Annotated in this window: 49 protein-coding genes and 1 tRNA gene (2 of these 50 cut by a window edge); 12 read left to right on the plus strand and 38 right to left on the minus strand. The window is 44.0% G+C overall.

Features of this window, described 5'->3' with window-relative positions; translation table 11 throughout:
- From fliI to H5073_RS01865, 27 genes are all read right to left on the minus strand, one after another.
- A protein-coding gene (gene fliI, locus H5073_RS01735) for a flagellar protein export ATPase FliI (protein WP_182676552.1) crosses the window boundary here: on the minus strand, nucleotides 1–218 show its beginning. Its footprint begins 1,123 nt before the window's first position; 218 of the gene's 1,341 nt are visible here — the first part of the coding sequence; it begins with the start codon at nucleotides 216–218; its stop codon lies off the left edge, out of view.
- Complete coding sequence (gene fliH, locus H5073_RS01740) at nucleotides 187–1,371, minus strand: flagellar assembly protein FliH (RefSeq protein WP_182676398.1); 1,185 nt, start codon at nucleotides 1,369–1,371, stop codon at nucleotides 187–189. The genes fliI and fliH overlap by 32 nt, the downstream gene beginning before the upstream one ends.
- Before the next feature lie 85 nt (nucleotides 1,372–1,456).
- Nucleotides 1,457–2,503 carry a flagellar motor switch protein FliG gene (fliG, locus tag H5073_RS01745; protein ID WP_182676399.1) on the minus strand — a complete coding sequence of 349 codons (1,047 nt, stop codon included), beginning with the start codon at nucleotides 2,501–2,503 and terminating at the stop codon, nucleotides 1,457–1,459.
- A complete protein-coding gene (fliF, locus tag H5073_RS01750) occupies nucleotides 2,490–4,175 on the minus strand; it encodes a flagellar basal-body MS-ring/collar protein FliF (RefSeq protein ID WP_182676554.1) in 1,686 nt (561 codons plus the stop codon). Before fliF ends, fliG begins: the two co-directional genes overlap by 14 nt.
- Nucleotides 4,176–4,219: 44 nt before the next feature.
- Nucleotides 4,220–4,561, minus strand: coding sequence for a flagellar hook-basal body complex protein FliE (gene fliE / locus H5073_RS01755; protein ID WP_182676400.1), 342 nt, complete (start codon nucleotides 4,559–4,561; stop codon nucleotides 4,220–4,222).
- 439 nt (nucleotides 4,562–5,000) lie between these two features.
- A complete protein-coding gene (locus H5073_RS01760) occupies nucleotides 5,001–6,341 on the minus strand; it encodes a sigma-54 dependent transcriptional regulator (RefSeq protein WP_182676401.1) in 1,341 nt (446 codons plus the stop codon).
- Nucleotides 6,334–7,509, minus strand: coding sequence for a PAS domain-containing sensor histidine kinase (locus tag H5073_RS01765; protein ID WP_259394784.1), 1,176 nt, complete (start codon nucleotides 7,507–7,509; stop codon nucleotides 6,334–6,336). The genes H5073_RS01760 and H5073_RS01765 overlap by 8 nt, the downstream gene beginning before the upstream one ends.
- Nucleotides 7,510–7,663: 154 nt before the next feature.
- Nucleotides 7,664–9,097 carry a sigma-54-dependent Fis family transcriptional regulator gene (locus H5073_RS01770; protein ID WP_182676402.1) on the minus strand — a complete coding sequence of 478 codons (1,434 nt, stop codon included), beginning with the start codon at nucleotides 9,095–9,097 and terminating at the stop codon, nucleotides 7,664–7,666.
- A gap of 384 nt (nucleotides 9,098–9,481) precedes the next feature.
- Nucleotides 9,482–9,892, minus strand: a complete 411-nt coding sequence (gene fliS, locus H5073_RS01775; RefSeq protein WP_182676403.1) for a flagellar export chaperone FliS — start codon at nucleotides 9,890–9,892, stop codon at nucleotides 9,482–9,484.
- Nucleotides 9,893–9,898: 6 nt separating this feature from the next.
- Nucleotides 9,899–10,177: a flagella biosynthesis chaperone for FliD, FliT gene (locus H5073_RS01780; protein WP_182676404.1), complete on the minus strand. Its 279-nt coding sequence runs from the start codon at nucleotides 10,175–10,177 to the stop codon at nucleotides 9,899–9,901.
- Between the two features lie 122 nt (nucleotides 10,178–10,299).
- A complete protein-coding gene (gene fliD / locus H5073_RS01785) occupies nucleotides 10,300–11,664 on the minus strand; it encodes a flagellar filament capping protein FliD (protein WP_182676405.1) in 1,365 nt (454 codons plus the stop codon).
- A gap of 90 nt (nucleotides 11,665–11,754) precedes the next feature.
- The gene (locus H5073_RS01790) at nucleotides 11,755–12,150 is read right to left on the minus strand and encodes a flagellar protein FlaG (protein WP_259394785.1); all 396 of its coding nucleotides are present in this window, start codon (nucleotides 12,148–12,150) and stop codon (nucleotides 11,755–11,757) included.
- A 285-nt stretch (nucleotides 12,151–12,435) separates the two neighbouring features.
- Complete coding sequence (locus tag H5073_RS01795) at nucleotides 12,436–13,863, minus strand: flagellin (RefSeq protein WP_182676406.1); 1,428 nt, start codon at nucleotides 13,861–13,863, stop codon at nucleotides 12,436–12,438.
- A 421-nt stretch (nucleotides 13,864–14,284) separates the two neighbouring features.
- The gene (locus H5073_RS01800; RefSeq protein WP_182676407.1) at nucleotides 14,285–15,715 is read right to left on the minus strand and encodes a flagellin; all 1,431 of its coding nucleotides are present in this window, start codon (nucleotides 15,713–15,715) and stop codon (nucleotides 14,285–14,287) included.
- 198 nt (nucleotides 15,716–15,913) lie between these two features.
- Entirely contained in the window at nucleotides 15,914–17,125 is a 1,212-nt protein-coding gene (gene flgL / locus H5073_RS01805; RefSeq protein WP_182676408.1) for a flagellar hook-associated protein FlgL, read from the minus strand.
- 12 nt (nucleotides 17,126–17,137) lie between these two features.
- Entirely contained in the window at nucleotides 17,138–19,057 is a 1,920-nt protein-coding gene (gene flgK / locus H5073_RS01810) for a flagellar hook-associated protein FlgK (protein WP_182676409.1), read from the minus strand.
- Nucleotides 19,057–20,163 carry a flagellar assembly peptidoglycan hydrolase FlgJ gene (gene flgJ, locus H5073_RS01815; RefSeq protein WP_182676410.1) on the minus strand — a complete coding sequence of 369 codons (1,107 nt, stop codon included), beginning with the start codon at nucleotides 20,161–20,163 and terminating at the stop codon, nucleotides 19,057–19,059. Before flgJ ends, flgK begins: the two co-directional genes overlap by 1 nt.
- 17 nt (nucleotides 20,164–20,180) lie before the next feature.
- Nucleotides 20,181–21,281, minus strand: a complete 1,101-nt coding sequence (locus H5073_RS01820) for a flagellar basal body P-ring protein FlgI (RefSeq protein WP_182676411.1) — start codon at nucleotides 21,279–21,281, stop codon at nucleotides 20,181–20,183.
- An 11-nt stretch (nucleotides 21,282–21,292) separates the two neighbouring features.
- The gene (gene flgH / locus H5073_RS01825) at nucleotides 21,293–21,970 is read right to left on the minus strand and encodes a flagellar basal body L-ring protein FlgH (RefSeq protein ID WP_182676412.1); all 678 of its coding nucleotides are present in this window, start codon (nucleotides 21,968–21,970) and stop codon (nucleotides 21,293–21,295) included.
- 9 nt (nucleotides 21,971–21,979) lie between these two features.
- Nucleotides 21,980–22,768, minus strand: coding sequence for a flagellar basal-body rod protein FlgG (gene flgG / locus H5073_RS01830; protein WP_182676413.1), 789 nt, complete (start codon nucleotides 22,766–22,768; stop codon nucleotides 21,980–21,982).
- Nucleotides 22,769–22,779: 11 nt separating this feature from the next.
- Entirely contained in the window at nucleotides 22,780–23,523 is a 744-nt protein-coding gene (flgF, locus tag H5073_RS01835) for a flagellar basal-body rod protein FlgF (RefSeq protein WP_182676414.1), read from the minus strand.
- A gap of 397 nt (nucleotides 23,524–23,920) precedes the next feature.
- Complete coding sequence (flgE, locus tag H5073_RS01840; RefSeq protein WP_182676415.1) at nucleotides 23,921–25,288, minus strand: flagellar hook protein FlgE; 1,368 nt, start codon at nucleotides 25,286–25,288, stop codon at nucleotides 23,921–23,923.
- Nucleotides 25,289–25,368: 80 nt separating this feature from the next.
- Entirely contained in the window at nucleotides 25,369–26,160 is a 792-nt protein-coding gene (flgD, locus tag H5073_RS01845; RefSeq protein WP_182676416.1) for a flagellar hook assembly protein FlgD, read from the minus strand.
- Between the two features lie 24 nt (nucleotides 26,161–26,184).
- On the minus strand, nucleotides 26,185–26,601 hold the full coding sequence (gene flgC / locus H5073_RS01850) for a flagellar basal body rod protein FlgC (protein ID WP_182676417.1): 417 nt from the start codon (nucleotides 26,599–26,601) through the stop codon (nucleotides 26,185–26,187).
- Nucleotides 26,602–26,603: 2 nt separating this feature from the next.
- A complete protein-coding gene (flgB, locus tag H5073_RS01855) occupies nucleotides 26,604–27,002 on the minus strand; it encodes a flagellar basal body rod protein FlgB (RefSeq protein WP_182676418.1) in 399 nt (132 codons plus the stop codon).
- 168 nt (nucleotides 27,003–27,170) lie between these two features.
- Nucleotides 27,171–28,010: a protein-glutamate O-methyltransferase CheR gene (locus H5073_RS01860; RefSeq protein ID WP_182676560.1), complete on the minus strand. Its 840-nt coding sequence runs from the start codon at nucleotides 28,008–28,010 to the stop codon at nucleotides 27,171–27,173.
- A gap of 128 nt (nucleotides 28,011–28,138) precedes the next feature.
- Nucleotides 28,139–29,059 carry a chemotaxis protein CheV gene (locus tag H5073_RS01865; RefSeq protein WP_182676419.1) on the minus strand — a complete coding sequence of 307 codons (921 nt, stop codon included), beginning with the start codon at nucleotides 29,057–29,059 and terminating at the stop codon, nucleotides 28,139–28,141.
- 331 nt (nucleotides 29,060–29,390) lie between these two features.
- Between H5073_RS01865 and flgA the strand changes: the two genes are divergently transcribed.
- The 3 genes from flgA (at nucleotide 29,391) to H5073_RS01880 (ending at nucleotide 31,093) form a co-directional block, all read left to right on the plus strand.
- Nucleotides 29,391–30,098 (plus strand): flagellar basal body P-ring formation chaperone FlgA, encoded by a 708-nt coding sequence (gene flgA, locus H5073_RS01870; RefSeq protein ID WP_182676420.1) that lies wholly within the window; start codon nucleotides 29,391–29,393, stop codon nucleotides 30,096–30,098.
- A 73-nt stretch (nucleotides 30,099–30,171) separates the two neighbouring features.
- Complete coding sequence (gene flgM, locus H5073_RS01875; protein ID WP_182676421.1) at nucleotides 30,172–30,492, plus strand: flagellar biosynthesis anti-sigma factor FlgM; 321 nt, start codon at nucleotides 30,172–30,174, stop codon at nucleotides 30,490–30,492.
- Between the two features lie 175 nt (nucleotides 30,493–30,667).
- The gene (locus H5073_RS01880; RefSeq protein WP_182676422.1) at nucleotides 30,668–31,093 is read left to right on the plus strand and encodes a flagella synthesis protein FlgN; all 426 of its coding nucleotides are present in this window, start codon (nucleotides 30,668–30,670) and stop codon (nucleotides 31,091–31,093) included.
- A gap of 107 nt (nucleotides 31,094–31,200) precedes the next feature.
- On the opposite strand, the gene H5073_RS01885 is transcribed toward H5073_RS01880, so the two are convergent.
- A complete protein-coding gene (locus H5073_RS01885; protein ID WP_182676423.1) occupies nucleotides 31,201–31,647 on the minus strand; it encodes an LPP20 family lipoprotein in 447 nt (148 codons plus the stop codon).
- A 2-nt stretch (nucleotides 31,648–31,649) separates the two neighbouring features.
- Nucleotides 31,650–32,330 (minus strand): FlgO family outer membrane protein, encoded by a 681-nt coding sequence (locus tag H5073_RS01890; protein ID WP_259394786.1) that lies wholly within the window; start codon nucleotides 32,328–32,330, stop codon nucleotides 31,650–31,652.
- 554 nt (nucleotides 32,331–32,884) lie between these two features.
- Between H5073_RS01890 and H5073_RS01895 the strand changes: the two genes are divergently transcribed.
- The 5 genes from H5073_RS01895 (at nucleotide 32,885) to H5073_RS01915 (ending at nucleotide 37,532) form a co-directional block, all read left to right on the plus strand.
- Nucleotides 32,885–34,099, plus strand: a complete 1,215-nt coding sequence (locus tag H5073_RS01895; RefSeq protein WP_182676425.1) for a flagellar assembly protein FlgT — start codon at nucleotides 32,885–32,887, stop codon at nucleotides 34,097–34,099.
- A gap of 188 nt (nucleotides 34,100–34,287) precedes the next feature.
- Nucleotides 34,288–34,364, plus strand: a tRNA-Arg gene (locus H5073_RS01900).
- 279 nt (nucleotides 34,365–34,643) lie between these two features.
- Nucleotides 34,644–36,209 (plus strand): PAS domain-containing methyl-accepting chemotaxis protein, encoded by a 1,566-nt coding sequence (locus H5073_RS01905; RefSeq protein ID WP_182676426.1) that lies wholly within the window; start codon nucleotides 34,644–34,646, stop codon nucleotides 36,207–36,209.
- A gap of 180 nt (nucleotides 36,210–36,389) precedes the next feature.
- Nucleotides 36,390–36,869 (plus strand): DUF2947 domain-containing protein, encoded by a 480-nt coding sequence (locus H5073_RS01910; RefSeq protein ID WP_182676427.1) that lies wholly within the window; start codon nucleotides 36,390–36,392, stop codon nucleotides 36,867–36,869.
- Nucleotides 36,870–36,944: 75 nt separating this feature from the next.
- Nucleotides 36,945–37,532: a chalcone isomerase family protein gene (locus tag H5073_RS01915; protein WP_182676428.1), complete on the plus strand. Its 588-nt coding sequence runs from the start codon at nucleotides 36,945–36,947 to the stop codon at nucleotides 37,530–37,532.
- A 51-nt stretch (nucleotides 37,533–37,583) separates the two neighbouring features.
- Here the strand turns inward: H5073_RS01915 and H5073_RS01920 are convergent, their stop codons facing one another.
- A complete protein-coding gene (locus H5073_RS01920; protein WP_182676429.1) occupies nucleotides 37,584–38,552 on the minus strand; it encodes an autotransporter outer membrane beta-barrel domain-containing protein in 969 nt (322 codons plus the stop codon).
- 35 nt (nucleotides 38,553–38,587) lie between these two features.
- Nucleotides 38,588–39,208, minus strand: a complete 621-nt coding sequence (locus tag H5073_RS01925) for a TetR/AcrR family transcriptional regulator (protein WP_182676562.1) — start codon at nucleotides 39,206–39,208, stop codon at nucleotides 38,588–38,590.
- 211 nt (nucleotides 39,209–39,419) lie between these two features.
- On the opposite strand from H5073_RS01925, the gene H5073_RS01930 reads away from it, so the two are divergent.
- Entirely contained in the window at nucleotides 39,420–40,532 is a 1,113-nt protein-coding gene (locus H5073_RS01930) for an efflux RND transporter periplasmic adaptor subunit (RefSeq protein WP_182676430.1), read from the plus strand.
- Nucleotides 40,529–43,600: an efflux RND transporter permease subunit gene (locus H5073_RS01935; RefSeq protein ID WP_182676431.1), complete on the plus strand. Its 3,072-nt coding sequence runs from the start codon at nucleotides 40,529–40,531 to the stop codon at nucleotides 43,598–43,600. The genes H5073_RS01930 and H5073_RS01935 overlap by 4 nt, the downstream gene beginning before the upstream one ends.
- 187 nt (nucleotides 43,601–43,787) lie before the next feature.
- Here the strand turns inward: H5073_RS01935 and cydX are convergent, their stop codons facing one another.
- The 4 genes from cydX to purL form a co-directional block, all read right to left on the minus strand.
- Entirely contained in the window at nucleotides 43,788–43,907 is a 120-nt protein-coding gene (gene cydX, locus H5073_RS01940) for a cytochrome bd-I oxidase subunit CydX (RefSeq protein WP_182676564.1), read from the minus strand.
- A 38-nt stretch (nucleotides 43,908–43,945) separates the two neighbouring features.
- Complete coding sequence (gene cydB / locus H5073_RS01945) at nucleotides 43,946–45,085, minus strand: cytochrome d ubiquinol oxidase subunit II (protein WP_182676432.1); 1,140 nt, start codon at nucleotides 45,083–45,085, stop codon at nucleotides 43,946–43,948.
- Nucleotides 45,078–46,643: a cytochrome ubiquinol oxidase subunit I gene (locus H5073_RS01950; RefSeq protein ID WP_220487852.1), complete on the minus strand. Its 1,566-nt coding sequence runs from the start codon at nucleotides 46,641–46,643 to the stop codon at nucleotides 45,078–45,080. Before H5073_RS01950 ends, cydB begins: the two co-directional genes overlap by 8 nt.
- Nucleotides 46,644–46,917: 274 nt before the next feature.
- Complete coding sequence (purL, locus tag H5073_RS01955; RefSeq protein WP_182676568.1) at nucleotides 46,918–50,799, minus strand: phosphoribosylformylglycinamidine synthase; 3,882 nt, start codon at nucleotides 50,797–50,799, stop codon at nucleotides 46,918–46,920.
- A gap of 326 nt (nucleotides 50,800–51,125) precedes the next feature.
- Here purL and mltF point away from each other — a divergent pair, with 326 nt between their 5' ends.
- Complete coding sequence (mltF, locus tag H5073_RS01960) at nucleotides 51,126–52,598, plus strand: membrane-bound lytic murein transglycosylase MltF (protein ID WP_182676433.1); 1,473 nt, start codon at nucleotides 51,126–51,128, stop codon at nucleotides 52,596–52,598.
- 297 nt (nucleotides 52,599–52,895) lie between these two features.
- Here the strand turns inward: mltF and tadA are convergent, their stop codons facing one another.
- The 3 genes from tadA to guaB form a co-directional block, all read right to left on the minus strand.
- On the minus strand, nucleotides 52,896–53,399 hold the full coding sequence (tadA, locus tag H5073_RS01965) for a tRNA adenosine(34) deaminase TadA (protein WP_182676570.1): 504 nt from the start codon (nucleotides 53,397–53,399) through the stop codon (nucleotides 52,896–52,898).
- A 163-nt stretch (nucleotides 53,400–53,562) separates the two neighbouring features.
- Nucleotides 53,563–55,140 carry a glutamine-hydrolyzing GMP synthase gene (gene guaA, locus H5073_RS01970; protein WP_182676434.1) on the minus strand — a complete coding sequence of 526 codons (1,578 nt, stop codon included), beginning with the start codon at nucleotides 55,138–55,140 and terminating at the stop codon, nucleotides 53,563–53,565.
- A gap of 101 nt (nucleotides 55,141–55,241) precedes the next feature.
- Nucleotides 55,242–56,708: an IMP dehydrogenase gene (guaB, locus tag H5073_RS01975; protein ID WP_182676435.1), complete on the minus strand. Its 1,467-nt coding sequence runs from the start codon at nucleotides 56,706–56,708 to the stop codon at nucleotides 55,242–55,244.
- Nucleotides 56,709–56,828: 120 nt separating this feature from the next.
- Here guaB and xseA point away from each other — a divergent pair, with 120 nt between their 5' ends.
- A protein-coding gene (gene xseA, locus H5073_RS01980; RefSeq protein WP_182676436.1) for an exodeoxyribonuclease VII large subunit crosses the window boundary here: on the plus strand, nucleotides 56,829–57,671 show its 5' portion. Its footprint extends 498 nt past the window's final position; 843 of the gene's 1,341 nt are visible here — the first part of the coding sequence; its start codon is at nucleotides 56,829–56,831; its stop codon lies off the right edge, out of view.

Genomic DNA, 57,671 nt, shown 5'->3' on the forward strand with positions numbered 1-57,671 from the left:
TAAAGGAGTTTATCGTCAAATCCTACGACTTCAGCAATTAACTCTCCTACCATAGTTTCAATTGAACATAAACTTCCCACTGGAGCACGACAGCCACTGGCTTCTAACGTCAATCCAACCACTCGCACTAGCTGTCCGCTGGCAACTGGCACTAAAGGATTAACCCGCTTAGTGTGTCCTTTTAGCTTATTGAGAAGTTGATGTTGACGGCTGAGCATCATGGTTCTCCTTGGCACTGTCATCGTCAACTGTGGTGTGTTGTTCTTGAGGCGCTACACTATCTGTACTATCTATGCTTTTCGTTAATTCAGTGTCAAAGGGCTTTGGCGACGGGGCTGTAGCAATCTCAGCGTCTAAAGTTGTGCTTTTGGGAGCGGTCAACTCCACAGGTTCAGTTTCTAAGCTTTCATTTTGATGCTCCGCCTCACCTTGCTCCTGTGGTTGATGGGCATCAGTATTGTCGCCCGCACTAGCCAGGGCATCTTGTTTTGAACTCTCAGCAGCCTTATGAATATTAAACTCGTCAGCATCGATAATATCTGTGGTGTAACCTTTGTCATCCCCTTTGTTTGCTTGAATTTCAGCGCCTAATCCACTTGATTGTTGCTTTAGATCTTCTAGCACTTGAGCCATGCGCTCTTCAATTCTCAAATCTACTGCTGAACGTACGCTATCAATAATACAATCCCCTCCTGATAACGCGGGATCAACATCTAGTTGCCAACTGTTTTTGTCGAGTTGCTCTTGGCTATAAAATTGACTAATAAGTTCTGCATCTTGCTGATTAACACGAATTTTGATTTGCTGCTCTTTTATAGGCAGTGAATTGATCCCTTGCCGTAGGGCGGCAAGAATGTGCTCAGGATGGGTGTTAATTTCGTTGATAATAACCGCTTTACTTAATGCTAATACTAAACTTAATAGTTCAGACTCTATTTCTTGATCTAGCACCGCTAAAGGTTTTTCAAATTGCTCAAGGATATGGCTAAAGCGCTGAACTAAGGCATCGGCTTCAGCTTTTCCGGTTTCTAAACCTTGTTGCTCACCTTGTTCGAGTCCTTGTTGATGACCTTGCTCTAAACCTTCCAAGCGGCCTTGCTCTAAACCTACTTGATAGCCTTCTTCTTTACCTTGCTGAAAACCTTCTTGCTCGGCAATAGCGCGCATTTCTTCAAGCTGCGCCATAGTTAAAGGTTTAGGCTCTTCTTCTACGGGCTCATCAACCACATGTGGTTGTGGCTTTTTACCATAAAGATTAGAGGGACCAAGAGACTGAGCATCGCTCATATCAGGCAAACGCCAATGACTGAACTCAGGTTCATCATCAACACTGAGTACATGTTTAAAACGATTCGGTTTCGATTCAGTCATCCAGTTACCGCTTATAAAGCATATTGATTAAAGACCAATGCTAGCATTATTCAGTATAGTCATTGGTATCATTTATCACGTGAGTTTAGAGGAAGTCATCGCCGCCACCGCCACCGCCGAGCATGATCTCACCGCTATCACTCAATCGGCGAGCAATGGAAAGGATTTCTTTCTGAGCAGACTCAACTTCACTGACACGAATTGGCCCCATGGCATCAAGATCATCACGCAGCAACTCAGCGGCGCGTTTGGACATATTACCCAAAATTTTCTCTTTAAGTTGATCGTCAGCACCTTTAAGGGCTTTCATTAACACATCTTGCTGTACTTCACGTAGTATGGCTTGAATACCTCTATCGTCAACATCGATAAGGTTTTCAAACACAAACATCATATCTTGGATTTGCTGCGCCATCTCTTCATCAGATTCACGCATGGTTTCCATGATCTGACTTTCAATGCCTGTATCTAGGTAGTTCATAATGTTCGCAGCCGCTTTTAAGCCGCCCATTTTGGCCGCTTGTGCACCGCCTTGACCCGCAAACTGTTTCTCCATGATGTCGTTAAGCTCTTGCAGCGCCGCAGGTTGCACTTCTTCTAAATTGGCAATACGCATCATAAGATCAAGACGAGTATTCTCTGGGAACTGACTAAAAATCTCAGCGGCTTGATCAGGCTCTAAATAAGATAATACTATGGTCTGGATCTGTGGATGTTCATTTTGGATAATGGTCGCAACTTGTCTTGCATCCATCCATTTCAGAGACTCAAGGCCCTTAGCCCCGCCGCCCATAATAATTTGCTCAATAAGATTGCCAGCTTTATCTTCACCCAGTGCTGCAGTTAAGGCTTTACGAACGAATTCTTCACTGTTAAAACCAATGGATGAAAACTTCTGGATATCATCCAAAAACTGCTTATGAACACTGATAACTTTCTCTTGGCCAAAGTCATCCATGCCCGCCATTGCCATACCCACTTTCTGCACTTGCTTGGGTTCCAAATGCTTTAAAATTGAGGCGGCATCACCTTCGCTCAAGCTGAGCAAAAGAATGGCAGTTTTCTCTATGCCAGTAAGATTGATACTTGCACCTTCGGCGTTTTCAGCCACATCTGTTTTATTTTTGGGCATCTTCTAATAACCAGTTTTTCACAACTTGAGTTGATAGCTCGGGCTCGTTGGCGACCAGAGCTCTGATGGCTTTTATCATATCATCATCTTTGTGCAGATTTGGAATATGAATTGAACCATCGTCAGCGTAACTGTATTCAGCTTCTTTAGTATTAAGCATACCGAGCGTATCTGCTGCATATTGATCTTCAATCTCAGCCAATTCATGACCTAGACGAGTATCATCTGGCATATTAACCCCATCAGGATCAATAAGACGTTTAAGCATAGGCCTTACTACCGCTAAGATAAGTACCAAAATTACAAGCGCGCCTATGCCTAGCTTAACCGCACGCCAAAACCATGGCTGCTCCCACATATCTGGGGCGGGCAATTCTTCAAGTAGATGATCCATAAAGGGGACCGTGACCACTTCAAGCGTATCGCCGCGCTGGGAGCTAAATCCTACAGCACCTTCTAATAAACGGCGAATGTTAGATAATTCTTGTTCGGTGCGCGCCACTTTAGCAATTTGACCATCTTCACCAGCAGCACCAGCTTTGAAATCAATGGCCACTGAAACACTCACTCGCCTTACTACACCCACTTGTTGGCGTGTATGGCTTATTGTGGTGTCGAGCTCAAAGTTACGGGTCGCTTCTCTGTGACTATTACCACTGCTGGCACTTTCTGTCGCTTCTCCAGCATTTTCGGGGATATCAGACTCCATTGGTGGCTGATTGGTCAAAGCGCCGGGGATGCCGCCGATCCGCTCACCATCGCTATTGGTTTCTATGGTCATTTCACTGCGAAGCGCTGGTAAGTCTGGGGCAAAACGTTTAGAGGTTTGCTCGATGGCGGTAAAGTCCATGGTCACATCAACTTCTGAGGTGAAGTTCTCAGGACCAAGAATAGGCATTAAGATAGATTCGATTTTTTTGCGGTACTCAGCTTCTTGATTTTGCACTAATTCAAGTTCACGACGTGCACGAGCTGAAGCGCCATCTTGACTGCCAGAATTGAGTAGACGGCCATTAGAATCTGTAACTGTTACCCGCTCAGGCTCTAAACCTTGTACAGCTGATGCGACGATATCAACAATAGAGTCAATTTCTTCTTGACCCAGTGATCCCCGTCTAACGTTAATGACCACTGTTGCACTTGGCTGAGATTGATTACGAGCAAATACGTTTTCTTTAGGTAGTGCTAAAATCACTTTCGCACGACTCACACTTTTCAACTCTTCAATAACTCGAGCAAGATTAAGCTCTTGACTGTGTTTAAGCCTAGCCTGTTCCATTCTTTGGCTTACACCAAAGCCACTGTCTTTGCTCAAATAATCATTGCTGTCGGCTTTATTTTCAATGCCAGCGCGGCTCAAAATCAATTTAATATCTTGGTATTGGTCTTCAGGTACTTTAATAACATCGAGCTGGATTTCATATTGGATCTGATTTTGATCGAGTACATCAAGTACTTGGATCATTTCAGCCGTTTCCATTTTACCTAAAGGGCGATATTCAGGCTCTTGAGCCCACATCATCACAAAAACGGCTAACGCTAAACAGACAGCCAAGGCTAAGATCATGGTTATTTGGCGCAAAAAGTCTGTGCTGCCAATATTACTCATTAGCCCTGATTTATTCTCTTCGGCTACGCCAGTGCTATCCGCACCGTCTGAACCCACTATGATATCTGTGCTCACATTCAATACCTGCTAATTGAGTGAAAAAATGCCTAAACGGGCATGCTCATGATTTCTTTATAGGCTTCAACAAGCTTATTACGCACTTGTACCGTAGCCTCAAATGCAACGCCCGCTTTCTCTCTCGCAATCACAGTATCAGATAAGCTCACACGTGTGTCTCCCATATCTAATCTTGTCGCTAAACTTGCTGAGTTTTGCTGGAGCCCATTGACACTCCCGACGGCCTGAGACAAAAGCTGTCCAAAATCTGCACCTTGAGTGTTATTCACTTGCTGGAGCAGGTTGGGACGAATTCCATTAGTCTGTGACGGTGTGATTTCACCACGAAGTGACTGCATTTCTTGCAATAATGGATTTGCGCTTATTTGCATTTTGAGCTCCCTTTCGTCGGAAAGTTGACGAACAATACCTAGTTAGTGGAGTTAGTGCAAATTAAATGCCAAGACGAGAAAATAAATAAAATTAATAGCATAAAAAATCTACTCATCATTGGACGAGTAGATTAAGTGTTTGAGCTGAGTATCCTGTGTTTAAAGCGAGAAGAACCAGCTTTAAGCGCTAAACCCTACCTAACCTCAACTCGGGTTAAGAGATGGATGGGCGGCAGTGAATTATCAAATAAATTCAACATATTACATTAAACTTTAACTTTACCCTGAAAACAAGGCGAATTTGCGCGTCAATAGCTAGCCTATTGCAAGTCTTCTCGTGTAAAGGAATAACGCAGTTAGCAGTGCAAAGAGCTGTTTGATATGCATTGATTCTCCCGAGCTGAGGTTACCTAGTTAGCGGCAGAGAAAATGCGATTCATTAGGCTGGGAGCTCAATCCCCATATCACGCATTTTTGCCATTTTATATCTTAAAGTACGGGCACTAATGCCTAAGCGTTCAGCAACATCTTTACGGCTACCATTACATTGATTTAAGGTTTCGAGAATAATCACATGCTCTTGAGCCTTTAACTCATCCCCTAAACCATCAATCTCTACTGTTTTGGCCGTTACGCTGGTGTCAGCACTTAAACACACATCACCGGAATCAATAATGATGTCATCCCCTCCGATACTGTCACCTGAGTACAAGATCATCGCTCTTTGAATAACATTATCCAACTCTCGTACATTTCCAGGCCATCGATGGGCAAGTAAGCGTCTGGTTGCCTGTTCATCAAGCTCTGGTACACCTCCAGAACTAGAGGTATGTTTTTGGATCAAATGCCTAGCCAAAGGCAAAATATCTGCAGGTCTTTGATTAAGGGCCGGCCATACTAATGGGAATACATTGATCCGATAGTATAAATCTTCCCTAAACATGCCTGATGATGCCATCGTTTTTAAATCACGATTAGAGGTCGCGAGCACTCGAACATTAAGCTTTATGGTCTTTCGGCCGCCCAAACGCTCGACTTCTCTCTCCTGCAGCACCCGTAATAGCTTTGCCTGTAAGCCCAATTCCATTTCTGAAATTTCATCCAGTAATAACGTGCCGCCTTGGGCTTGTTCAAACTTGCCAGGGCAAGCCTGATAGGCGCCTGTGAACGCCCCTTTCTCATAACCAAATAAGGTGGCTTCTAGCATATTTTCTGGAATTGCAGCGCAATTGATAGCAACAAATGGCTCTAAGCTACGTGAGCTATTCTGATGAATGTATCGGGCCAATACTTCTTTACCCGAACCACTTGGCCCCATAATCATTACCGATGCATCCGATGCTGCGACTCGCTGGGCTAACGCTAACAGAGCGTGACTTTTCTCATCTGCAACCACAGGCTGTTGATTATCATTTTTCAACGGCAAATAACGAGACACTTGATTAAGTAATACTTCTGGCGCAAAAGGCTTGGCCAGATAATCTACTGCACCAAGTTTCATCGCACTAACGGCACTATCAATGGTGGCATAGGCCGTCATCAATAATACGGGTAACTTAGGGTGATGCTGCTGCATATACTTAAGCAAGCCTATCCCACCGACACCGTCCATTTGCACATCGCTGATAACCATATCAAAAGAGGCCTGTTTAAGCGCCATGATAGCCTCCTCAGCAGAAGCCACATCTACACAGTCGTAATGCGCTAACTGCAAAGTATCAAGCAAGGCTTCACGCAGTGCATTATCATCTTCAACCAATAATAATTTTGCTTCAGACATAAGACTGCTCCTGCTCATTTGATACGGTATTAAAATGGGGAAAAGATAAGCGAATTAAGCAGCCCATGGATTCCTGTGATGAGATTTGCAAACTGCCTCCATGACTTTTCACCACAGATTGGACTACCGCCAGCCCAAGGCCAGTACCCTGACTCTTAGTGGTAAAAAATGGCTCTAATACTTGCTGTTGCATCAATGGGGCTAGGCCTTTGCCGTTATCCATTACATCCAAAATTAACGTATCGCCTTTGTCCATGGCGCTAATGTGCACTTTATCAGCCCCAGCTTCAAAGCTATTAACCACCAGGTTATTAATCGCTGAGCTTAGCGCACTTAGATTTGCAGATAGCGTCAGTTTTGATTCATTGCTCACACTAAGCAGGCAATTTTTTTGCTCGGCAATGGGTTCACAATTAGCAAGAACGGTTTGAATAACTTGTTCTAGGGTAACATTTTCAGCTGCGCCATCTTGCCTGCCTTTTGCCATCAACAGCATATCGTTAACTTGGCGCTCTAATTCATTGAGTCTATCGATTAATTTAGACTGAAATTTTACTTTAACAGCATCGCTCAATTTGGGACTAGCAAGGTTAGAGGCATACAACAACGCTGCCGATAATGGCGTGCGTACTTGATGGGCAAGCGTTGCTACCATTTTTCCTAAGGCAGATAGCCTCTGTAAATGTGAGAGATTTTTTTGTAATAAACGGGTTTCGGTCAGATCGGTTAATACGATTAGCTGCCCAGGCTCTGGCGTCAGAGGCGTTATTGCCAGTTTTACACGGCGACCATCTTTTAACGACACTTCGTGACCATCATCTTCTTGTGGCGCAAAAGCTCGATTAATAATATCAAGCCAGCGCATCCCTTGTAGCGGACGTCCTAGTAGCTCAGTGGCTACCGGATTTGCCAGAGTCACAACACCATCACCATTTAAAATGACCACGCCAGATGGCATAGCCTGCAATATATGCGTCATCTGATTTGACATATTTGCCGCCTCAAGTGAAGAGGAAATATTGAAAGTTTGAGCGGATTGCCTAACATTGGCATTAGTTAGGGCCTGCGAACTATATTGAGTATTAAATGGATCCGCGCTGGCTATTAATACCTTAGCCTTGAGAGGCAAAGCGGTTACTGCTTGGCTTGCTTTAGGGGCTAAATGCATGATCACTCCGTCAATAAACTTACTGTTAACGGCTTAAATGCATTTATCGTGCCAAATAAAAAGCCCACCGGGGTGGGCTTTAACATGCTGATATTAAATAAGATAAAAATCCACAATTGAATTTATCATACAATATACAGGGAATTGATCTCTGTTAATCTTTTGACATTCCGTATTTACGCATCTTCTCAACCAAGGTCGTTCTGCGGATCCCGAGCATTTCAGCAGCTCTGGCCACCACACTATCTTGTAGCTCTAACGCTTGACGGATCATGTCTATTTCAAGCTCAGCAAGCAAATCTTTAAGATTCACCCCTTCTGGTGGCAACTCTGAAGGGAAGCGAGTCTCAGGCAACTCCACCGGTTCTTCATCGCTAAAAATTGAAGCCAATGCATCACGCTCTAGTTGCTCTTCATCCACCTCTACACAGTATTCGGGAACATCAATATAACGGTACTTATGGGGTAAATCGTTGACATCAACCAAACCGCCAGGAAATAGAATGGTTAAACGCTCAACCAGGTTTGATAATTCACGCACGTTACCGGACCAGTTATGTTCCTTTAACGACTCGATAGCTCGTTGAGTAAAACGGACTTTGCCTCGACCTTCATTAAATACGCGGCTGACAAGTTCCTGTAACAACAATGGCACATCATCACGCCTTTCACTCAGAGCTGGCATTTCGATTGGAAATACATTCAAGCGGTAATATAAGTCTTCACGAAACTCATTTTCCACAATCATAGATTCTAAGTTTCTATGGGTTGCAGCCACTACACGCACATTTGTGCTAATGGTTTTAGAGCCACCAACACGTTCAAAGACTTTCTCTTGCAATACTCGCAGTAACTTAACTTGCATTTGCATTGGCATATCGCCAATTTCATCAAGAAATAGTGTACCGCCTTCAGCAAGTTCAAAACGACCTTTACGCGAAGATATTGCCCCAGTAAAAGAGCCCTTTTCATGGCCGAATAATTCGCTTTCAAGTAATTCGGCGGGAATTGCACCACAATTAACAGGAATAAAAGGCCCGTCGCTACGCTCTGATAAATAATGAATATTACGGGCAACCACTTCTTTACCCGTTCCTGATTGGCCTAAGATCAGCACAGTGGCATCAGAACTCGCCACTTGGTTAATGAGGTGCCTAACATGAGCAATGCCATCACTGCGTCCCACAAGGCTTCTGAATAATTTAGTCTGATTAACACTAATGGGCACTTGGGATTTTTTAGCTTCACCATAAACCTGGCAAAAGTGCAGCAACTCAGTTAATTGAGGATAATTGAAGGGTTCATCAATGATACCAAGAACATTAACACTCACTGATTCATCTTCACCATCTAGCAATAAAATCGGTTGCCAGGGAATGGTTTTTTGTAGTGACGTTAGCACCTCGGCGGATACGACATGACTTGCCACAACTACAGCACGAAATCGAGTGTGCTCTGTCAATGATGAAAGCTTCTCAGGAGTGATCAGTTCACACTGTTCACCTAGAAATTCGAATATACAGCACAAACGTGTTACACGTTCTGAAGGGCTGGCGACGATTAAGATCCGTTGTTCTATTTGCATCATTGATAAGACCAAAACTCGTATTGGTGTTAAATAATATTTCTACTGTCACGTTTAAGCAGATGTCCCTTAAGATTAAAATCTATAACCACTTAGACTCACATTTACTTAACGCTTTAAAATAACAAATATTGTGAAACTTAGCAGTCAGGGATACTCTGATTAACATTATCTTGTGTTAAAGAAATCATCATTAAGACTGCGAAGTTAACAGGAGGTAAATATTGTATTATCAAGGCCCGAGAAGCAAGCATCTGTTGTTGCTAATCACGATCTCAATGAATTTTAGGCTATAACTGCTGGTTTTACATACAGATGTGTCAATTTAATGACGACATAACAAAAAGAGCCTGCTAAAAAGGCTCTTTTTGTTAATCGAGTATTCAATTAATTTGTTTCAGGATTTGCTGATATATGGTGTTTATCTTGTGGGATATTATCCCAGCCTTCTTTGAGCGTTTTTAGCAGTGACACGACTTCATCAATGGCTTTAGGATCGCTGTTAACATTAGCTTCTGACATCCTGCGTAACATAAAATCATAAAGATGATTCAGATTACCCGCCACATCGCCTTCAGCATCCATATTTAAGCTACTGTTTAAGCCTGCGACTATGCCAATAGCTTTACCCATAAAAATGCCACGTTTTTCAATATCACCTTGCTCAATTGCCCATTTCGCTTGGGCTAAACGTTCTAACGCTCCGGCAAATAACATTTGAATAATACGATGGGGTGAAGCCACGGCTAGGTTACTGTCTACTGAAACTTTACGATATGTTTGCATGGAACCGCGCATAATCACCTACCTATTTGAATCTATTGCTTTATACACATTAATTTGGCGTTTGGTTTTAATGCCAACTTGGAGTAATGAATGACGGAAGTTTAATATCCGAGTGCTTTGCTTAATCAAGGTCTGAGTCATATCAAATTGCTGCTCTAACGCTTCTCTATCGATAAACAAGGGGTCCGATACTAAGGCGTCTAATAAAGTTTGACGCCTTAGTACGAGTTCCTGCAATTCTGATACCAAGTCAGAAATTGATTCATCTTCTGGCTCTCGTTGCTCAATCTGCTTCATGCAGGCGCTTATACTAAGATTCAAGCCTTTAATATCCTCAATGCTTGCGACCACACTAAGCCCCCTTTGGAATAATCAGATTACTAATAAAACAAGGTACAAAACAAAGCTAACATGCCTTCTTAACTTTTTCTCACTAAACCAGGAAGAGAGTTTAATCGGGCCGTTAAATTACTTGATTGAGAATTAAGACTTGCAACTACACTATCCATTGCATTGTACTGTTTATATAAGCGTTCACTGTATGATGCCATCCGTAGATTCAATGCTACCCGGCTATCTTGGATACGACTGACTTGCTCATCCAAGCTGGTATCACGGCTATCTATTATACCGCCAGTTTTAACATAACTATCAAGCATTTCAGACATTTTTGTTGCTAAACCAGTATTCTCAGTTGTAAATAGGCTGGTAATATCTGCGCCTCGAGTATCAATGGATTCAGTGAGCTTCTTAGCATCAATTTCTAGTAACCCTTCTCGAGTCGTTTTGATACCAAAACTTGCTAATGAATCAGAACCTGAACTCGTGCTAAAACTACTTGACAATATACTCCGAACTTGACTTTGAATGCTCCTTGGCAAAGCATCTCCTTGCATCACACCAGATTTTTTAGTCTCTGCGTTATACCCGGTCAAATCATTAATGCTTGTCATCATTGAGTTGTAAGATTTAACAAAGTCTTCAATTGCTGACTTGGTTTTACCTGTATCTTTAGTGACGCTCACAGTCGTCGTTTTAGCAAGGTCTGCAGCTGTCAATGTTAAAGATACACCAGTGATGGCAGTTTTCATCTCGTTGGTTTGGGATACAACTTTAACACCGTCAATGTGTGCAATAGCATTTTTAGCAGGAGTAAGCTCTGACATGGTAAAAACATCTGATAGCCCAGTACCAGCACCAGTGTTCACTGCTGTGACTGAAATTAAATTATCTTCACCGGTTTTTTTTGAACCCAATACAAGTTGCGGCCCGAGTTCACCACTTACTATTGTCGCGGTAACATCAGTATTGGATGCAGAACCATTAATTTTATCCATAATACTGGTTAAAGAATCAGTATCTGAAACATTGATGTTAAAAGGCGTTCCAGTACCCACACCGATAGTTAAGGTGCCTTCACCAACGGCTGACGTCGCATCAGCAGCTACAGCGGTTCCTTTTTTTTGGCTCTGTGCTAATTGTTCAACTTTAATTAAGTAACTACCTGAAACAGCATCTTTATCTACCGTTGCGCTAAGGTACTCTTTGCTTGAAGTGGAAACCTTCTGACTTGCAAAGGTCTCCGCTTTGGCCAGAGTCGCTAATTTATCTTTAAATTCAGACATAGTACTTTTTAACGTACCAATCCCAGAAATCTGCGCATTAAGTTTTCCTTCAGTAACATCAAATCTAGCGGTTTTACCTGCGCTCTCAGCATTGACCAATGCGGTAACAATGCCACTGATGTCCATTCCAGAACCAATACCAACTGATGTTAATCCCATACTAACCTCTGCTCATTTTCTGCTTAACTAACTCCAGCCAACAGTGTACACATTGCAAGCTAATCTTAAATGACTATGAATAATACAAAGCTAAACTTCCGTTTTCATTAATAGTCCAGCCACTTCATTTAACTTTTTGGCGATATCAAGTGCTTCTTCATTTGGGATCTGACGAATTAAATCCCCAGTTTTTACGTCAATGACTTTAACCACTTGCATACCAGAATCTTCATCGACGTTAAAAGCCAATCCCTTTTGCATCACGTTCATGCTTTTTGATATATCATCAACGGCTTTTTGTAATTCTTCACTGTCAACTTTAGATGCTTGATTGACTTTATTGACATTTCTCTCGGTGTCACCAGCAGATGGAATACCAGAATCTGGCAACACTTCTTGAGCCTGGCTCACCTGCTTATCCATTAAACTAGATAAGCTGTCTTTTTTTGATGCTAAATTTGATGTAGTCGCTAAATTGACATCCATGGTACACCTCTAACTCTTTCAGCTAACAAGCAATTAATATACCAACATAACTCAATTGAACAACACATTAATGCTTGGGATTAACGAGCTTAGACTCTGTTCAATACTCTAAGCGTTTCTTTTACGTTTGTTCTGCAAGATGGTTTTCAAACCTTTCAGCTTCAGCTCTAATCATTAAAGAGCTAAGCTTAAAAAGTTAATCTTGAATACAACCACTTTAAAACAATAAAGGGAGAATCGCTAGCGACCCTCCCTATCTATCAAATTACATTGTTATTTATACTATTATAGTAGTGATAACGCTGTCTGTGGGATCTGGTTAGCCTGTGCAAGCATCGCTGATGATGTTTGCGATAGGATTTGCTGCTTAGTTAACTGGGCAGTTTCCTGAGCGAAATCGACATCTTGAATTCGGCTACGCGCATCAGACACGTTAGACTGAATGTTATTCAAGTTATTAATTGTGAAGTTCAAACGGTTTTGAACAGCACCCAAATCAGAACGTTGGCTATCTATTTGCCCAATCGCAGCATCAATAATACTAATAGAGTCTTGCGCTTTGGTCGCATCTGTAAGGTCAACACTTTCTACAGACTTAAAAGCAGAAGCTGCACTGTTAAATTCTGTAACCGCAGAGTTTGCAACACTAAATGCTGAACCACTAGATATTTCTACCGTGCCCGTTTTAACACCAGCAACAACACCACCTTCAGTCAACGCTAAACCACCGAAATCGACTGACTGGTTACCTGCTGCGGCGTTAGCAAATGAAGCAATGCTTATATCTGCGCCATCAGTATTACTTAGCTTTAATGATGACTTATCAGTAGGGTCTGAAAATTCAGCAGTAATACCTGTTACGCCTACCTTACCATTAATCGCTTCAGCAAGAGCTGTCAAGTCTGAACTAGAACCTACACTCGCCGCGATTGCCTCTCCGTTTAAGGTGAAACTAACATCACCGCCAGCACTCAAGCTCTTTAGCGTCATTTCATTTGATGCCACTGCTTTAGCATCAGCTCCAACCGCTGATGTAGCAGTATTTATTGCGCTAGCAATATCTTTAGCACTAGCACCAAGACTCCATGCGATAGCACCTGTTGTTTTGCCACCAGTCGTTAATGTTAAATCTGTTTCAGCTGCAATACCGTTAGTAGCTGCAGCAACATTCATTGCAGAACCACCCATTGTCATTGTATTACGGCCTAATGATGATGCTTTAACGCTTGTTAAAGAAACACCGATGGTTTCGTTAGCATTGGCACCAACCTGGAAATTTTTAGAGCCAAATGAGCCATCTAGTAACTTTTGTCCACCGAATGACGTTGTTTCTGCAATACGTGTCAATTCAGATTGCAATGAAGATATTTCTTTTTGCATTGACTTACGGTCATCACTTGAGTTTGAACCGTTAGCTGACTGCAAAGACAAATCACGCATACGTTGCAAAATATTAGTCGACTCTTGCATTGCGCCTTCAGCTGTTTGGGTAATAGAAATGCCGTCATTCGCATTTCGAGCCGCTACACCTAAACCATTAATCTGACTGGTCAAGCGATTTGAAATTTGTAGACCTGCAGCATCATCTTTAGCACTGTTAATGCGAAGACCTGAAGCTAAACGCTCCATTGAGGTTTTAAGACCACCGTTAGCACCATTTAAGTTATTTTGTGCTTTCATTGATGTGACGTTAGTGTTTACTGAAATAGCCATGATTTATGCCCTCTACCTAACTTGAATAGTGCCTGTCAGTACTGTCAGGCGAAGTTTATTTTCTACATACACTGTAACGGCATAGAATAAAAAACCTTTAGAAAATAATTTCAAATAAACAGTCTATGCAAAAAAAAACTTATAAATCAAAGCAAAACTAACCTCAGCTCGGGATAATAAATATGTATCAAACAGCTCTTTGCACCGCTTTGACTCCAGAAGACTTGCAATAGGCTAACTATTGACGCGTAAACTCGCCTTGTTATCAATACAAAGTTCAAATTTGAGTGCTATTGGAGTGCTAGATGTTAAATTTAGGCTGTTTGAACAGCATTTATTCATCTCTTAACCCGAGTTGAGGTTAACTAAAAAGCAGACCCTAAGGTCTGCTTTTACTTCAAACGAGGCCAATTTAGATTGACTAACCCAATAAGGATAACGCTGTCTGTGGAATTTGATTCGCTTGTGCAAGCATTGCTGAGGATGTTTGCGATAAAATCTGCTGCTTAGTGAGCTCAGCAGTTTCCTTTGCAAAGTCAACATCTTGTATACGACTACGAGCATCAGATACATTTGACTGAATGTTGTTCAAGTTATTAATCGTGAAGCTCATGCGGTTCTGCACAGCACCTAAATCTGCTCGTTGGCTGTCTATCTGTCCGATAGCGGCATCAATAATACTAATAGAATCTTGTGCTTTTGCTGCATCAGTAATATCTACGCTCTCGGTGGACTTAAACGCAGATGAGGCAGTATTAAATTCAGTACCAGCAGAGTTCGCCAAACTGAAAGAGTCGTTACTAGCAATCTCTACAGTTCCGGTTTTAACTGCAGCCACTGCGCCACCCTCAGTCAAAGGAAAACCACCAAAATCAATTGATTGGTTACCAGCTGAAGCATTGGCAAAGGCAGCAATACTGATATCAGCACCATCTGAGTTACTTAGCTTTAATGAAGATTTATCGGTAGGGTCACTAAATTCTGCCGTAACACCCGTAGCACCTTTTTGTCCATTAATCGCTTCAGCCAATGCGGTTAAATCTGACCCCGAAGCCACACTTGCCGCTATTGCTGTGCCATTTAAGGTGAAACTTAATGCACCTCCAGCGCTCAAGCCTTTCAAGTCCATTTCATTTTTAGCCACTGCTTTAGCATCAATACCTGAGCCAGTAGTTGCAGTGTTAATCGCTAAGGCAATATCTTTCGCGCTAGCACCTAAGCCCCATGTAATGGCTCCTGTTGTTTTGCCACCACCGGTCAAGGTTAAATCTGTCTCTGCGGCAATACCATTTGTCGCGGCCGCAACATTCATTGCCGTACCTGCCATGGTCATAGTATTTCGACCTAATGATGAGGCTTTAACGCTTGAGAGTGACACACTAATAGTTTCATTAGCATTCGCTCCAATTTGAAAAGACTGAGTGCCATAGCTTCCATCAAGTAATTTTTGACCACCAAATGACGTTGTTTCTGCAATACGAGTCAACTCAGATTGTAATGCGGTCAATTCTTTCTGCATCGCTTTACGATCATCTGCAGAATTGGAGCCGTTGGCTGACTGTAGCGATAAATCACGCATACGTTGCAAAATATTAGTCGACTCTTGCATCGCACCTTCAGCAGTTTGTGCAATCGAAATACCATCGTTAGCATTACGTACCGCGACACCAATACCATTTATTTGACTGGTTAAGCGGTTCGCAATTTGCAGACCTGCAGCATCATCCTTTGCACTATTAATACGTAAGCCTGACGATAAGCGCTCCATTGACATAGATAGCTTGCTATTAGCGCCATTAAGGTTGTTTTGCGCTTTCATTGATGTGACGTTTGTATTAACTGAAATAGCCATGTTACGTTCCTCTCTTAGTAGCATTGCCAAGACTTAGGAGCTTGGCTAAACGTGTTAATAAAGTAATCTTATCAATATGTTATGCTGGAACCACTCATATACCGCAAACATTGATGAAAACTCTTAAACCGTATTAATTAAAATTGTGGGTTAACTCTATACTCGTGCCAAGCTGGGATCTTGCCGCCAGCAAAGCTGTTAAATGTAATCAAACAAACTTGTCGAACTGACTTTGCTAAACACACTCGATACCGCATTGAGTGCCAACTTTTGCTTTTCAAATTCGGTTATCGCTGCTGAAAGATCTAAATCTTCCACTTTTGATAACGCGGACGTGTTAATCAACTTCTCGTCAGCGTGATTGCCGCTATACTGTTCCAATACTTTTAAATTAGTCCCAGTAACACTTCTTTCCTGACTCATTTGTTTGACACCGCTATCGATATTATTCAATAACTGTGCCAACTCTGATTGACCAGCTGGAGTTTGGATTTGCGCATCATTAGATAACAAGCTGACAGCCTTACTTAGGCTATCAAAGATACTGACGCTACTAACTTCGCTAATCGTAAAGCTGTCACCGTTCTTGGGCTCCCCAGCTAACTTCACTTCAATGCCATTAAAACTAACTGGCACTAAATCATCAAAACCTACGACTGTGGTCACTATATTGGCAGGCACGGCACTGTCTAACACTTCAAGATTGGTGCCGCCAACACCATCATCAACGAAATTAAAAGTATAAGTATCAGGAACATGTGGTGTTGGCGGTGTAATTTTGGCGCTAGTAACGACAACATCCCCTTGCTGACTCGCCAAATAGTTGGCGCCATAATCTCCCATGGCATTAGCGCCATTCATAAACGCTGCATCCCCTGGTACATTAATGTTAAGCTGCACATCTGTAGCGACATTGCTTTTCTGAAATCTTGAATCACCGCTATAAACAGCCTTTTTGTTGGCATCGAATGAAAAAGGCTGCTGTTCTGTTTTATGTCCGGCAAAGATGTAATTTCCCGATTCATCTTTAGTATTTGCTAGCGTCATTAATTGCTCGAGAGTTTTATTCATCTCATCGGCAATGGCTTGCCGCTCTACTGACGTCATGCTGCCGTTAGCACCTCGTAGCAGCCCATCACGCATGCTCGCCACTAAATTATCAGCATGACCAAGCTGACTTTCGGCTAGCTGAACATGGCTAGTTGCGTAACCAATATTCTTAATAAATTGATCCGTTAAGGTATTTCGTTGCTTTAAGTTATCAATAGCAATAGAAGCAACCGGATCATCCCCTGCCGAATTGACTTTTTTACCCGTCGAAATTTGATTTAAAATAGAGTTAGTCGATGATTGCTTTTGTAAAATGTTTTGAGTATTTTGCTGAAAATATTGTCCGGTAGAAATTCTCATGATTTAATCCTCCTATCGAACTGCGTTAAATAAAGTGTCAAATATCTGCTGCGCCGTCGTCATTATGCGGGCTGATGCTTGATAAGATTGCTGGAAACGCAGTAGATTTGCCGCTTCTTCATCTAAGTTCACCCCTGACTCACTTTGCACTCTGTCATAAGCTTGTTGGTATACAGCATCGGCTGAGCCCAACGAGATTGCTGCCGATTTAGCTTTGCCACCAACAGATAGCTTTGTCTGCTCGAACACATCATTAAGTGTGGATTTATTGCCATTCATCAATTTAGTTTCAGCAAGCTTACCCATGGCTACCGCGTTGGTGTTATCACCTTCGGCGAAAGATAAATCGAAGGTAAACCTGTCGGTAGCACCGGCGGTACTTTTCACTTCAAAGCTAAAACCGAAAGCTGTAATCGTGGGCGCCGTGTATGGACTAACGCCAAGGGATGTTCCTGCAGCATCAAAAGCCTCGTAAGTGCCGGCAGTCGTATTGATGGCAAAGGTTATTTCTTGTCCCGTTACAGGGAAATTAGTCGCACCACGGTTAGTTACCGATAGCATTTTGACTTGGGTGTTACCTGAGTTAGTTGCATCAGGTGTGATTTTTGCGCTTGCGGCGGCAATGCTTTTAGTGTCAGTCATGACTTTATTAATGCCTGCTGCAGCACCGGCATTTGGCCTGATCTCAAATCGGTCGCCGTTAGCGAATGCGCCTGAATCAATGTATATATGAAATCCATCCCCTCCTTCAAGGCGACCTTCAGCAACATTGAGTGTCAAGGCTTGAATTTGACCGGTTTTGTCATCCTTTAGCTCATAAGTCCCTGGTGCAGTAAAGTTAAGCTCATAGTGACTACCTGTTAATGCCGACACTGATTCAATATTGACTCTTAAATTGGCCGTGCCTGTGTTTGTTGAGTATTCCCCCACACGTCCCGAAGACATACTGGCATCATTAATGTCAGTAAAAATGTTGCTCCCCACTTGTCCAGTTAAATCAAAACCATCGCGCTGAGCTTGGTTAAAGGTATCCGCAACCCCTAACGCTAACTGACCTAACTCTTGATTGGCCGGGACTAAAGTGTTTTCCACAAAGTTGTACAATGAGGCAAGTTTGCCCCCAAGTGACGATGGATCAACATTAAGTGATTGAGTCCCCACGGTTGTAGTGAGTCGTGGCTCACTTGGAAAAGGATCACCTGTTGTCGTGGACATTTTCATTGACACTTCGCCAGACACTAACATCACTGAGCCCCCTAGCATGATGCTTTTTGCTCCAGTATCTAAGGGAATGACATTAACTTGAGCGTATTGACTGAGCTCTTGGATCAATAAATCTTGCTTATCTAACAGCTGAGCATCTTTATCACCGGATTTCATCAACTCTAAGTTAATGTTACCGATTTCCTTGCTAATATCAGAAATTCTGTTCGTAATCGCAGTAATTTGGCTATTAGTTTGCTTTATCTGACCATCAAGGTGTGATTGCATCTGATTCAAGCTTTTAGCAAGTTGATCTGCTGAAGTTAATGCTGTGCCTCTGATCCCCAAATCACTCGGAGTATTCGCCACCGCATCCATACTCGCAAATAAGCCATTGAGGCTATCAGGTACGACTTTGCCGATTTGTGAATACAATTTATCTAACTCACTCAGTTTGTCGTAAGTCGTTTGCGCTTCACTTTTGGCCGTCTGCCCTATGCGTAATTCCCGCGCGGCATAATCGTTATATATTCTTTTAACGTCGGAGACATAAGTACCTGTTCCGTAGTAGTTTCCGCCTAACATTTGCGAGTCAGTCGTTGCTTGCTGGGCCACCTGTCTGTGATAGCCTTCTGTGTTAACATTGGCGATGTTACTACTGGTCACCCCAAGTTGTGACTGTGAAGCCAATACACCTGTGCGAGCGATATTAAGTAAGTCGATAGCCATTATTTATTCTCCCCTGCTAACACAGATTTAAGTCCATTAGTCACTGAATCCATGACTTGAAGCACTTTCTTGGCATAATGTGGATCTGTGGCATAACCTGCTTTTTGCAATGCATTAATAAACTTAACGGGTTCATTCGCCACTTTGCGGGCTTCTTGATAACGCTCACCATCTTCAAGAAATGACACAAAATCTTTAAAGCTTTGTTCTAAATTGTCATACATGCGGAAATCAGCTTTTTGCTTTACCGCAATACCTTTCTCAAATTCGAGTGTGCTTACAGTGGTTTTATTACCGCCCCAGCGCTTATCCGCTTTGATATTAAATAAGTTGTTACTTATGGTGCCGTCAGTACGCCTGACCATTTTCTTACCCCAGCCGGTTTCCAATGCAGACTGCGCAATCAATACCTCTGGTGTTGTGCCTAAAGACTTTGCGGCTTTTTCTGCGTGAGGATAAAGCACCGAAACAAAATGCTCAGGCCCAGTGAAAACAGCATTAGCGGCAAGATTTTTTGACTTAGGCAAGCTATTGCCGCTAGAGATGTCTCCTCGCAGCACTTGTTCAACCCGCTGTAATTGCGGCTCAGATAATGAAGGCTTTTCGATTGGGCTATGTACTTGAGCAATCTGTTTAGCAACTTCGTCTGCTGGAGTTGCTAAGGCATGGTGGGAGGACGCTATCTCTGCCAAAGAAATAACTGGAGTATTAGCCTGAGCTTCTTTGTTCACAAACATACTTGGAGCAATATTAGTTTCAAGGCCACCGCGTAACACGGATGCTGGTGTTACAGGGCTTTCATCTGGGGAGAGTTGCTGCACCATAAGATCAGCCAGCCCCAACATGCCTTTACTTGATAAATCCACCGACATTTGTTGATCACGCATTTGCTCGAAAAACTCAGTCGTTTGGCTATTCATTGGACTGTCAGATTTAAAGGCGGCATTGGCATCTCGCATGCTCTTCATTAGCATTTGGATAAAGATACCTTCGAACTGTTTAGCCGCCTCTCTAAGCGTGCCCTTCTCGTCTTTCTGAGCTTGCGCACGGAGTGAATCCAGTCCCGCTAGATCCAGAAAGTGCGATGAATTTGACAGCTTTTCCATGATGACACCGACAGAAATTAGATGATGATAAGTTCACCATGCAAAGCTCCTGCCATCTTTAACGCTTCGAGTATTGCTAATACATCTGATGGTGCTGCGCCGACTAAATTTACCGCTCTAACTAGCTCATCTAATGTTGTGCCTGGATTAAACATAAACATCCGGCGATCACGTTCCGACACATCAATGGTGCTGTTCGCCGTTACTGCGGTTTGGCCGCCAGCCAAGGCATTAGGCTGAGTCACTTGGGTTGATTCAGCAATCGTAACGGTTAAGCCGCCATGGGTCACCGCAGCTGGCAGTAACTGCACATTCTGCCCTACCACTATGGTGCCAGTACGGGAGTTAACAATCACTTTGGCTGACTCATCAGCAATGGTCACTTCAATATTCTCAAGCGTTGCTAAGTAAGATACCCGTTGGGATGCATCCCTTGGGGCACTCACCTGAATTGAGCTAGCATCAATTGCTTTGGCCATCCCCGGGCCTAATAAGTCATTAATCGCATCAGCCATATTTTTGGCGGTAGAAAAATCGGCTCGGTGAAGGTTAAAAGTTAAATGATCGCCACTGGCAAACGGACTTGGTACGCTGCGTTCAATAATTGCACCATTAGGAATACGGCCAACTGTGGGGGTGTTTTGAATGACTTGCGAACCGTCTAAACCTTCAGCGCTAAAACCACTGACTACTAAGCTACCTTGAGCAATTGCATACACATTACCATCCACCCCTTTTAGAAAGGTTTGTAGTAACGTTCCCCCGCGCAAGCTCTTAGCTTCACCTAAGCTAGAGACTGTGATGTCAAGATTTTGACCCGGCTTAATAAACGCAGGCATCTCTGCATGAACAGCGACCACGGCAACGTTTTTTGAATTAGGTCTAACTGAATCGGGTAAGTTAATGCCAAAGTTTTTTAACATGGTTCTAAAGGTTTGCTCGGTATAGCGAGTTTTTTCACCTGTACCAGGCAAACCCACGACAAGACCATAGCCTATTAGTTGGTTACTGCGAACCCCCTGCACATTAGCCATGTCTTTGATACGCTGAGCATAAATTGGCATAGATAGCATCATTGACGTTACGGCGGCCAAAAAGAATATCGATTTGATTTTCATGCTATACACTCCTAGAAAGGCCACCATTCACCGAGGAAAAATTGCCCTAACCAACCCACTTTTTGTGCGTCAGCAAAAGTACCAGTACCGCTATATTGAATACGCGCATTAGCAACACGCATTGATTCAACGGTGTTATCAGGCTTAATGTCTTGGCTGCGCACTATGCCAGTAACCCGGATAAACTCATCGCCATTATTGATGGATATCCACTTTTCGCCGCGAATAACCAAGTTGCCATTACTGAGTACCTGCATCACATTAGCCGAGATACTGCCGTCTAAACTGTTGCTTTGATCCGCATCTGACTCACGCTTGGTGTTATAAGCATCCTTATAGGTAAGATCCAGCGGCACCCCCTTAATGGTGACATTCCCTCCCCCAGCAAAAATGGGGTCCATACTCATGTCTGAGCCTTTTTTAATGTCATTGGTGGCGCTTTTTTTCGCTTGAGTTGACTCCATCAATACCACAGTAATAATGTCGCCAATTTTATGAGCCCGCATATCTGAATACAGGCTTGATGCTTGGGAGTCTAAAAAAATAGATCCTGTTGACGCTGTTTGTGTCGTCGGCGCATCCGGATACACTGGAGCATAAAAAGGATCGTCAGGAATTGGCTTTCGTTGCTGAGTAGAGCTACAAGCACCAAGCAGAAAGACCATGAGAAGTACTATGGATTTATTCATAATATTGCCCTACAAATTCTGATTAATATAAGCAAGCATCTGATCAACCGCTGAAATCACTTTTGAATTCATTTCGTAAATTCGCTGACTTTGGATCAAGTTAACTAACTCTTCAGTCACGTTAACATTGGAGGTTTCAAGCGCACCTTGCCTAATCGCACCAAGTCCATCCAAAGATGCTGTGCCTTGGATCGGCGTGCCACTAGCGCCAGTTTCTGTGTAAAGGTTTTGCCCAAGTGGATCTAGGCCTGATGGATTAATAAAATCTGTCATGGTAATTTGACCGATAACCTGACTCTCGACAGTACCTGGGATCTTAACTGATACCTCACCACCGGCAGACACGGTAATACTGGTAGCATTTTCCGGAATAGTAATAGCGGGTTGCAGCACATAGCCAGAACCTGGAGTTACGATTTGACCTGTATCATCTAAACTAAATTGACCATTTCGAGTGTACGCAGGTGTACCATCAGGTAATTGAACCTCAAAAAATCCTGGCCCTTCAATCATTAAATCCAATGAGTTGTCAGTGGTCAGCATATTGCCTTGGCTAAACATTTTTTGGGTTGCCACGACTTTGGTACCCGCACCGATATTTAAACCATTAGGTAATTTGGTGTTGTCGGCACTGATCCCACCGGCTTGATTGACCGTTTGGTAAAGTAAATCTTCAAATACCGCACGACTTTTTTTATAGCCAATCGTACTGGCATTCGCCACGTTGTTAGAAATAACTGAAATATCAGTTTGCTGGGCATCAAGGCCGGTTTTACTAATCCAGAGAGCGGGATGCATAATCTATACTCCTAACCAATTCGCATTAAGGATGAAGACGCTTGATCGGTTTCTTCTGCCGTTTTCATCATCTTCACTTGCATTTCGTACTGACGTTGAATGCTGATTAACGCCACCATTTCTTCAACTGGGTTGACATTGCTTGCCTCAATGGCACCGCTTTCAACTTGTACACGGGGATCTTTAGCGGCGATTTCACCTGAGGTCAGACGAAAAAGCCCATCTTCACCGCGCATCATTTGTGAGTTGTCAGGGTTAACTAATTTAATACGGCCCACTTCTTCAATCACTTCAGCAGTAGCCCCTTGCGGGCGGATTGAAATAATTCCATCAGGAGAAATCTGTAATTTATCAATGGGTAAAGGTAAGACAATTGGACCAGAGTTACCCATTACTGGATTATTACGGTTATTAAGCAGTAATCCAGTATTGTCAAATTTAAGCCCACCCGAGCGCGTATAAGCTTCAGAACCATCGGGGGCTTGCACCGCTATCCAGCCGTCACCTTTAATGGCGATATCAAGATCTCGTCCTGTGGTTTTAAGCGCACCTGCTTTAAAATCTGAAGTGGCGATTTCAGTCATCGCAAACACACGTGACGGCAAGCCTTCACCGAAAGCCTGCATAGAACGGGCTTGAGTGAGATCTGATTTAAAACCATCAGTGTTAGCGTTGGCCAAATTATTGGCTCGTACCGCAAGCGCGCTCATATTTTGCTTCGCGCCGCTCATGGCAACATAGAGAAATTTGTCCATCTGCTGCTCCGTCAAGTTTTTGCAATGAAAAGAATATACCAAGATAAAAGCAAACATTGTGCCAAGTTGAAAAAAAAGCCAGATAACCTCAACTCGGGTTAAGAGATGAATAAATGGAGTTGAAATAATCTAAATTCAATATCTTATGTTCAAACTTGAACTTTGCGCCGATAACAAGGCGAATTAACCCGTCAATAGCTAGCCTATTGCAAGATTTCTTGTGTAAAGGAGCAACACAGTTAGCGATGCAAAGAGCTGTTTGATAAGCATTTATTATTCCGAACTGAGGTTAGATAAGGATTAATGTAATGAAAGGTAGGAGATTAGATACTTGGGAAATAAAAAGAGCGTTTCAATGTACTGAAACGCCCTCTAAACAAACTGATAGATAAAGGGGCTAGCGGATCTGCAACACAGTTTGCTGCAGCGTATTGTTCACTTCTAAGGTTCTAGAGTTAGCTTGGAAGTTACGTTGGGCAGAAATCAAATCAACCAGCTCAGTGGTCAAGTCGACATTCGACTGCTCTAAAGCCGAAGAGCGAATACTACCAAATGTGCCGCTATTCGCTTCGCCCGCAAGTGCAGGGCCTGAGTCTAAGCTGGCCTTCCAAGAAGTATTTCCCACCTGAGTCAAACCTTGCTCATTCGCAAAACGCACTAACGCTACCCGAGCTAGCGGCACTGTAGAGCCATTACTGTACTTAGCAGTCACCAGTCCATCGGAGCCAATGGATACATTAGTCAAACGGCCAACTGTGGTGCCATTTTGAGTAAGCTCTGTCACTTCAAAAGCTGATGAGTATTGGGTGGGATTGTTAAACCCTATGCTCAGTGTTTGGGTACCGTCAGCTCCTGGGCCTAAAATACCTGCGCCAGGTACGCCTAGCGCTTCAGTAGTTAATACTGCTGGATCGCTGCCAGTATAGGCGCCGACATCATTAAACTTAAGTACAGAACCACGCCAGCCACCAGCCGTTTGGGCTAACTGCGGCGTATCAGCCACGCGATCGCCATCGGTATCTGTCTGATAGGTACCGACATCAGTACCAGCAAGGTCAACCTGTTTACCGTCAACAGCATAGAAAACAACCCAGTTACTCTCACCTGTGTATGATCCATTCGTTGGTTTGACAAAATAGCTGGTCATAATATGAGATTCACCTAATGAATCGTACATAGTTACAGACGTTGATTTATTGAATGTTTTAGGGTCCGTAGGATCAAAGGCAGCAGGATCTAAAGCTGTTTCACCTGAGTTCAAATTCATTTGCATGCCAATAGTGCTTGTTTTTACCGGACTACCTGCGGTATCAGGTATTTTGACAGGTTTTGTCGTTGTTAAACTCACTGAGGTTGAACTACCAGCCTCATCCACTGGGAATGCTTGTAAAAAATTACCCGCTGAATCCACCATGTAATTATTTGAATCGACTTTAAATGCACCTGCCCGTGAAAAAGATTGATCTTGAGAAGTCCCAACTGACGCTGAAGTCACAAAGAAGCCACCGCCACTAATGGCTAAATCCAATGCATTGTTAGTAAATTGCAAGCTGCCTTGATGGAATTGTTGCGCCACTTGGGTCGTCGTCACACCACCACCCACAGCGGTCTTACTATTAGAGAAGATAGAATTAGCATAGACGTCAGCAAATTCTGCTCGCGACTCTTTAAAACCAATAGTGTTAACGTTCGCAATGTTATTTGCTGTTGTGTTTAAGTCTTTCTGCGCGGCTGCAATGCCACTGAGTGCAATGTTAAACGACATAATTCACCTCTTACCTAATTCTGTGCCACCAATGACAATTTTATGACAGTCATGCGTATTATCGATTTTAACTGGCTAATTTACGTTTCTTTTACCGCTAAAACATCAGCAAGTTTAATGCCACCTAGTCCTCTGAGGTTCAAAATAGCCCCTGAGCTTGCGGTACCCAATGAGACGCTTGTCACATGCGCATAGGTAGAAACTGGTAGCTCTTGAGCTTTACCATCAACTTTGCCGCTGGCTTTAAGCTTATATTCACCACCTATGGCAGGCTGGCCGCTAGCATCTAAACCATCCCAGGACACATCGACGTTACCACCGGCACTGCCATCAAGCTTAAAGCTTTGAATTAGCTGCCCTTTAGAGTCTTCCACCCTGACGGTAATATCTTTGATTTTTTCTGGGGTACTGATAACGCCATTAACTGTTGAGCTCTCTGATGAAAGGTAGCCAGTATCCGATGGGATAAGGACTTTTCGGCCGACAAGACCAGATGCTTGTAATGCTTGGCTGGAGCTGGTGACACTAGTCAAATTTAAAATTTCTTCATTAAGTTTAGTAATGCCGTCTACGGTTGAGAAGGATGCCATTTGCTGGATCATCTGATCATTATCAACTGGTTTAAAAGGATCCTGCATCGACAACTGTTGGCTTAATAGTGCAAAGAAGTCTTTTTGCGTCAGCTGCTGATCTTTTGCCTCTGGCACTGCTGATTCTGTCGGTAAACGAATACCATCAAGAAATGGGTTCCCAGTAGTTGTCGACTGAGTATTCGTGGCTGACGCCACTGTACTTTGCGGGTTATTCGCTATTGTCGATGACTTTGTCGTCGCCTGAGGCAGAGACTGACTCGAAGGATTAACTATGCTCATAGATTATCTCCTTGAATAAACATGTTATTTACCCATCCTTAGTGTTTGTTGCAGCATGGTTTTAGTGGCATCAGCAACCTGAACATTCATTTGATAGGAGCGAGAAGCCGAAATCATATCTGCCATTTCTTCCATCACGTTCACGTTAGGTTTATAAATAAAACCATCACCATCTGCCATAGGGTGACTTGGAGAGTACTCTTTGAGTAACGGTTTATCGCTCTCCACTATTGCCCGAACTTGAACGCCTTTGGTACCGTTAAGCTGATCGTGTGCCTTATTCAGTTCAGCTTCAAAAATAGGGTGCCTAGCTCGATAAGTTTTATCTACGCTGCTTGAAACAGAATCTGCGTTAGCAATGTTACTTGCCGTGGTGTTCAAACGTACGGATTGTGCCGCCATACCTGAACCTGAAACATCGAAAATATTAAATAAACTCATGATTAATCACCTCGCAGCGCTTTTCTCATACCTGAGAATTTACTTTCAAGAAAACCTAGGGACATCTGGTATTCCAACGCATTTTGCATAAATGAAGACTGCTCTTTTTGCACATCAACCGTGTTACCATCACCAGTATCAGGCTGATTTGGCACTCGATACTTAACGTGTTGCTGAGTAATGCTAGTTAAATCAAAGTGCTTTTCCGAAGTACTATTCATAGATAGCCCTTTCTGATGTGAGCGTGCACTTTGCATCGCCGATGAAAAATCAACGTCCTGCGCTTTATAATGAGGGGTATTAGCATTGGCGATATTGCTCGATAACACTTCTGCCCGCTGTGAGCGGATCCCTAAAGAGTATTGATGCACACCTAACGCATTTTCGAAGTTAATCGCCATAATTTTGCCTCCATCAGCTAACTCATGAAAACAAAGCAAAGCTCATGCCAACAAAATCAATAAATACGAGTTATTGCTTGTAAAAAATAAAAGCGCTGAATAAATCAGCGCTTTTATGGGGAAAAATGAAAGGTTGAAGCAGAATTGCAGTCGCTAGCTCAGATTGCTTTAGGTCTTCTTCTGATAATAAATACCCGGATTACAGCGCACCATATCAAATTCTTCAGTTAAACCTGCAATTGACTCAGATGCGCCAAGAAACAGTATGCCTTTAGGATTTAAAGCGGCAGCAAATTGCCGCAATATTTTTGCCTTAGCATCCGGTGCAAAATAAATCAGCACATTACGACAAAAAATAATGTCGAATTTTCCAAGCAAAGTATAACTTTCTAATAAATTATGACTACGGAAGTTAACTAAACGCTTCACATTATCTTTAAGCTTCATACTGCCTGTAGGAAGCGGATCAAAAAACTGACGTTTACGTTCATCAGAAAGTCCTCGTGCCAATGCCAAGCTGTCGTACTCTGCATTTTTACAACGTTCAAGCATCGAAGGGGATAAATCTGTTGCTTGAATGGTTGCATTACCAGCCAATGCACCAGGTTTTTTCTGCTGATACTCTAAAATAGTCATAGCTAACGAGTATGGCTCTTGTCCAGATGAGCATGCCGCTGACCAAATTTTTAATGGACGGCCTAGCTTACTGTATTCAGGCAGTAAAACATTATTCAGCAATTCAAAAGGATACCTATCCCTAAACCATAAGGTTTCATTGGTTGTCATTGCATCAATAACTTCTGCACGCAGCTGTCTCTCTGACGGCTTCATCGAATGTTTAACCACCTCAGTCAATGAGGGTAAATTATATTTCCCCATTAAAGGAGCGAGACGGCTTCTTACCAAGTACTGTTTGTTATCGCCCAACACTATGCCACTGTGTTGTTCTAAAAACAGTCTGAATTGATTGTATTCTGCTTCATCGAGCGTTTTGTCAGTCACATTTATTTCCTAATCATTTTGAGCCCAGAAGAAACTCATAAACCACGAATGCGTGGGTTATCCACTCGGTATCAACGCTTCTATTTAATGTAGTTCAAAATTAAATTTGTGATTAAACATTTTAGAAAAAATCATTATAAACTTAAATGCTTATTCACTGCAGAAGCCAGCTCATCAGGATTAAATTTAGCAATAAAGTCATTCGCGCCCACTTTTTGTACCATAGCTTGGTTGAATACACCGCTCAAAGAAGTATGCAATACCACTTTAATATTCTTAAGTTTTGGATCATCACGGATTTCTGCGGTTAAGGTATAGCCGTCCATCTCAGGCATCTCGATATCTGAAATAATTAACGGAATTTCCTTTGAGACATCATCCATTTCTTTCGCTATTGCTTTAAGTTTCTCAAGCGCTTCGCGACCATCTTTTGCGGTATCAATCTGTAAATTAAGCGACTCTAATGAACGAATGATCTGCTTACGGGCAACTGCTGAATCATCAATCACCATAATATGAAAATTTTGCTCTTTATCTAGGGTGATTTGCTCGCTTAATTCCGCACTGATGCTAGTTTTAACTGGAGAAATTTCATCAAGAATTTTCTCTACATCTAAAATCTCAACCAACTCACCTTCAATTTCGGTCACGGCAGTCAAGTAGGAATAACGGCCAGCACCTTTCGGTGGAGGCATAATATCCGCCCAATTAGTGTTAATAATACGCTCAACAGAGCTCACTAAGAAGCCTTGAATACTACGGTTGTACTCAGAAATAATAATAAAACAATCTTTGGTGCTCGCCAGTGGACGGCCACCTGTCGCGGCGCTCAAATCGATAACTGAAATGGTTGAACCACGAATATGAGCAACCCCTTTTACAAAAGGGCTTAGTTTAGGCAATGTGGTCAATGGTGGGCACTGTAACACCTCTTTAACTTTAAAAACGTTAATCCCAAAGCGTTGACGACCGTTTAGTTTAAACAGCAACAACTCAAGCCTGTTTTGCCCAACCAGTTGGGTGCGTTTGTTAACTGAATCAAGAATACTCGACATAACACTGCCTTGTTGTTTGTGAAAGCTATACCCCTAAGGGCACGATTATTGTAATTTCGGCCATTTACGCCAAATACCGCGATAGTCATTGATGCATTTTACTTGCCCTAGTAGATGAGCTTGTTAAATAAGCCAAGTCATCTGCAACAAATCTATATCGGCATATAAATTGCTTATTATCCATCACTTTATCATTATATACATGTTTACGTTAATAAGAGTAATCGATACGTCAAGTTTCTGACTTAACTGAACTCACATAAAACGGGTATTATCTATCATTCACACAAAGTATAGGTGCATTCTGGCAAAACACGCTAGTCTCTTCATTATGAAAGTAAAAGTTTTCTTCGCTTTATTATTATCACTACAAACTTTGCCCGTTTTAGCGGACGAAGTCACACACGTGCCTTCAATATCGGCCTTAACTGAATTAGCTAAAGATGCTGTCGCCAATAAAATTGATGCGCCAGAGAATGCAAAAGTCCTTATCACACCTCAGAATATTGACGGCCGCCTTACTCCACCAGCCTGCTCATCCCCTGTAGAAGTCGAACTCGCATCAGAGCGAGAGATAGGCCGTAATAACACAGTTAAGCTCAGCTGCCATGCACCTAGTCTAAATTACCTTTGGCAAGTCTATATATCAGTGAGAGTTGAAATACTCTATCCCGTTGTTGCTGCTGATAGAGTCTTATCACCAGGTGCTTTGATTAGCAGTGATAGCTTACACATTGCCTTTATCGATCAATACAGCTTACGCGGGCAGTTTTTTACTGAAATAAATCAAATTGTCGGCAGTCGAGTAAAGCGAAGAGTCTCCAAAGACGCTCCCATTTTGAGCAGTAATTTATGCTTTGTTTGTAAGGGTGATCCAGTTTCTATTATTGCTAAGACCGAAACGATTCAAATAAAAACCTCAGGAGAGGCGCTTAATGATGGTAATCATGGCGACATGATAAGAGTGCGAAATAGTATATCAAGCAGAGAGTTAGAGGCCCAAGTCACAGGGATTGGCGAAGTTGAAGTAAAAATGTAAAATAGACTAAAGTTTACATGTTAACAGCCGATACCCTGTTAGAGAAACTGACTTATTCACGCTGGAGCCTATCATGGCAATTGATATTAACAAGCTAAATACAACGACACCTTTAAGAGCCAATAGAGATATGGCTGCTAAAGCAAACGATACAGCAACTAAGCAAAGTACTTCGAGTGTTAAAACGGATTCCGTGAGCATTACTTCACAAGCCCAGCAACTCCAAAGTGCCCAGGCAAAAATGTCATCCTTGCCCGAAATTGATCAAAAAAAGGTCGCTGAAATTAAGCTCGCGATTACCGAAGGGCGTTATAAAGTTGACCCTGAAAAATTAGCGGCAAACATTGCAAGCTTTGAAGCTGAACTCAGCGAACTGGGCCTTGATGCCGAGTAAAAATTAGTCATGCTTAACTAGGCTGCATTTAGTCAATTGTGTAACACACAGATGAAATGCATTACCTGAGCGTTCGATAACCCAATGACACAACTCAATTTGTGCATGGGCTAAACGGGCTAATTGTTACTCTTATTATGCTGTTTTACCCAAAACGAAACTATATGAGTAACCTATGACTGAACTGCTAAAACTCGTTGCATACCAACTTGGTATTCTTGCTAAATTAAAAACGCTTATAACCGAAGAAACTCAAGCATTGCACCAGCGCGATGCTGATTTACTTATGAGCTTAGCGAAAGATAAATTACAGTGTTTAAATGAACTTCAAATGAATGACACTAAACTGGCCAGTCACCAGGAAAATCATTTACTCAGTACCGAGGAAAACCTTATTGAAAAGGTGGCTCAAGCTAAGAGACTTCTTAAAGAATGCCAGGATAGTAATAAGCAAAATGCCAGCCTGATTGAGCTCAATATCGCGAGCCTTAACCGCTTCTCACAAGCATTACAAGTTAGTCGTAACGCAACAAGCCTAACCTATAATGATAAAGGCAAAACTTCAACGATATCGAGTCTTGGCGATGGGTTTAAAGCATAACAGTCAAATTAAGTATTCTTTCATTAGACTAAAAAAGCCGCATTAGCGGCTTTTTTGTTATCTTTTATAACATTAGCTTGAGACAATCAAATGGGCCTGAGTGCCGGTTAAAAGTAAGTCACATCTTTAACTTTTTTAGGCCGATTTTGCTGCTCGTACAATGCCCATACCAGTGAGAAATCCAGTTCTAACTCAGTAACATAATGCTCACCTGACGGATAACTTTTCACAACTCTAGCACCACGTATAAGACCTGACACATTGGCCTTTACATTATCATCGGTGAGCAACCAGTCACTCACACTTGAGTTTGCGGTGATCTTTTGACCGTACACTTGCTCAGCCAATTCACGATACGCCACGACTTTAGAAGCTTGCATTGCCATCAGAACTCTATGAGCTTGAATATCTGAAGGCTGGGTTGCTAGTGGCGCATAACCTATAGCGGTTAATTTAGGAAAGTTTGTAGGCGCTTCTGTTTCCCATTGCACGTACCTATCACCAGATGAGCATCCAGCTAATAGCATTGCCATCAATAATATAATTAATCTCATGGTTATTTCCTCACCCCTAGACTTTCTTTGCCTTCTGTTTCGTGGCGATAGAGTACACCGTCACGAGAGATTATTTTATTGGATGGCTCCAAATACCCAGAAAGAGTGACGTTAGCAGCAAATGTTTGCGCTGCAGATACAACACGATTATTACTCACATCAACCACTCTGGCATTCACTAATAAGCCTTCTGCTGTCAAACTCATGCTAGCAACCACCACATGTGATACGGGTAAGTCAGAGGGAAGCTGCAGCCAATCACGGCTCAGTATAAATTCACCTTGCTGAGTTGACCTTAAGGTTTCAGCCACATTCATGTCCACAAGATTAAACTCATGGGCATGAAACGCTGCAATCATACCTTGCTGTAACTGCAGGCCAAGCTCATTGGTTTTATCAAAGCTATCAAGCATTACTGGTGTAGTGACAAGTAAAGGCTGATCTGCTCTAAGGCTATCATTGTGCACTACAAGCTCATTAACCAGTTTTTCTGCTAGCACATTCACTTGCCCCTTAGGGGACAAGCCAACTTCATTGATATCATAGGACAGCTTCAATTTAGCAACCGGCTCTGTATTGTTTGGATTCACAACATGGCCCTGATTGTTAAATGAGAGATCTGCCGGTTGACGGGCACAGGCTCCTAAAAACAAGATAACGGTTACCACGGTAAACTTTTGCATAAGCAAATTCCTTTGGATGACACTAGTATTCATCGCCCTGCCCTTTATATCTCTAACATTGAGCCAATCGGCAAAATTTAGTCATACGTCTAAACTGATTTTAACAAGCAATTTTCAAGCCAACTTAGCTTTAATTCAAAGAGCAATCTAATGCTAGGCATTAAGCAAATATAAGCTCAAACCTAGAGGCATCTTAGTCAGATTGTCTGATACAAGTTATTGCTATAGTTAGCTTAAAATATGAATTTTAGCTGCTGTGATATTGGCTATTTATCGGCTCAGGTAGAACAAACTTTATGAATAAGATAGTGAAACCGTCAATCTCGAACTTAGAGCAGAAATATATATTTTTGGCGTAAAAATTGCTTATAAAATACTTTAGCAGCTTTAAAGCCACAATTTCGACATTATCTCGACATAGCACTGGGTTCTAACACTGAATGGCTCAGCGGTACGTTTTACATTTAAGTGCCATAGGTATTCATGATGCAATATTTATGCAGTAAGTATACACAGCAACAATACACATTAATGATCATGCATGAGGCTTCTACATGAAAGCACAGAAATTCATCTCTTCTCAACGCAAATTGAAGGCACTAAAGCGTCATATTACTCTTGCCTTAGTCAGCCTTGGTAGTTTGATATTTATGGCTCAAGCCTATAGCGAACAAGTTGAAGTTACGGGCAAGGCGCGTATTGTTAACGATGACTTTGACAAAGCTCGAGAGGATGCCATCAGTCAAGCACTCAACTATGCAAGCTTAAAGGCTGGGGTTAACTTCAATAGCGAACAAAAGATTGAACAAGGAAGACTGACCCAAGATTCTTTCTCGATGCAAAGAATGGGAGTTGCCGATAACATAGTGCTCGTCAGCGAATCTGTAAGTCATAATATCCTCACTGTAGTGTTAGCGTTGGAGCTTTCAGATCAAGAAAGCAACACTCAATGTCAAAAACAAGGCTTAAAAGCCGCCATTATGTTGCCCCAAGCCACTATTGCTGACAGAGCTCAACTTAGATACGGCCAGCTAGCCAAATTTGAGCAAGCCGTATCCCAGAAGCTTGGCAATGTGATCAATGCCCAATCAAACTATAGCTTTATGCGGATCCATGCTGATGAGAAGCTAGATCAAGCCAACACCCTCACAAACTTCAAAGGCTATAGGATCCCCTCATGGCTAGGTGAAATCACCGATAGTCAGTACTTACTTCAGCCCGAGATCTTGGATATATCACTACAAGAAGGCAGTAGCTCCTATATGGGATTTGTCTCTGAGCCAGATATCAGGCAGTTCAGCTTCAAACTCACCTTATATCACGGGATAAGCGGTGAAGTGGTTTGGAGTAAGTCATTTTCAGACGCTGCAGTATGGGAATTTGCACCTCAGGAAATCGTCTCACCCGCCAGCCACCAATTCTGGAACTCAGCTTATGGCCAAAGCATGCTCCAATTATTCCAAGAAAGCAGCCTAGCCCTTGATGATGAATTGAGCTGTAGGCCGTTACTCGGACAGATCATTGCCCGCCAAGGAGAAAGAATTATCATCAACCTTGGGCGTAAAAATGGCGTAAGAACCGGGGATAAGTTTCAAATAATTTTGCAGCAAAATATACCAGACAGATTTAACAGTATGAGAACCATAGCCACGGAAAGCCAAACGAATGTGACTATAGATCAAGTTTCTGAAGATACAGCAACAGCAGCTTTAGTTGGCATAGACGCAGCGGATAATATTCAATTACAGGACATTGCCCTCAAGCTTTAATATTCGCTATAAGAGCAACATAATAACCAAACCTCATGCTCGACATGACCTGAGCATGAGAATTATCCTCTGTGGAGCTGTATCATTGGGATACAAAACCACATTTAGCTTAAGTTTTAATCAGTTATCAGTTTATTTTATTAAACGTCATATCTTTTTATCGATATTTTTATATAATGGCCACTCATGTCCCAGTGGCACAGCTGGATAGCGCAATCCCCTCCTAAGGGATAGGTCGCAGGTTCGAATCCTGCCTGGGACACCATTCTATCTCCTCGCTGCACTAATCAGCCCTATAAGTCATCATTTCCTCTTCGAACTTGGTATTATTCATTAATTAACAACCTTTAATATTCCTTTAATAGTCAATAACTTGATTTTAAAACCAAAGCCTCTATCATCACTTATAGCTAATGTAGCAATTAATTTTATTCCAACTCCAAAGCAACTCACTTGTTGCAGACATATTGTTAACGGCTAGTTAAATGGACATTTGAAACCACCAAACTTGTGAATTTCAACTTAAAAGACAAGGACAGCACCAATGCGCGAAAATCTTCCCGTCACCGCAAAAGAGTTTTTTCTCACTGATGACGAACGTCTCGTTTCCAGTACGGATGAAAAAGGTAACATCGTTTATTGCAATGACGCATTTTCTCGAGTCAGTGGTTTTAGCCGCGAAGAACTTATAGGCCAAGCCCATAACATAGTACGCCATCCTGATATGCCAGAAGCTGTGTTTAAAAAAATGTGGCAAACACTACAGATGGGTAAAGTTTGGATGGGACTAGTTAAGAACCGCAGAAAAAATGGTGACTTTTACTGGGTTAGCGCTTTTATCACCCCTATTTATGAAAACAATCAGCTCATCGGCTATGAATCTGTCAGAGTTTCAGCGCTTGCCGATGAAAAAATAAGGGCAAGTAACATATATCAACGGCTCTCACGCGGCAAAGCACCAAAGCAAAAGCTGGAAAGTCTAACTCAGCATGCCAGTAGCTTGTTACCCACTATTATTCCAGGGCTTACGTTGAGCGCAGTGCTAGGGTCAGTTTATGGTCAAAATGCGGCGCTAATGGGCTTAATTACAACCGGTTTAGCTGCAATATGGAATGTTAAGTGCCAAATGAAAGACTGGGAGTCATTAATACAACTAAGTCCAAGCTCATTCTCAGATCCCATTGTTGCCCAAACCTATTTTGCCGATGTAGGAACAAAAGCCAGAGCAAAGCTCGCCTTTGCTAGTGAAATGGCGCGCTGCCGTACAGCATTAACTCGGATTAATGATTCTGTCGCTGGATTAGACACTATTTCACGGACCACTCGAGAAGAAGCCCAAAGCGCCAGCAACTCTATTGAATATCAAGGACAAGCCACTCAACAAATAGCCTCAGCCATTACTCAAATGACTCAGGCCATTCAGGAAGTAGCTCAGAAAATTGAAATAAACTCCCAAAGTGCAGAAAGTGCCATCGAATTCGTTAATGATGGTACTCGATTAGCTGATGAATCATTAATGTCTATCAATCAGTTAAATACCTCAGTCAACAGCATAGCCACCACGGTTAAAGAGCTGGCGGATTCAACAGAGCAAATCGCTCAGGCCGCAAATCTTATCAGCACCATTGCCGACCAAACCAATCTACTCGCCCTTAATGCAGCTATTGAAGCCGCCAGAGCCGGTGAGCAAGGCAGAGGCTTTAGTGTGGTCGCAGATGAAGTGCGTGCCCTCGCCTCTAAAACCCGTGAATCGACCGATCAGATCCATCAAGTTGTGAAGCAATTAGCCTCTAGAACCAAGAGTGCCGTTGAAGTCTCAAAAAAAGGGGAAGCCGCCGCAGAACAAGGGGTATTGGTCGTTGGACGAACCCGTGATGCGCTTAATGAAATTCACACAGCTGTGACTAACATTACCGAATTAACCTTACAGATGTCATCTGCGGTAGAGGAGCAAAGCACGGTTGCCGAACATATCAATAAACAAATTATTGAGATAGCTGACGGCTCAAACAATACACAAGCCACAGCGAAAAACTCACTGCAAGCCAGTGTTCATTTAGAAAAAACAGTCGCTGTACTCCGCTCTCTTATCAGACGTTTTACCTTGTAATCTCTTCTTCTATTAACCCAAGTTGAGGCTAAATACATAAAATGTCACACCCCAGCAGGCATCTGCTGGGGTGTGACATTTTCATGCATTAATAATGGGTATTGTTTCCCTATCTGTAGCCATGGCTTTATAATCAGCAACATTAAGCATTTTTGCCCGCAATTTCATTCGAGAGGCCCTGTGACACATACCTATATCCCCCTAGAAAACTACAAACGTAAATGGATTTTCAACCATAAAGACTTACCGGTTAGCGAGTCAGATAAAGCCGAAATCAAGCCGCTGACTGAAAAGAGCGCTATGTTGGTGTGGAACCAATGGATCAGCAATAAATCTAGCCGTGCTGAACAGTTTGCCAAGGGAGATTGGGCGGCAAAGGCTGATGCCTGGAGCCTAACTGAACACTGGCAAGCGGCCTGGGACAGTGAGGATGAGCAATTGCCTGAAGCTATTCGCGAGCATATGGATTGGGCTGCTGATACGCCGATTTTTTTCTGTTATGAAAAATATCAAGTCATTGAAACTCGCTGGGATGTGTTTGTCCGTAATTGGAAGTGTTTCTTATTTTTTGACGATGGCCCACTACTGGTATCACCAAAACAAAAACAAGCGCTGTTTTTCCAGCAAAATGGTCAATACCAATTAGGCGTTCGCGGCTAACTCATTGATGCCTAAGCTGCTAGCCAGCTGGCTTATTATGAACGATAAACTCCCCCCCTTTTATTAGAGTCTATTATGAATTTTTTCTCTATTTCAATTAACGCATTACCCATAAGCTTATGTTTACTGCTGCTAAGCAGTGGTAGCACTCCTATCGCAGCAAAAGAGGTCGCTGGAGCACAGATTGCAGCAACCTACCAGCTAGATTCAGGTTCACTGGTGCTCAATGGTTCAGGTGTTCGCAGCAAGTTTTTTATGGACTTATATGTCGCCAGTCTTTATTTACCTCAGGCTGAAACGAAGGCAAGCTCAGTCCTAGAAAGCCCAGTGCTAGCCATCCAGCTTGATATTCTTTCTTCTATGATAACTTCAGAGAAAATGAATGATGCCATTAATGAAGGCTTTGACAATGCCACCCATGGCCAAACTCAAGCTATAGCCCCTTCAATCACTCAGTTTTTAGCAACCTTTGATGCGCCAATTAAGGTAGCTGATAAATTTGTTTTTGTAATGCAAAAAGACAAAGGAGTTAGCAGTATCAAAAATGGCATTACCCAAGGAGAAATCCAAGATGAAGCATTTCGCCGCGCATTAATTGCTATTTGGCTCGGGGATGAACCCGCTCAAGCGTCACTAAAAGATGCCATGCTAGGGATAGATTAAACTGATGTATAACGAGTCATGCAAGCCATGACTCGTTACGTTAAATAGTGATTAAAAGCTCAGTGACACATTAATTCCTGTGGCTAATTGTCCGGCAAGATCATAACGACTGTCATTGATTGATGATTCCATTTCACCATTGAAAAAATAACCGCCATAGGCTGATACTTCCACCATAGGATCCACTTGCCAACTGATTCTAGTAAAACCTAACCACTCTTGTATCTCAATACTCTGCTCATTGTCTCCCGTTGCGGCGCCAACAGCAAAACGCTCCCTTCGTGCACTCGCCCCAAAACCAACATCAAGGCTAGGTGAAAAGCGGTAACTCAGCTCTAAACCAGCAGGACCACTGAAGCCTGGCTTAAAAGGATTGCTTAATAACCAGTTATCGCTAAGTTGCCAACGAACGGCTAAATAAGGCACTGTTTTTGCTTCATTTAAATCGTTTAGGTAAATCAGCCCAAGCCCCAAGACATTGCCAGCAGAAAAGCGCCGCATCGCTGAAAAGACCGCCCCATAACTTTGCGCATCACTTGCACGGCTGGTGTCAGCGTAGGCGTATTTGATTTGCGGGGATAACAACAGCATCCAGCGATCGCTAGGGCGATAGTTTAATGATACCGATGCAGAATACTGCTTAACCGATTGCCACGGGGCGATGTCATTATCAAAAAAATTCGTTGCCACTAGCCCTGAGCTTAACCTTGTCCAGTCGAATTCTTGGTTTTCATATTTAATACTACTGCCGATGGACCATTGACGATTAATAGGCATACGTGCCGACAAATCTAACGCCCAAGTATTTTTCTGCAGCTCAGCAACCCTATTCGAACCTGAGTCATCAAGCTCGCTATCCCCTTGATGAATACCTGAAAGGTTAAGCTTGAAGCCAGTTTCAGGTTTACCATCATCAGAGTTCTGAGCGCCAAGTAAATTGGTAGACATAAATGTGCTGACGCTAAGCACTATGCTGGTGCATAACACCTTGGTTAGTCTATGACGCTCAATATTTGCCATTCTATCTCATCCTTTAGTTATTAAATTCTTAGTCATTAAATTCTGTGAGCACGTAAAAACATCTGCGCTGTCTCTTCAATATAATTTTCACGAGTTAAACGTAAATCTTCAACATCCAAACCAAGCTCTAACCTTAGTTTAAGTTCACCAAAAAGCATCAAGCACAAACGAACCCCACTGTCATGAGGCTTAGGGAAATGGTAAACCCCTTGTTTATCCAATACTTCTAAAAAGCCGCTTAATAAGCCCAAAACATGCTTAGGGCCCGCATTAAAAAATAATCTTGGCAACTCAGGGTGACTTTCAGCTTGGGCGACACAGGTTTTAAACACTGCCGTAGTTTCATGGCTAACAATCATCTCACCAAATTGTTGCGCAAAACGTCTAATCGAGACTTCGGGAAATAAGGGATCCAAGAGCAAATTTCCCGTCAGCTGGTGAGCAATACAACGGGACTCAATTGCAGCAACAAATAAATCATCCTTAGAACCAAAATGAGCATAGACAGTCTGTTTAGACACGCCAGCTAATTTAGCCACCTCATCCATACTAGTGTTAGGAAAACCCTGAACGCAAAATAGCTCAATCGCGGAGTGCAAGATCTGCTCACGCTTAATTTCACTTCGGCTTTTGGTTTTTTGCTGCTCATTTATCATCTTAACTTCACTATATGTCAGTACTGTGGTGAAAATTTGACTCATTGTGCACCAAAGTATTTAATTAAAGCATGAAATAGACTGGACAGTCTAGTTCCTACGAAATAGACTGGGTAGTCTAATTTAACATTAGCGCATATACACGCCGCCATGATGAATTCATTTGGCTGTTGCACCATTGAGTACCGATATTTTATAGGAAACCTGCATCATGGACACCCTTAGATTTACGCTAAAGCTTGTTGTTGGCTTAACCACCCTTGGATTGTTAAGCGCCTGCGGCTCTGAAGTCACTGAGCATAGCGATAAAGTCAGTTATCAAACGGTAATAACTCAGAAACTGACCCTAACAGATAGCTATCCACACAATCAAACTTATAGCGGCACGATACGTTCAGCCAATACCACAGGTGTGGGTTTTGAATTAGCAGGTAAACTTAACCAGATTAACGTCGACAGCGGCGACACTGTCACCAAGGGGCAAAAACTTGCCGCCTTAGATACCGCGTTACTCCAAGCGGAGTTTGCTCAGCTGAGTGCCAGCTTGAAACAAGTTGAGGCCGACATCAAATTGGCCCAAAGTAACCTTAAGCGCACCATTAAGCTTAAGCAAAAAAATTACGTTTCTGAGCAGCAGCTCGATGAAACCGAGCAGCAAGTGGCCAGCCTTCTGGCCAATCAGCAGCGCCTTCAAGCCTCATTGCATGCCACTAATTTAAAACTTGATAAATCAACCCTGCTTGCACCTTTTTCAGGGAAAATCAGCCAAAAACACCATAACCTAGGCGAAGTTATCGCCTTAGGTAGCCCAGTCTTTACCTTAATTGGCCATGGACAGCAGTTAGCGTACATTGGCGTACCGATAGATGTAGCGCAAGATCTTGTGAATGGTCAAATCGTGGACATCACAGTGGCTAAGCAGCATTATCAAGGCCAAATAGCCGGTATAAGCGCTGAGGTAAATCCTGTCAGTCGCACTGTCCAGCTGCGGATAAGCTTGCCAAAAGATGCCAACACCATTAATGGTGAAATTGCCTACCTTGCGTTACAACAGCAGATTAGCGCAGAAGGCTTCTGGGTACCTATTGAGGCATTAACCGATGGCGTGCGTGGGCTATGGAATGTCTACACCTTAGTGAACGATGAGCAAGATAACAGTGAAATACAGCGCCGCGATGTCGAAATCATCTACACCAATGAGCAACAAGCCTATATCAAGGGCGCAATAAAAAACGGCGACACCATCATCACCCAAGGACTGCATAAATTGGTTGTTGGGCAGCGTGTTATCCCTGCAGATGCTGAGGTGGCAAGATCATTATGATTAAAGCTTTTGTTGAAAATGGCCGCCTAGCCAGCCTGTTTATCGCCTTATTAATCGTTGCGGGCTTGGGGGCAATATCAAGCTTGCCGCGCACTGAAGACCCACACCTTACCAATCGATTCTCATCGGTTGTCACCTTGTACCCAGGCGCATCTTCTGAGCGTGTAGAAGCCTTAGTCACCGAAGTGCTGGAAAATCAACTGCGCCGCCTAGAAGAAGTGAAGCTAGTACAATCGACTTCAAGAGCGGGCATTTCAGTTATCCAACTTGAATTAAAAGATGTAGTGACTGAAACCGCGCCGGTATGGTCTCGGGCGAGAGATCTTATCAATGATGCTAAAAACGCTCTGCCAGCCCAAGCGCAAAACAGCATATTGGACGACCAAACAGGTTTTGCAAACACGGCTATTTTAGGGCTAGTGTGGAAAGATGACAGCGAAATTCGCCCGGATATCCTCAACCGCTACGCCAAAGAATTACAAAGCCGGTTACGGGTGCTCAATGGTACAGATTTCGTCAAATTGTACGGCGCGCCAGAGGAAGAAATTTTAGTTGAGCTTGACGGTAACAAAATAAGTCAGCTTAAATTAACCCCAGCAGGGATAGCAAAAATTCTCACTCAGGCTGACAGTAAAATTTCAGCAGGCGAGCTGCACAACAGCCAGTTTAAAGCCTTCGTGGAAGTCTCAGGCGAGCTTGACTCACAAACTCGAATTCGCCAAGTTCCCCTAAAAGTGGATGACTTAGGGCAAATCATTCGCCTTGGCGACGTTGCCACTATCAGCCGCCAGAGTAAAACCCCAGCCAGTACCATAGCCTTAATCGACAGCCAACAAGGGGTATTGGTGGCTGCAAGAATGCTGAACAATAACCGCGTTGATAAATGGCAGCTTGAAGTCAATCACAGCATTGAAGAGTTTGAAGTTAACCTGCCCGCTAACATTGAAATACAATGGTTGTTTGATCAACAAGGTTACACCAGCCAGCGCTTAGGTGATTTAGTCATTAATCTGTTGCAAGGCTTTGTGATTATTCTATTAGTACTCATGTTGACCTTAGGCCTTAGAAATGCGCTTATCGTCGCGCTATCTTTGCCGTTAACAGCGCTGTTCACCCTAGCTTGCATGAAATACACTGGTCTGCCTATCCATCAAATGTCAGTTACAGGTCTTGTGGTTGCCCTTGGGATCATGGTGGATAACGCCATTGTTATCGTCGATGCTATTGCTCAGCGCCGCCAAGAAGGTATGAGTAAGCTAGATGCGGTAACCAAAACCTTAAAACACCTGTGGCTCCCCTTGGGTGGCTCGACCATTACCACCATGCTGGCCTTTGCCCCTATCGTGCTGATGCCCGGCGCCGCGGGTGAGTTTGTTGGCGGGATAGCCATTTCAGTGATGTTTGCCTTACTAGGCTCTTACATTATTTCTCACACCTTGATTGCAGGCCTTGCAGGTCGTTTTAGCATTGAAGGAAAATCTTCACTTTGGTATCAACAAGGCATGGCATTTCCAAAACTTAGTCGTGCATTCAAGGCAAGCCTTGCCATTGCCCTCAAACGCCCGCTGATGGCTGCTGTGGTGATTGGTATCATGCCAGTGCTTGGCTTTATTGCCGCTGGGAAAATGACAGAGCAATTTTTTCCACCTTCGGATAGGGATATGTTTCAAATCGAAATGTATTTGGCTTCTCAAGTCAGTCTAGAGAACACCTTAGCCCAAGTGAAAAAAGTGGATGCACAGCTGCAAGCCATTGAGGATATTACCGCTGTGACTTGGGTTGTCGGCGGTAATGCGCCGTCATTCTATTACAATTTAATTCAGCGCCAGCAAGGCTCAAGTAACTATGCGCAGGCCATGGTGAAAGTCAGTGATTTCCATGCTGCGAATCAATTAATTTTGTCATTGCAGCAAACCTTAGATAAGGACTATCCCCAAGCCCAAATATTGGTGCGAAAACTCGAGCAAGGCCCGCCTTTTAATGCCCCTGTTGAGCTCAGGGTTTACGGTCCATCACTTGATACCTTAAAAGACATCGGCGATGAAATACGTGGCCTACTTAATGTTACCCCTGATGTGCTGCATACCCGCGCAACCTTAAGTACAGGTGCACCAAAAGTGCTGCTACAAGTCAATGAAGATGCCGGCCTCATCAGCGGCTTAAGCTTAAGTGACATTGCCAACCAAGTGCAAATGGCCACCACAGGCATTATTGGCGGCAGCATACTCGAGCAGACAGAATCTCTGCCCATTCGAGTGCGCTTAGGCGACAGCAGCCGTGAGCAGGCCACACGTTTAGGTGAAATAAACTTAGTGTCAGCGTCAGGCTCAGGCATTCCACTTTCGGCGTTATCTTATAATGAAATTAATGTCAGTCGCGGTGATATTCCTAGACGTAACGGCCAGCGGGTTAACACCATTGAAGCCTACATCACCAGTGGCGTACTGCCAGCTCAAGTGCTTAATGATGTAAAAGCTAAGATAGATAAGATGGTTATTCCAGCGGGATATCATATCGAAGTGGGCGGCGAGAGCGCTAAGCGCAACGAAGCCGTGGGGAACTTACTCTCCAACGTGGTGGTAGTGATAACCTTACTGCTGGCAACTGTGGTGCTGTCATTTAACTCATTTAGGCTCACAGCAATCATTTTGCTCAGCGCTTTACAGTCAGCAGGGCTTGGATTACTGGCGGTTTACGTTTTCGGCTATCCATTTGGTTTTACAGTGATTATTGGTCTCTTAGGCTTAATGGGGCTCGCCATTAACGCCGCCATTGTCATCTTGGCAGAACTTGAAGACTTGCCTCAAGCAAGGGCTGGGAATGTGAACTTAATTGTCGCGACGGTTAATAGTTGCGGCCGCCACATAGGTTCAACCACAATTACTACCATTGGTGGTTTCCTGCCATTAATTATCGCTGGCGGCGGCTTCTGGCCTCCTTTTGCAATCGCTATCGCAGGCGGCACCTTGCTAACAACATTGCTGTCACTTATTTGGGTGCCCACCATGTATTTATTGATCATGAAGAACAGACGAACAGCCCAACTGCTGCAACCACATTTAGCCTAAAAATCGATTGTTGATGTTCAGTTGGGCGCTTAGCTAAAGCTTCAATTGAAGATTCACTAGAAGCTCTAGCAATTAAAAAGCCCCGCTCACTGAGCGGGGCTTTTTATTCTAAGCGCGACAACTAGCTTTGATTATATTGCACTACTTATTGTACTAAGAGCTTGTGCTAACAGCTCAAGAGTGAATGCTAACCTTCGCTGTCGTCGGCGATACGGTCTAGATTCTCTGTATTCTCAAGCCACAGGGCATTAATAATCCCGAATGAGCAGGCTAGCAACACCCCTAAGATCCACGCAAAATACCACATCATAACTCCTTGCTTCATTTCAATGTTATGAACACAACTCAATAGAGTGAAGTGCTGTTGTTATCAATAAATTCACGGCTTAAGCGGCCGCGCATCTTAAAATAAGTCCACAAGGTATAGCTCAATATCAGCGGAATAAATATCATAGCAACCACAGTCATTACTGTGAGTGACATCTTGCTGGCCGTTGCATCCCATAGGGTTAAGCTCATGTTTGGCGCCAAGGATGAAGGCATAATAAAAGGGAATAATGCCGCGCCAAAGGTGAGGATAATCCCAGCTTGTGTTAATGAACTGGCGAAGAATGCCCAGCCACAACGACTAAAATAACTGGCAATAATCACAAAAAGTGGCATGCCTAGTCCAATAACAGGCAGTGCTATCGTCCATGGATACAACTGATAATTCCCAAGCCAAGCACCGGTTACCAGCGCCACTTCTTTGGTTGTTGGGTTCGATGGACCTGAATGAGACAGCGTGCTCACCACTTGATAGCCTTCTAAGCCAAAGGCAACCCATAAACCAGCCGCGCCAAACAAGATGAGTAACACACATGCGCTCCAAATTGCACTGCGGCTTGCCCTCACTCTTAATTCGCCTTGGGTTTTCATTTGCAGCCAAGCACTGCCCTGCATCACTATCATGGACACGGCTAATAAACCCGACAATATGCCTAAAGGATTCAATAAACCGAAAAAGCCGCCATGGTAAGTCGCGCGCAGGTATTGATCGAAATCGAACGGTACGCCTTGAAGCAAATTACCAAAAGCGACCCCAATAACAAAAGGCGGCACTGTGCTGCCAACAAAAATGGCTCTATCCCAGCTTTTACGCCATCTTGGATCAGCGATTTTAGAGCGGTAATCAAAGCCCACTGGACGCAGGAATAATGCAAACAATACCAGCATCATGGCCACATAAAAGCCCGAGAACGCCACCGCATAAACCATAGGCCAAGCCGCAAATAATGCGCCAGCGGCCGTCACTAACCACACCTGATTACCATCCCAGTGGGGCGCGATGGAGTTGATCATGATACGGCGCTCTGTGTCATCTTTACCGATAATAGGCAATAAAGCCCCAACCCCCATGTCGAAGCCGTCGGTAACAGTAAAGCCGATGAGCAGTACCCCAATTAAGGCCCACCAAACAAATCTCACGGTTTCATAATCAAACATTAGCGGACTCCTTTTGTTCAAAATGATAACGGCCTGTTTTAAGGCTGCTTGGCCCTTGACGGACAAATTTGAACATTAAAAACAGCTCAATCACTAGCAAGATAGCGTAGAAAATAGTAATTGAAATAATGCTAAACCAGAGATCTGCCGCCGTCAGGCTCGATGCTGACATATAAGTAGGCAAGACCTCAGAGATGGTCCATGGCTGACGACCAAACTCAGATACAAACCAACCACATTCAATGGCAATCCAAGGCAAAGGTAAGCTGTAAAGTGCAGCGCGTAGCACCCACTTTTTCTCGGCAATCTTATGGCGAGTGCTCTGCCAAAATGCGGCGGCAAACACCAATAACATAATAACCCCAGCGCCAACCATGAATCTAAAACTCCAGAACATGGGCGCTACGCTTGGAATTGAATCTAAGGCTGCAGCATGAATTTGCGCCTCGCTGGCATCGACCACTTTGTCGGTATAAGGCTTTAGCAATAAGCCATAGCCAAGATCGACTTTTAATGCATCAAACTCAGCTTCAACTTCTGGGCTCTTGTCGCCGGATTTAAGCCGTTCTAGCAATGCATAAGCTTGAATACCTTGGCGAATACGCACTTTATGATTATCAATAAGATCCCTTATCCCTGTCACTTGCTCATCTAAAGAACGAGTGGCAATAATGCCCATCATATAAGGAATTTTAATGGCGTAATCTGTGTGCATCGTCTCTTGATTTGGTAGCCCCACTAAAGTAAAAGAGGCAGGCGCAGGCTCTGTGTGCCACTCAGCTTCAATGGCAGCAAGCTTAACCCTTTGCACTTCGCCTACTTCGTAACCTGATTCATCCCCAAGCACGATAACAGACAAGATGGATGCCATGCCAAAACTTGCCGCTATGGCAAAAGAGCGTCTAGCGAATGCCAAATCGCGCTTTTTAAGAATGTAATAAGCACTGATGGACAAGACAAACATGGCGCCTGCCACATAGCCTGATGCCACAGTGTGGACAAACTTCACCTGTGCCACAGGGTTAAACACCACCTCAGCAAAGCTAGTCATTTCCATACGCATGGTTTCATAGTTAAACACGGCGCCAACCGGATTTTGCATCCAACCATTGGCGATTAAAATCCACAACGCCGACATGTTTGAGCCTAAAGCCACCAGCCAAGTAATGGCTAAATGCTGGCCTTTACTGAATCTGTCCCAACCGAAGAAGAACATCCCCACCAAAGTGGATTCCAAGAAGAAGGCCATCAAAGCTTCAATAGCTAGCGGCGCACCAAAGATATCGCCGACATAATGAGAATAATAAGACCAATTAGTGCCAAACTGAAACTCCATCGCAAGACCTGTGGCCACACCCATGGCGAAGTTAATACCAAATAACTTGCCCCAAAATTTAGTCATATCCTTATAAATTTGATTACCAGTCATCACATAGAGTGATTCCATAATCGCAAGGATAAACGCCAAACCTAAGGTAAGTGGGACAAATAAAAAGTGGTACATGGCGGTTAAGGCGAACTGTAGCCGTGACAGTTCTACCACCTCTTGGATAATCATAACTTACTCCTTACGCAGTACAACCAGATGCCATGAAACTAAGCGCATAGCAAATGCGAATGGGGGACTTGGAATTAGTAACAACCCTAATTTCATGAAAAATGAAAAAATAGGTTATTCAACTGCGTCATTATCCCCCTAAATTGATTTAGATCAATTCAAGTCTAACTAATTGCACGTATTTATCGACTTTGATCACCTTTTCTCTTGCATATAACTTACAAAAAAGAGGAGACCTCAGTCTCCTCTTCAATCATCTTCTTTTATCTGCGAATCAACCTAACTTGACCCGCGCATTGCGGAACATGCGCATCCAAGGACTGTCTTCCCCCCAGTTATCTGGGTGCCAAGAGTTGGCTACAGTGCGGAACACTCGCTCAGGATGAGGCATCATAATAGTCACTTTGCCATCTGTGCTACAGATGCCGGACAAACCGCTGGGTGAACCGTTAGGGTTTTGTGGATATTGAGTCGCAATTTCACCGCTACCCGTCACATAACGTAGCGCCACAGTGCCTGAGTTTTCAGCGCTCATCATCGCCTGCGTTGAGGCAAACTCGGCCAAACCTTCACCATGAGACACGGCAATGGGCATTCTTGACCCCGCCATTCCCTCAAAAAACAGCGAGGGGCTTTGCTGCACTTCCACTAAGCTTAATCTTGCTTCAAAACGCTCGGAGCGGTTACGCACGAATCGTGGCCAATGTTCGCTGCCTGGAATAATGTCCTTAAGGTTAGATAACATCTGACAACCATTACAGACCCCTAAGGCGAAGCTGGCATCACGTTCAAAAAAGCGCGAAAACTCATCCCTGGCTCTTTGGTTAAACAAAATGGATTTCGCCCAACCTTCCCCAGCGCCCAATACGTCACCGTAGGAGAAGCCGCCACAGGCCACTAATCCTTGGAACTCTTCGAGGCTGATGCGGCCAGATAAAATATCTGACATGTGAACATCGCGACTTTCAAAGCCTGCTCTGTCAAAGGCGGCTGCCATTTCAACGTGGGAGTTAACCCCTTGTTCACGTAAAATCGCCATCTTAGGTGCAATGCCTTTAAGAATATAAGGCGCGGCCACATCTTGGCTTGGGTCAAAATTAAGCTTAACGGTTAAACCCGGGTCAGTTTCACTTTGCTTGAGGCTAAATTCTTCCAAGGCGCACTCTGGGTTATCCCTTAATGCCTGCATCTTATAGCTGGTTTGCGACCAAAGGCGGCGAAGCTCGCTTCGCTGCTGCTGGAACACCACCCGTGAGCCATCTTTAACAACCAGTTTATTGTGCTCAGTTAAGCCGCCAATAGTATGACAAGCAATGCCTGCGGCAATAAATTGCGCCGTGATAGCTTCAGCTTGCGCTTGACTCACTTGGATAACGGCACCGAGTTCCTCATTAAAGAGTCTGGCAAGATCTGAGCCCTGAAGCGCGCTCAAATCAATTTCAACCCCAGTGTTACCGGCAAATGCCATCTCAGTCACTGTCGTGAATAAACCGCCATCACTTCTGTCGTGATACGCGATTATCGACTGCTTCGCCACTAACAGCTGCATGACTTCAAAGAAGCCTTTAAGGCTAGCGCTGTCATCAAGATCTGGCGCCACATCTCCTAAGCTTGAAAACACTTGGGCGAGGCAAGAGCCACCTAAACGGGTTTTGCCATGGCTTAAATCAAGCAACAAGAGTGCAGTGTCGCCTTTATCACTTCGAAGCTCAGGGGTAACAGTATTGCGAATGTCTTGCACCACACCAAAGGCGGTGATCACCAACGACATAGGCGAAGTCACCGACTTTTGCACGCCGTTGTCTTCCCAGGCCGTTTTCATCGACATTGAGTCTTTGCCCACCGGAATGGTGATTTCAAGCTGTGGGCATAATTCTTCACCCACGGCTTTTACTGCTTCATAAAGGCCTGCGTCTTCACCTGGGTGCCCTGCAGCTGACATCCAGTTAGCAGAAAGCTTAATCCGCTTAAATGAACCAATATCCGTGCCAGCGATATTCATGATGGATTCGGCCACCGCCATGCGGGCTGAAGCGCCAAAGTCCAGTAACGCCAGCGGCGTACGCTCACCAATAGACATGGCTTCACCGGCATAGGTATCAAAACTTGCAGCTGTAACGGCGCAATCTGCCACAGGTACCTGCCAAGGGCCGACCATTTGGTCACGATTCACAAGGCCTGTGACGCTGCGATCGCCAATGGTGATAAGAAACGACTTATCAGCAACCGTAGGCAGACTCAATATGCGAGTGACCGCCTCATCCACAGTGATTTGTGATTCATCAAGCGCAGGAGACTGCGCCTTTTTCGACACCACATCGCGGCTCATCTTAGGCGCTTTACCCAATAAAACTTCAAGGGGTAAATCAATAGGCTTATTATTAAAGTGACTGTCGGCCAAGGTTAAGTGCTGCTCACTGGTGGCTTCACCCACAACAGCAAATGGCGCCCGTTCACGCAGACAAATTTGCTCAAATTGCACCAGGTTTTCAGGAGCCACCGAAAGCACGTAACGCTCTTGAGATTCATTACACCAAATTTCAAGTGGGCTCATGCCTGGTTCATCTGAAGGGACATTGCGCAAATTAAAGTGCCCGCCCCGGTCGGCATCATTAACAAGTTCTGGGAAGGCATTGGATAACCCGCCTGCACCCACGTCATGAATAAACTGAATGGGGTTGTCATCACCGAGCTGCCAACATCTGTCGATAACTTCCTGACAGCGGCGCTCCATTTCTGGGTTTTCCCGCTGCACTGAGGCAAAGTCTAAGTCTTCACTGGATTGACCTGACGTCATCGAAGACGCAGCGCCGCCGCCCAAACCTATGTTCATCGCAGGGCCGCCAAGCACAATCAGCTTAGCGCCAACGGTGATCTCGCCCTTTTGCACATGATCTTCACGGATATTACCTAGACCACCAGCCAGCATGATGGGCTTATGGTAGCCGCGCACTTCAACGCCATTGTGGCTGCTGACCTCTTGCTCATAGGTACGGAAATATCCGACTAACGCAGGACGGCCAAACTCGTTGTTAAACGCTGCGCCGCCTAGTGGACCTTCGAGCATGATTTCAAGAGGCGTGACTATGCGTTCAGGTTTGCCGTACTGGGCTTCCCATGGTTGAATAAACCCTGGGATATTCAAATTTGATACGCTAAAGCCCACTAAACCGGCTTTGGGCTTAGAGCCGCGCCCTGTTGCACCTTCATCGCGAATTTCACCGCCAGAACCTGTCGCGGCGCCCGAATAAGGGCTAATGGCGGTAGGGTGGTTGTGGGTTTCTACCTTCATTAGAATATGACATGGCTCAACATGGTAGCCGTACACTCCGGTTTCATCGGGGAAGAAACGTCCAGCCACTGAGCCTGTCATTACCGCGGCGTTATCTTTATAAGCAGATAACACGTAATCAGGCGTGACGGCATAGGTGTTTTTAATCATCTTAAATAATGATTTGTCCTGCACCACACCATCGATAGTCCAGTCGGCATTAAATATTTTATGACGGCAATGTTCAGAGTTGGCTTGAGCAAACATCATCAATTCAATGTCATTGGGATTACGCTTAAGGCGGACAAAGTTATCCACTAAGTAATCAATTTCATCTTCAGCTAAGGCAAGGCCTAAACGGCTATTAGCCACTTCCAGCGCTCGACGTCCTTCACTTAAAACATTAACGCTTGCAAGCGCCTTAGGTTCAGTGCGATGAAATAAGGCTTCAGCAGCTGCCATATCATCGAAAATAACTTCCACCATGCGATCATAAAGCAGAGCTTGCAACGCCTTTTGCTGGCTGGCATCCAGAGTATCGGCCTCTACATAATAAGCTATGCCGCGCTCAAGACGTTTAATCTGAGTTAAACCACAATTATGAGCAATGTTAGTCGCTTTCGATGACCAAGGAGAGATAGTGCCAGGACGAGGTGTGACTAAGTAAAGCTTGCCTTGGGGCGTATGGGCCTCGATAGCGGGACCGTAGGTGAGAATGCTTGCTAGTTGAAGGGTTTGTGTATCATTAAGTGCGTTGGTTAAATGGGCAAAATGTATAAATTCAGCATAGATTTGCCTTACTGGTATCGCCGCTGCATCGCAGGCTTTCATCAGTTGTTGCACACGAAAAGCTGAGAGTGCCGGGGCTCCGCGAATGATCTCCATCACGTCAATTCACCTTATTATTTTTTACTTGAAGGGTCAGAATTGGCGCTATTATAAGGAATCAACTAGGACAAATCACCCGCTGTCATAGGTAAAAACAGTGTTTCCTGAATATCAAATCAATCCACTAAAGAAGCCAGCCACAAAGCTCTTAATCAGTAATTAAATTACACAAAGCGTTCACTTTTCAATCATAACTAGGCGTTTGCGTAAACTCCTGCTAAAGTGAGCACCAATTATACCCATATCCCCTACAAATTTGACTCAAGCGGGCATGATATTTCGGCCTTTTCGCGACACAGAGATTTACTAACTTATTAAACAATATGATTAAATACTTATATGTCATTTTATTGGGCTTTTTATTGTCTGGCTGTCAGCCTGTTCAAACTGAACCGGTCGAACTGAGCCCACAAGCCCAAAAGCGAACTGTATTAAAGGTAGGCACCTTATACGGACCACAGATCTATGCCAACAATGCCCAAGGTGAAACGGGCTTTGACTACGAAATGGCCAATCGCTTTGCCGATTACCTTGGCGTGTCCTTAGAAATGGTTCCGTTTACCAACCGCAAACAACTCTTTAACGCCCTCAAAGAGGGGGGGATCGATATTATTGCCGCTGGCATTGCCAGCACGCCAGGACGTGGTGAGCAATTTAAAATGGGGCCAACCCTCTACAAGGTCAATCAAGTCCTGGTTTACCGTGAAGGCACCCCAGAACCTAAAGACATTGGCACCTTAAGCGGTGAAATCACCGTGATGTCCAATTCATCGTCGGTTAATACTTTAACCCAGCTGCAAAAAGACTATCCAGAGCTGCTATGGAACCAAGTGAATGATAAAGACAACGAGGAGTTGTTTGCCCTAATCGCTAAAGGCGAGCTTAACTACACCATTTCTGACTCCAACAGCTTATTGATTAACCAAAGATTCTTGCCAGAACTTAGAGCGGGAATGATTTTGGAAGAGAAAGTTGAAGTTGTGTGGTTATTGCCACCTAAAAACAGTGACAAACTGATGAGTCAGCTATTAGCTTTTTGGCACAAAGAGCAACGAGCTGGGACGTTAGAGCACTTAAATGAAAAATATTTCGGTCACGTTAAACGTTTTGACTATGTAGACACCCGCGCCTTTATTCGCGCCATAGACAACGTACTGCCAGCTTATCGCAGTTTATTTGAAACCTACTCTGGCGAGCTAGATTGGCGCAAGCTAGCAGCCGCCAGTTATCAAGAATCCCATTGGAATCCTAATGCTCGCTCAAGAACAGGGGTGAGAGGCATGATGATGCTAACTCAACCAACCGCGAATTATGTGGGCGTTAATGACAGAACCGATGCAGAGCAAAGCATTCGAGGCGGCGCTATGTATCTGAAAGATATGATAGACAGGTTGCCAGAGTCGATTACCGATAGTCAGCGAATTTGGTTTGCCTTAGCCGCATACAACATAGGCATGGGCCATGTTGAAGATGCACGTAAATTAGCCCAAAGCATGGACATGGATCCAAATGCTTGGCGTGATGTGAAAAAAGTTTTGCCGCTGTTACAACAAAAGAAATACTACAAACAGACACGCTATGGCTACGCCAGAGGCAGCCAAGCGGTGCATTATGTAGACAGCATACGCCGCTATTATGACACCTTAGTTTGGGTCGATAATCAAACTAAAACAATGGAAGTGATTGATGGGCCAAATGAAATTCTCGCCGACAAAATTGAGGTAAAGCAATCAGCGGTCGATGACAACAAAGTGAATGCTGCGCCTAAGCCTGTATTAGGCGCAGGCCGTTCTTAATTAAAACGTTATCTCATGCCCCAGTCGACACAAATTCCAGCATGCTATAGGGCAATTCCGCCAGGGCTAATCTAAATTCTGGTAACTTAGCCTAAACCCTGTATGCTCTACCTAAAATAGCGCTCTTGAGCACACTCACTGGCGCTTGATAACCAATATAACAACCATGGAGTGCTCTTGTGAGAAGAAAAATGCTTAATGCCAACATCGCCCGGCGCCGCACCATGATGAAAGTGCGCAAGCGTCGTTTGCTTAACAGACAAAAAACTTATTTCTCGTTTAACTTGTCAGATCAAACTAGCTAAGCAGCTTTAGGGCTTTTTTCTCTGCCCTACGGCGTTTAAAAAACGCACTTAGCTGTGCCGCACATGGCTCAGCTAACACGCCACTAGTTATTTCCAACTGATGGTTCAACGCAGGATGCTGCAGCAGATCCATTACACTGCCAGCGGCGCCCGTTTTAAGATCTTTGGCGCCAAACACTAATCTTGCAATTCTTGCATGTACCATAGCGCCAGCGCACATAGGACAAGGCTCTAAGGTGACGTATAAGGTGGTATCCAGTAAGCGATAGTTTTCAATCAACTTCCCTGCAGTGCGAATACAGGCCATTTCCGCATGGGCACTGCAATCATGCTCACTGATGCTGAGATTAAAGCCCGTCGCAATCACTTGATTATCTTTCACTAGCACAGCGCCAACGGGCACTTCGCCTTTAAGTTCAGCGTCTGCAGCCAGACTTATCGCCATCTTCATCCAATGTTCATCTTGCGCTAATTGCGCGGCTTGCCGTTCCTGCATAAGTTGCTCGGCAGCGGTGAGTTCATCATTCATTTGGTTGATATCTTTTTCTCAGTACAGAGTTAACATAATTGAGTTAACATTTCGTCATAACATTCAGTAACCGCATTAAAGTGCCAACAAAAAAGGCGCCTTAGCGCCTTTTTTAACAACTCAACGGGGATTATTCCCACTCAATGGTCGCAGGTGGCTTACCGGAGATATCATACACTACTCGGGAAATACCATCGACTTCGTTGATGATACGATTAGACACTCGGCCTAAGAAGTCATAAGGCAAATGCGCCCAATGGGCTGTCATAAAATCTATGGTTTCAACGGCGCGCAGTGACACCACCCAGTCGTATTTGCGGCCATCGCCCATAACACCAACTGAGCGTACAGGTAAAAATACCGTGAAGGCTTGGCTGACTTTATTATACAAATCAGCACTGTGCAGCTCTTCGATAAAAATAGCATCAGCGCGGCGCAGTAAATCACAATACTCTTTTTTCACTTCACCTAATACCCGCACACCAAGACCTGGTCCTGGGAACGGGTGACGATAGAGCATATTGTAAGGCAGGCCAAGCTCTAGGCCGATTTTACGTACTTCATCTTTAAACAACTCACGCAGTGGCTCAACTAAGCCCATTTCCATGTCATCAGGCAAACCGCCCACATTGTGGTGAGATTTAATCACATGGGCTTTACCTGTAGCGCTGCCCGCAGATTCAATCACGTCTGGGTAAATAGTGCCTTGGGCAAGCCATTTAGCGTTAGCGCATTTCTTAGATTCTTCATCGAAGATTTCCACAAACACTCGGCCAATGATTTTACGTTTAGCTTCAGGTTCGGCCTCGCCAGCCATGGCGTCAAGGAAACGATTTTCCGCATCCACGTGGACAATGTTGAGCCCAAAATGATCGCCAAACATTTCTAGCACTTGCTCGGCTTCGTTCAAGCGCAGTAACCCGTTATCAACGAACACACAGGTGAGTTTTTTGCCAATGGCGCGGTGCAATAGCATGGCCACGACAGAAGAGTCCACGCCGCCAGACAAACCTAAGATCACTTCATCATCACCCACTTGGGTTTTAATGCGCTCAATAGCATCTTCTATGATTGAGCTTGGCTTCCAATTAGTGCTGCAACCACAAATGCTCACCGCAAAATGCTCAAGCATGCGCAAGCCTTGGCGAGTGTGAGTCACCTCTGGGTGGAATTGAACCCCGTAGAAGCGTTTTTCTTCGTTGGCCATGGCAGCAAATGGACAAGTCGCCGTTTTAGCCACAGCTTTAAAACCTTCAGGAATAGCAGATACCTTGTCGCCATGGCTCATCCACACATCTAACAAAGGTTTACCTGCTGGGCTGATAGCATCTTCAATGCCTTTAAAAAGCGCAGATTCAAGTAACATCTCAACTTGGGCATAACCAAACTCGCCCTCGCCTACGCCTTGGATCACTTTGCCGCCAAGTTGCTCAGACATGGTTTGCATGCCATAGCAAATCCCCAGCACTGGAACTCCTGCACTAAACACGTATTCTGGTGCTCGCGGTGAATTCTCGGCGGTTACGCTTTCAGGACCGCCCGCAAGAATGATCCCTTGAGGATTAAATTCACGAATTTGCGCTTCACTCACATCCCAAGCCCAAAGCTCACAGTAGACGCCAATTTCACGAATACGGCGGGCGATTAACTGGGTATATTGCGAACCAAAATCTAAGATCAGTATCTTATGCTCATGAATATTGCTCATGCTTCACCTTCAATAAAGTAACCACTAAACAGCAGTAAATAATTAACAAATAACGAAAAATTAGCTAAGAAAAGGGCGACCCTAAGATCGCCCTAACACACCTATGAACCTGAGCGGTAATTCGGCGCTTCTTTGGTGATGGTCACATCATGCACGTGGGACTCACCCATGCCCGCCGATGTCACTCTAACAAACTGCGCTTTTTCATTGAGTTCAGCTATGGTAGCGCAACCTGTGAGCCCCATGCATGAACGTAGACCGCCCATGTGCTGATGAATGATTTCTTTAATAAAGCCTTTGTAAGGTACGCGTCCTTCAATGCCTTCTGGCACTAACTTGTCGGCCGCATTGTCAGTTTGGAAGTATCGGTCAGATGAGCCTTGGCTCATAGCACCTAGAGAGCCCATGCCACGATAAGACTTATAAGCACGGCCCTTATACAGTTCAGTTTCCCCTGGCGCCTCATCGGTACCGGCAAACATAGAGCCCGCCATGATGCACGAAGCACCTGCAGCAATGGCTTTGGCCAAATCGCCAGAAAAACGTATGCCGCCATCGGCGATCACAGGAATGCCTAGGGCTTTAACCGCAGCAGCGGCATCTGATACAGCAGTAATTTGCGGTACGCCAACACCTGTAACGATACGGGTTGTACAAATAGAGCCTGGACCAATACCGACCTTAACCGCATTCACGCCCGCCTCCACTAAGGCAATTGCGCCTTCAGCAGTGGCGACGTTACCGCCAACAATTTGTAACTCTGGGTATCTTGCGCGGGTATCGCGAATGCGCTGTAACACGCCTTCAGAATGGCCATGGGAAGAGTCAATCAGTAGCACATCAACGCCAGCTTTCACTAAGGCATCAACACGCTCTTCATTGCCAGCACCTGCGCCAACCGCGGCGCCAACACGAAGACGGCCTAACTCATCTTTACAAGCATTAGGCTTACGCTCTGCTTTTTCGAAGTCTTTAACGGTAATTAGGCCTTTAAGCTTGAACTTTGCATCCACAACCAGTACTTTTTCGATGCGATTAAGGTGCATAAGTTTTTGCACTTCATCAAGCTTAGTGCCTTCAGCAACCGTCACCAGTCGTGCTTTTGGCGTCATCATGTCATCGACTGTTTTGCTCCAATCGGTAACGAAGCGCACATCGCGGCCTGTGATAATCCCCACAAGCTCGTGTGCATCATTCACCACGGGATAACCGGCAAAGCCGTTTTTCTCAGTGAGCACTCTTAAATCTGCAAGGGTAGTGGAAGGGGTAACAGTAACAGGCTGCTGAACTATGCCAGCTTCGTAGCTTTTTACTTTACGCACTTCTGCGGCTTGCTGTTCTATACTCATGTTTTTATGAATAAAACCTAAACCACCTTCCTGAGCGATAGCAATTGCTAAACGGGATTCAGTAACGGTATCCATAGCAGCAGACACTAAGGGAATGTTTAATTCTATGGTATTGGTTAGGCGGGTTTTTAAAACGGCAGTATTCGGGAGGACAGTCGAGTGAGCTGGAACCAGCAACACATCATCAAACGTGAGCGCATCTTTTAGTAAACGTAGCATTGCAACATCTCCCCAGTTGAGTAGGATTTAGAGGTGAAATATTGCGGCGGGATTATACCTTGCAATCTGCACTTGGTAAATGGAAAATAGTAAAAAAGCCGATTTAACTAGGAAATAACCATGAAAGCCGCTAAAAACAATGTTTATACCGTATCACGGCTCAATGGCGAAGTTCGGCAAATTCTCGAGGGGCAAATAGGCAAGATCTGGCTCAATGGCGAAATCTCAAATTTTTCATCCCCAAGCTCTGGCCACTGGTATTTGACCCTAAAAGACACCCATTCGCAAATTCGCTGTGCCATGTTTAAGGGCCGCAATCAAGGTGTCAACTTCAGGCCCGTTAATGGCCAGCAAGTGTTAGTCAAAGGGGCCATTAGCGTTTATGAGCCCAGGGGTGATTATCAGCTGTTGCTGGAGTCTATGCTGCCAGCAGGGGACGGGCTTCTCGCCCAAGAGTATGAAGCCCTAAAAATGAAACTTGCCGCAGAAGGTTTGTTTGCCTCAGAAACTAAGCGGGCACTGCCATCAAATATTCAGCGCATCGGCATTATCACCTCAGCTACGGGCGCTGCGCTTCGGGATGTACTACACGTACTGCAGCGCCGAGATGCCTCCATCGAAGTGGTGGTCTACCCCACCCAAGTACAAGGCACCAGCGCCAGTGATAACATTTGCCGTGCCATCGAGCTTGCCAATAAGCGTTTAGAAGTCGATGTATTATTACTGACCCGAGGCGGCGGTTCACTGGAAGATCTATGGTGTTTTAACAATGAAATGCTGGCCCACAGCATTTATAACTCAGCCCTGCCTGTGGTGAGCGCCGTTGGCCATGAAGTGGATACCACTATCAGTGATTATGTCGCCGATGTACGCGCGCCAACGCCTTCTGCTGGCGCTGAGTTATTGTCTCAAGATAAAGGCAATAAAGCGCAGAAGTTATCACTAATGTTATCCCGCTTAGCC

The sequence above is a fragment of the Shewanella sp. SR44-3 genome (assembly GCF_014163735.1).
Classification (GTDB): Bacteria; Pseudomonadota; Gammaproteobacteria; order Enterobacterales; family Shewanellaceae; genus Shewanella.

What these genes read in the sequence shown, in the direction of transcription:
- fliH (WP_182676398.1), bottom strand. Translation starts at nt 1,371, where the DNA reads ATGACTGAATCGAAACCGAATCGTTTTAAACATGTACTCAGTGTTGAT.
- fliG (WP_182676399.1), bottom strand. Translation starts at nt 2,503, where the DNA reads ATGCCCAAAAATAAAACAGATGTGGCTGAAAACGCCGAAGGTGCAAGT.
- fliE (WP_182676400.1), bottom strand. Translation starts at nt 4,561, where the DNA reads ATGCAAATAAGCGCAAATCCATTATTGCAAGAAATGCAGTCACTTCGT.
- H5073_RS01760 (WP_182676401.1), bottom strand. Translation starts at nt 6,341, where the DNA reads ATGTCTGAAGCAAAATTATTATTGGTTGAAGATGATAATGCACTGCGT.
- H5073_RS01765 (WP_259394784.1), bottom strand. Translation starts at nt 7,509, where the DNA reads ATGCATTTAGCCCCTAAAGCAAGCCAAGCAGTAACCGCTTTGCCTCTC.
- H5073_RS01770 (WP_182676402.1), bottom strand. Translation starts at nt 9,097, where the DNA reads ATGATGCAAATAGAACAACGGATCTTAATCGTCGCCAGCCCTTCAGAA.
- fliS (WP_182676403.1), bottom strand. Translation starts at nt 9,892, where the DNA reads ATGCGCGGTTCCATGCAAACATATCGTAAAGTTTCAGTAGACAGTAAC.
- H5073_RS01780 (WP_182676404.1), bottom strand. Translation starts at nt 10,177, where the DNA reads ATGAAGCAGATTGAGCAACGAGAGCCAGAAGATGAATCAATTTCTGAC.
- fliD (WP_182676405.1), bottom strand. Translation starts at nt 11,664, where the DNA reads ATGGGATTAACATCAGTTGGTATTGGTTCTGGAATGGACATCAGTGGC.
- H5073_RS01790 (WP_259394785.1), bottom strand. Translation starts at nt 12,150, where the DNA reads ATGGATGTCAATTTAGCGACTACATCAAATTTAGCATCAAAAAAAGAC.
- H5073_RS01795 (WP_182676406.1), bottom strand. Translation starts at nt 13,863, where the DNA reads ATGGCTATTTCAGTAAACACTAACGTCACATCAATGAAAGCACAAAAT.
- H5073_RS01800 (WP_182676407.1), bottom strand. Translation starts at nt 15,715, where the DNA reads ATGGCTATTTCAGTTAATACAAACGTCACATCAATGAAAGCGCAAAAC.
- flgL (WP_182676408.1), bottom strand. Translation starts at nt 17,125, where the DNA reads ATGAGAATTTCTACCGGACAATATTTTCAGCAAAATACTCAAAACATT.
- flgK (WP_182676409.1), bottom strand. Translation starts at nt 19,057, where the DNA reads ATGGCTATCGACTTACTTAATATCGCTCGCACAGGTGTATTGGCTTCA.
- flgJ (WP_182676410.1), bottom strand. Translation starts at nt 20,163, where the DNA reads ATGGAAAAGCTGTCAAATTCATCGCACTTTCTGGATCTAGCGGGACTG.
- H5073_RS01820 (WP_182676411.1), bottom strand. Translation starts at nt 21,281, where the DNA reads ATGAAAATCAAATCGATATTCTTTTTGGCCGCCGTAACGTCAATGATG.
- flgH (WP_182676412.1), bottom strand. Translation starts at nt 21,970, where the DNA reads ATGAATAAATCCATAGTACTTCTCATGGTCTTTCTGCTTGGTGCTTGT.
- flgG (WP_182676413.1), bottom strand. Translation starts at nt 22,768, where the DNA reads ATGCATCCCGCTCTCTGGATTAGTAAAACCGGCCTTGATGCCCAGCAA.
- flgF (WP_182676414.1), bottom strand. Translation starts at nt 23,523, where the DNA reads ATGGACAAATTTCTCTATGTTGCCATGAGCGGCGCGAAGCAAAATATG.
- flgE (WP_182676415.1), bottom strand. Translation starts at nt 25,288, where the DNA reads ATGTCGTTTAACATTGCACTCAGTGGCATTGCAGCCGCGCAGAAAGAC.
- flgD (WP_182676416.1), bottom strand. Translation starts at nt 26,160, where the DNA reads ATGAGCATAGTTAATCCTTCGAGTCAGTCTCTGCCTCAGGCGACGACA.
- flgC (WP_182676417.1), bottom strand. Translation starts at nt 26,601, where the DNA reads ATGAGTTTATTTAATATTTTCGATGTTTCAGGTTCAGGTATGGCGGCA.
- flgB (WP_182676418.1), bottom strand. Translation starts at nt 27,002, where the DNA reads ATGGCGATTAACTTCGAAAATGCGTTAGGTGTGCATCAATACTCTTTA.
- H5073_RS01865 (WP_182676419.1), bottom strand. Translation starts at nt 29,059, where the DNA reads ATGTCGAGTATTCTTGATTCAGTTAACAAACGCACCCAACTGGTTGGG.
- flgA (WP_182676420.1), top strand. Translation starts at nt 29,391, where the DNA reads ATGAAAGTAAAAGTTTTCTTCGCTTTATTATTATCACTACAAACTTTG.
- flgM (WP_182676421.1), top strand. Translation starts at nt 30,172, where the DNA reads ATGGCAATTGATATTAACAAGCTAAATACAACGACACCTTTAAGAGCC.
- H5073_RS01880 (WP_182676422.1), top strand. Translation starts at nt 30,668, where the DNA reads ATGACTGAACTGCTAAAACTCGTTGCATACCAACTTGGTATTCTTGCT.
- H5073_RS01885 (WP_182676423.1), bottom strand. Translation starts at nt 31,647, where the DNA reads ATGAGATTAATTATATTATTGATGGCAATGCTATTAGCTGGATGCTCA.
- H5073_RS01890 (WP_259394786.1), bottom strand. Translation starts at nt 32,330, where the DNA reads ATGCAAAAGTTTACCGTGGTAACCGTTATCTTGTTTTTAGGAGCCTGT.
- H5073_RS01895 (WP_182676425.1), top strand. Translation starts at nt 32,885, where the DNA reads ATGAAAGCACAGAAATTCATCTCTTCTCAACGCAAATTGAAGGCACTA.
- H5073_RS01905 (WP_182676426.1), top strand. Translation starts at nt 34,644, where the DNA reads ATGCGCGAAAATCTTCCCGTCACCGCAAAAGAGTTTTTTCTCACTGAT.
- H5073_RS01915 (WP_182676428.1), top strand. Translation starts at nt 36,945, where the DNA reads ATGAATTTTTTCTCTATTTCAATTAACGCATTACCCATAAGCTTATGT.
- H5073_RS01920 (WP_182676429.1), bottom strand. Translation starts at nt 38,552, where the DNA reads ATGGCAAATATTGAGCGTCATAGACTAACCAAGGTGTTATGCACCAGC.
- H5073_RS01925 (WP_182676562.1), bottom strand. Translation starts at nt 39,208, where the DNA reads ATGATAAATGAGCAGCAAAAAACCAAAAGCCGAAGTGAAATTAAGCGT.
- H5073_RS01930 (WP_182676430.1), top strand. Translation starts at nt 39,420, where the DNA reads ATGGACACCCTTAGATTTACGCTAAAGCTTGTTGTTGGCTTAACCACC.
- H5073_RS01935 (WP_182676431.1), top strand. Translation starts at nt 40,529, where the DNA reads ATGATTAAAGCTTTTGTTGAAAATGGCCGCCTAGCCAGCCTGTTTATC.
- cydX (WP_182676564.1), bottom strand. Translation starts at nt 43,907, where the DNA reads ATGTGGTATTTTGCGTGGATCTTAGGGGTGTTGCTAGCCTGCTCATTC.
- cydB (WP_182676432.1), bottom strand. Translation starts at nt 45,085, where the DNA reads ATGTTTGATTATGAAACCGTGAGATTTGTTTGGTGGGCCTTAATTGGG.
- H5073_RS01950 (WP_220487852.1), bottom strand. Translation starts at nt 46,643, where the DNA reads ATGATTATCCAAGAGGTGGTAGAACTGTCACGGCTACAGTTCGCCTTA.
- purL (WP_182676568.1), bottom strand. Translation starts at nt 50,799, where the DNA reads ATGGAGATCATTCGCGGAGCCCCGGCACTCTCAGCTTTTCGTGTGCAA.
- mltF (WP_182676433.1), top strand. Translation starts at nt 51,126, where the DNA reads ATGATTAAATACTTATATGTCATTTTATTGGGCTTTTTATTGTCTGGC.
- tadA (WP_182676570.1), bottom strand. Translation starts at nt 53,399, where the DNA reads ATGCAGGAACGGCAAGCCGCGCAATTAGCGCAAGATGAACATTGGATG.
- guaA (WP_182676434.1), bottom strand. Translation starts at nt 55,140, where the DNA reads ATGAGCAATATTCATGAGCATAAGATACTGATCTTAGATTTTGGTTCG.
- guaB (WP_182676435.1), bottom strand. Translation starts at nt 56,708, where the DNA reads ATGCTACGTTTACTAAAAGATGCGCTCACGTTTGATGATGTGTTGCTG.